The 57,671-nt window shown below is 66.3% G+C and carries 53 protein-coding genes and 1 pseudogene (1 of these 54 running past the window's edge); 10 read left to right on the top strand and 44 right to left on the bottom strand.

Features of this window, described 5'->3' with window-relative positions; all coding sequences use genetic code 11:
* From IG78_RS46710 to IG78_RS0133920, 16 genes are all read right to left on the bottom strand, one after another.
* Positions 1-431, bottom strand: partial view of a DUF5005 domain-containing protein gene (locus IG78_RS46710; RefSeq protein ID WP_488356437.1) — the beginning only. It extends 667 nt beyond the left edge of the window; 431 of the gene's 1,098 nt are visible here — the first part of the coding sequence; its start codon is at positions 429-431; its stop codon lies off the left edge, out of view.
* A gap of 92 nt (positions 432-523) precedes the next feature.
* Positions 524-1,867, bottom strand: a complete 1,344-nt coding sequence (locus tag IG78_RS46705) for a hypothetical protein (protein WP_157855975.1) — start codon at positions 1,865-1,867, stop codon at positions 524-526.
* Positions 1,868-2,195: 328 nt separating this feature from the next.
* Positions 2,196-2,423: a hypothetical protein gene (locus tag IG78_RS49690; RefSeq protein WP_157855974.1), complete on the bottom strand. Its 228-nt coding sequence runs from the start codon at positions 2,421-2,423 to the stop codon at positions 2,196-2,198.
* A gap of 654 nt (positions 2,424-3,077) precedes the next feature.
* Positions 3,078-4,388, bottom strand: a complete 1,311-nt coding sequence (locus IG78_RS0133980; RefSeq protein WP_030570972.1) for a hypothetical protein — start codon at positions 4,386-4,388, stop codon at positions 3,078-3,080.
* Between the two features lie 16 nt (positions 4,389-4,404).
* Entirely contained in the window at positions 4,405-5,364 is a 960-nt protein-coding gene (locus IG78_RS0133975; protein ID WP_157855973.1) for a hypothetical protein, read from the bottom strand.
* Between the two features lie 138 nt (positions 5,365-5,502).
* Complete coding sequence (locus IG78_RS0133970) at positions 5,503-6,435, bottom strand: hypothetical protein (protein ID WP_030570968.1); 933 nt, start codon at positions 6,433-6,435, stop codon at positions 5,503-5,505.
* Complete coding sequence (locus IG78_RS0133965; RefSeq protein ID WP_030570966.1) at positions 6,432-7,343, bottom strand: phage tail family protein; 912 nt, start codon at positions 7,341-7,343, stop codon at positions 6,432-6,434. The genes IG78_RS0133970 and IG78_RS0133965 overlap by 4 nt, the downstream gene beginning before the upstream one ends.
* On the bottom strand, positions 7,340-12,316 hold the full coding sequence (locus IG78_RS0133960) for a phage tail tape measure protein (protein WP_030570962.1): 4,977 nt from the start codon (positions 12,314-12,316) through the stop codon (positions 7,340-7,342). The genes IG78_RS0133965 and IG78_RS0133960 overlap by 4 nt, the downstream gene beginning before the upstream one ends.
* 62 nt (positions 12,317-12,378) lie before the next feature.
* Positions 12,379-12,534: a hypothetical protein gene (locus IG78_RS51840; protein WP_225882238.1), complete on the bottom strand. Its 156-nt coding sequence runs from the start codon at positions 12,532-12,534 to the stop codon at positions 12,379-12,381.
* A gap of 170 nt (positions 12,535-12,704) precedes the next feature.
* Positions 12,705-13,301, bottom strand: coding sequence for a hypothetical protein (locus IG78_RS0133950; RefSeq protein WP_030570959.1), 597 nt, complete (start codon positions 13,299-13,301; stop codon positions 12,705-12,707).
* Positions 13,298-13,867, bottom strand: coding sequence for a phage tail tube protein (locus IG78_RS0133945; protein WP_455430822.1), 570 nt, complete (start codon positions 13,865-13,867; stop codon positions 13,298-13,300). Before IG78_RS0133945 ends, IG78_RS0133950 begins: the two co-directional genes overlap by 4 nt.
* A 175-nt stretch (positions 13,868-14,042) precedes the next feature.
* A complete protein-coding gene (locus IG78_RS44505) occupies positions 14,043-14,594 on the bottom strand; it encodes a restriction endonuclease (RefSeq protein WP_225882244.1) in 552 nt (183 codons plus the stop codon).
* Between the two features lie 662 nt (positions 14,595-15,256).
* Entirely contained in the window at positions 15,257-15,496 is a 240-nt protein-coding gene (locus tag IG78_RS0133935) for a hypothetical protein (protein WP_030570950.1), read from the bottom strand.
* Complete coding sequence (locus IG78_RS52825; RefSeq protein WP_030570947.1) at positions 15,493-15,894, bottom strand: HK97 gp10 family phage protein; 402 nt, start codon at positions 15,892-15,894, stop codon at positions 15,493-15,495. Before IG78_RS52825 ends, IG78_RS0133935 begins: the two co-directional genes overlap by 4 nt.
* Positions 15,891-16,313 carry a DUF6093 family protein gene (locus IG78_RS49685; protein WP_157855972.1) on the bottom strand — a complete coding sequence of 141 codons (423 nt, stop codon included), beginning with the start codon at positions 16,311-16,313 and terminating at the stop codon, positions 15,891-15,893. The genes IG78_RS52825 and IG78_RS49685 overlap by 4 nt, the downstream gene beginning before the upstream one ends.
* Entirely contained in the window at positions 16,306-16,674 is a 369-nt protein-coding gene (locus IG78_RS0133920) for a hypothetical protein (RefSeq protein WP_030570941.1), read from the bottom strand. The genes IG78_RS49685 and IG78_RS0133920 overlap by 8 nt, the downstream gene beginning before the upstream one ends.
* A 591-nt stretch (positions 16,675-17,265) precedes the next feature.
* On the opposite strand from IG78_RS0133920, the gene IG78_RS46695 reads away from it, so the two are divergent.
* The 3 genes from IG78_RS46695 (at position 17,266) to IG78_RS43100 (ending at position 20,129) form a co-directional block, all read left to right on the top strand.
* Positions 17,266-18,348: a S1 family peptidase gene (locus IG78_RS46695; protein WP_159398266.1), complete on the top strand. Its 1,083-nt coding sequence runs from the start codon at positions 17,266-17,268 to the stop codon at positions 18,346-18,348.
* A 431-nt stretch (positions 18,349-18,779) separates the two neighbouring features.
* Positions 18,780-19,706 carry a hypothetical protein gene (locus tag IG78_RS46690; protein ID WP_078965615.1) on the top strand — a complete coding sequence of 309 codons (927 nt, stop codon included), beginning with the start codon at positions 18,780-18,782 and terminating at the stop codon, positions 19,704-19,706.
* Positions 19,707-19,922: 216 nt separating this feature from the next.
* Entirely contained in the window at positions 19,923-20,129 is a 207-nt protein-coding gene (locus tag IG78_RS43100) for a hypothetical protein (RefSeq protein WP_051853174.1), read from the top strand.
* Between the two features lie 207 nt (positions 20,130-20,336).
* Here IG78_RS43100 and IG78_RS0133905 read toward each other — a convergent pair whose 3' ends face one another.
* The 11 genes from IG78_RS0133905 to IG78_RS44500 form a co-directional block, all read right to left on the bottom strand.
* Complete coding sequence (locus IG78_RS0133905; RefSeq protein WP_225882237.1) at positions 20,337-21,350, bottom strand: hypothetical protein; 1,014 nt, start codon at positions 21,348-21,350, stop codon at positions 20,337-20,339.
* Between the two features lie 88 nt (positions 21,351-21,438).
* Positions 21,439-23,535 carry a methyltransferase, FxLD system gene (gene fxlM / locus IG78_RS0133900; RefSeq protein WP_030570932.1) on the bottom strand — a complete coding sequence of 699 codons (2,097 nt, stop codon included), beginning with the start codon at positions 23,533-23,535 and terminating at the stop codon, positions 21,439-21,441.
* An 11-nt stretch (positions 23,536-23,546) separates the two neighbouring features.
* Complete coding sequence (locus tag IG78_RS0133895; RefSeq protein ID WP_078965613.1) at positions 23,547-24,812, bottom strand: lanthionine synthetase C family protein; 1,266 nt, start codon at positions 24,810-24,812, stop codon at positions 23,547-23,549.
* Positions 24,799-27,897, bottom strand: a complete 3,099-nt coding sequence (locus IG78_RS0133890) for a lantibiotic dehydratase (protein WP_030570923.1) — start codon at positions 27,895-27,897, stop codon at positions 24,799-24,801. The genes IG78_RS0133895 and IG78_RS0133890 overlap by 14 nt, the downstream gene beginning before the upstream one ends.
* 83 nt (positions 27,898-27,980) lie before the next feature.
* Positions 27,981-28,160 (bottom strand): FxLD family lanthipeptide, encoded by a 180-nt coding sequence (locus IG78_RS0133885; protein ID WP_030570919.1) that lies wholly within the window; start codon positions 28,158-28,160, stop codon positions 27,981-27,983.
* Between the two features lie 38 nt (positions 28,161-28,198).
* Entirely contained in the window at positions 28,199-28,303 is a 105-nt protein-coding gene (locus IG78_RS52290; protein ID WP_078965644.1) for an FxLD family lanthipeptide, read from the bottom strand.
* A 307-nt stretch (positions 28,304-28,610) separates the two neighbouring features.
* Positions 28,611-29,531, bottom strand: a complete 921-nt coding sequence (locus IG78_RS0133880) for an endonuclease/exonuclease/phosphatase family protein (RefSeq protein WP_030570917.1) — start codon at positions 29,529-29,531, stop codon at positions 28,611-28,613.
* Positions 29,532-29,650: 119 nt separating this feature from the next.
* On the bottom strand, positions 29,651-29,986 hold the full coding sequence (locus tag IG78_RS0133875; RefSeq protein ID WP_030570914.1) for a hypothetical protein: 336 nt from the start codon (positions 29,984-29,986) through the stop codon (positions 29,651-29,653).
* A complete protein-coding gene (locus tag IG78_RS0133870; protein WP_030570911.1) occupies positions 29,983-30,468 on the bottom strand; it encodes a hypothetical protein in 486 nt (161 codons plus the stop codon). The genes IG78_RS0133875 and IG78_RS0133870 overlap by 4 nt, the downstream gene beginning before the upstream one ends.
* A gap of 10 nt (positions 30,469-30,478) precedes the next feature.
* Entirely contained in the window at positions 30,479-31,045 is a 567-nt protein-coding gene (locus IG78_RS0133865; RefSeq protein WP_225882236.1) for a hypothetical protein, read from the bottom strand.
* Positions 31,042-31,599, bottom strand: coding sequence for an ATP-binding protein (locus IG78_RS44500; RefSeq protein WP_051853173.1), 558 nt, complete (start codon positions 31,597-31,599; stop codon positions 31,042-31,044). Before IG78_RS44500 ends, IG78_RS0133865 begins: the two co-directional genes overlap by 4 nt.
* A 234-nt stretch (positions 31,600-31,833) precedes the next feature.
* On the opposite strand from IG78_RS44500, the gene IG78_RS0133855 reads away from it, so the two are divergent.
* Entirely contained in the window at positions 31,834-33,201 is a 1,368-nt protein-coding gene (locus tag IG78_RS0133855; protein WP_225882235.1) for an NsdA family TPR-like regulatory protein, read from the top strand.
* A gap of 74 nt (positions 33,202-33,275) precedes the next feature.
* On the opposite strand, the gene IG78_RS0133850 is transcribed toward IG78_RS0133855, so the two are convergent.
* The 11 genes from IG78_RS0133850 to IG78_RS0133795 all read right to left on the bottom strand — a co-directional run bounded on the left by IG78_RS0133850 (position 33,276) and on the right by IG78_RS0133795 (position 43,600).
* A complete protein-coding gene (locus tag IG78_RS0133850; RefSeq protein WP_037686473.1) occupies positions 33,276-34,724 on the bottom strand; it encodes an NF041680 family putative transposase in 1,449 nt (482 codons plus the stop codon).
* Positions 34,725-34,802: 78 nt separating this feature from the next.
* On the bottom strand, positions 34,803-35,993 hold the full coding sequence (locus IG78_RS0133845) for an IS110 family RNA-guided transposase (protein WP_030570897.1): 1,191 nt from the start codon (positions 35,991-35,993) through the stop codon (positions 34,803-34,805).
* A gap of 281 nt (positions 35,994-36,274) precedes the next feature.
* A complete protein-coding gene (locus tag IG78_RS0133840) occupies positions 36,275-36,943 on the bottom strand; it encodes a hypothetical protein (protein WP_157855971.1) in 669 nt (222 codons plus the stop codon).
* 451 nt (positions 36,944-37,394) lie between these two features.
* Entirely contained in the window at positions 37,395-38,426 is a 1,032-nt protein-coding gene (locus IG78_RS0133835; protein WP_030570892.1) for an NAD-dependent epimerase/dehydratase family protein, read from the bottom strand.
* A gap of 84 nt (positions 38,427-38,510) precedes the next feature.
* On the bottom strand, positions 38,511-39,047 hold the full coding sequence (locus IG78_RS0133830) for a hypothetical protein (RefSeq protein WP_199813312.1): 537 nt from the start codon (positions 39,045-39,047) through the stop codon (positions 38,511-38,513).
* Between the two features lie 825 nt (positions 39,048-39,872).
* Positions 39,873-40,430, bottom strand: a complete 558-nt coding sequence (locus IG78_RS0133825; RefSeq protein WP_030570887.1) for a PIN domain-containing protein — start codon at positions 40,428-40,430, stop codon at positions 39,873-39,875.
* A 324-nt stretch (positions 40,431-40,754) separates the two neighbouring features.
* On the bottom strand, positions 40,755-41,075 hold the full coding sequence (locus IG78_RS0133820; protein ID WP_051853172.1) for a hypothetical protein: 321 nt from the start codon (positions 41,073-41,075) through the stop codon (positions 40,755-40,757).
* A 59-nt stretch (positions 41,076-41,134) separates the two neighbouring features.
* Positions 41,135-41,344 carry a hypothetical protein gene (locus tag IG78_RS0133815; RefSeq protein WP_030570881.1) on the bottom strand — a complete coding sequence of 70 codons (210 nt, stop codon included), beginning with the start codon at positions 41,342-41,344 and terminating at the stop codon, positions 41,135-41,137.
* On the bottom strand, positions 41,341-42,390 hold the full coding sequence (locus IG78_RS0133810) for a major capsid protein (protein ID WP_030570879.1): 1,050 nt from the start codon (positions 42,388-42,390) through the stop codon (positions 41,341-41,343). Before IG78_RS0133810 ends, IG78_RS0133815 begins: the two co-directional genes overlap by 4 nt.
* Complete coding sequence (locus tag IG78_RS0133805) at positions 42,387-42,818, bottom strand: K structural protein (protein WP_030570877.1); 432 nt, start codon at positions 42,816-42,818, stop codon at positions 42,387-42,389. The genes IG78_RS0133810 and IG78_RS0133805 overlap by 4 nt, the downstream gene beginning before the upstream one ends.
* Before the next feature lie 131 nt (positions 42,819-42,949).
* Positions 42,950-43,600, bottom strand: a complete 651-nt coding sequence (locus IG78_RS0133795) for a hypothetical protein (RefSeq protein WP_031129323.1) — start codon at positions 43,598-43,600, stop codon at positions 42,950-42,952.
* A 120-nt stretch (positions 43,601-43,720) separates the two neighbouring features.
* Between IG78_RS0133795 and IG78_RS0133790 the strand changes: the two genes are divergently transcribed.
* Positions 43,721-44,260 carry a hypothetical protein gene (locus IG78_RS0133790; protein WP_030570873.1) on the top strand — a complete coding sequence of 180 codons (540 nt, stop codon included), beginning with the start codon at positions 43,721-43,723 and terminating at the stop codon, positions 44,258-44,260.
* Here the strand turns inward: IG78_RS0133790 and IG78_RS0133785 are convergent.
* The 3 genes from IG78_RS0133785 to IG78_RS0133775 form a co-directional block, all read right to left on the bottom strand.
* A complete protein-coding gene (locus tag IG78_RS0133785) occupies positions 44,211-45,980 on the bottom strand; it encodes a hypothetical protein (RefSeq protein WP_157855970.1) in 1,770 nt (589 codons plus the stop codon). The genes IG78_RS0133790 and IG78_RS0133785 overlap by 50 nt on opposite strands.
* 1,335 nt (positions 45,981-47,315) lie before the next feature.
* Complete coding sequence (locus IG78_RS0133780) at positions 47,316-48,854, bottom strand: terminase large subunit domain-containing protein (protein WP_030570870.1); 1,539 nt, start codon at positions 48,852-48,854, stop codon at positions 47,316-47,318.
* Positions 48,841-49,383, bottom strand: a complete 543-nt coding sequence (locus IG78_RS0133775) for a hypothetical protein (RefSeq protein ID WP_030570867.1) — start codon at positions 49,381-49,383, stop codon at positions 48,841-48,843. The genes IG78_RS0133780 and IG78_RS0133775 overlap by 14 nt, the downstream gene beginning before the upstream one ends.
* 833 nt (positions 49,384-50,216) lie before the next feature.
* On the opposite strand from IG78_RS0133775, the gene IG78_RS0133770 reads away from it, so the two are divergent.
* Positions 50,217-50,444, top strand: coding sequence for a hypothetical protein (locus tag IG78_RS0133770; protein ID WP_030570864.1), 228 nt, complete (start codon positions 50,217-50,219; stop codon positions 50,442-50,444).
* A gap of 15 nt (positions 50,445-50,459) precedes the next feature.
* On the top strand, positions 50,460-51,200 hold the full coding sequence (locus IG78_RS0133765; RefSeq protein WP_030570862.1) for a helix-turn-helix domain-containing protein: 741 nt from the start codon (positions 50,460-50,462) through the stop codon (positions 51,198-51,200).
* A 184-nt stretch (positions 51,201-51,384) separates the two neighbouring features.
* Here IG78_RS0133765 and IG78_RS49680 read toward each other — a convergent pair whose 3' ends face one another.
* Genes IG78_RS49680 through IG78_RS44495 form a run of 3 tightly spaced genes read right to left on the bottom strand, consistent with a single transcriptional unit; the run spans position 51,385 to position 54,018 of the window.
* On the bottom strand, positions 51,385-51,912 hold the full coding sequence (locus tag IG78_RS49680; RefSeq protein ID WP_157855969.1) for a hypothetical protein: 528 nt from the start codon (positions 51,910-51,912) through the stop codon (positions 51,385-51,387).
* A 4-nt stretch (positions 51,913-51,916) separates the two neighbouring features.
* Positions 51,917-53,356, bottom strand: a complete 1,440-nt coding sequence (locus tag IG78_RS49675) for a methyltransferase domain-containing protein (RefSeq protein WP_030570859.1) — start codon at positions 53,354-53,356, stop codon at positions 51,917-51,919.
* The gene (locus IG78_RS44495) at positions 53,353-54,018 is read right to left on the bottom strand and encodes a ParB/RepB/Spo0J family partition protein (protein ID WP_051853170.1); all 666 of its coding nucleotides are present in this window, start codon (positions 54,016-54,018) and stop codon (positions 53,353-53,355) included. Before IG78_RS44495 ends, IG78_RS49675 begins: the two co-directional genes overlap by 4 nt.
* Before the next feature lie 859 nt (positions 54,019-54,877).
* Here IG78_RS44495 and IG78_RS0133745 point away from each other — a divergent pair.
* The 3 genes and pseudogenes from IG78_RS0133745 to IG78_RS43090 all read left to right on the top strand — a co-directional run.
* Positions 54,878-56,065, top strand: a complete 1,188-nt coding sequence (locus tag IG78_RS0133745; RefSeq protein ID WP_157855967.1) for a NucA/NucB deoxyribonuclease domain-containing protein — start codon at positions 54,878-54,880, stop codon at positions 56,063-56,065.
* Between the two features lie 135 nt (positions 56,066-56,200).
* Entirely contained in the window at positions 56,201-56,803 is a 603-nt protein-coding gene (locus IG78_RS0133740) for a hypothetical protein (RefSeq protein ID WP_030570847.1), read from the top strand.
* 18 nt (positions 56,804-56,821) lie between these two features.
* Positions 56,822-57,563: pseudogene (locus tag IG78_RS43090) on the top strand (IS5 family transposase); the annotation flags it as partial.
* Positions 57,564-57,671 lie beyond the last annotated feature (108 nt).

The following is a 57,671-nucleotide window of genomic DNA, read 5'->3' as shown; positions in this document are numbered from 1 at the left end:
GCGACGAAGTTGGCTTTGTGTCTGAAGTCCCAGCCGCCTGGTCCGAACTTGTAGTACTCCTGGAAGATGACCTGTAGATACGATTTACCTCCTTCCTTGTGGAGTAGACCGTCTCCGAGCCAGTACCAGTGGTTTGCCGCGGCCGGCTTCATGAGTCCCGAGGGTTTTGTTTTTGTTCCTCCGCGAAGCGTTGTCATTTGATCGCCATCTTGTATGACGAAGCTGCTGTTGATGAGAGGGGCGCTCGTTGGCCTGCTGCGGCCGTCGTTGCTTGTCGGCCCTAAGAATGTGTCCGAGAATAGCCAGAGGGTTCGACCGTCCGGAAGCTTGACAGAGAAGGTTGAGTCACCTCCGGTCCATCCGTCTGGCGTTTTTTTAGCGTAGTCGAGGAACGTCTTCTCAGGTGCTGCCTGAGTTTTGACGTCTGATATCTCAGGCTGCCTCAGGTCGCACTGCCTGTTTGATACGGGGGAAGAGACCCCTTCAGGTTCTGGAGTGCCAGGATATGTTCCTCCGTCCGCATCTAGGACATTGACGAAAAAATCGTCGTCGTTGATGATGCGCTGGTCGATGTAGAATCAACTAAATCCCGACCTGCCTGTTGATTGTCGTCCTTCGGTATGGCCTTGACTGAAAAGTGGCTTGTTCCGTCTTCGTCTTCGACATCGCCTGTAAACGCACCTTCGCGTGTCGAGGCCATTGGGTATTCGTCGCAGTCGCGGGTTTTGCTTCGCGAGTACGATACGCCATAATTGGTCTTGCAATTGGCTATGGACTTACTTCTATTCTTTTCATGGAGGATTTTGTTTTCGCTTCCTCCTGTCCCGGCTAGGCGTGATAGCGGAATATAACTTTTGATCGAGCCAGGGATCTTTTTGTCTTGCACGCTGGGCGGCCGGGTCTGGTTTGGTTTAAACTGCGCCGTCCAAACGTGCCGCGCCGTTTCAGCTACGTCTGCCTTGGCTTTGAAGTTCCATATAGAATTGACGCCGTCAAATACGCATCCATACGATGGTCGATCCACTGGCCACAGCTGGTACCTGGCGGAGTCGCAGCGGAAGCCGGCTTCGCCGCCCTCAACCACGTCTCCAGAAATGTCATAGTCCTGGTGGACCGTCGACTTCATGGTGAAGTTGAAGAAGGCCTTCTTGTCGGGGTCCGATATGCTTCCCTCTGGAGAGCTGTAGTCCCATCGGGCATGCCCCGCCTGCATCCATCCTGCAATGGTGTCAATGCGTCCGTTACTGGCAGCCGCCTGGCATGGGCCTCCAGGAGTGAACGACTCGCATCGGCCAGTGAAAGAAAGCTGGTCCGTTAGGCGGGGCAGCAGGAAGATCTTGGGATTATCAAGCTGCATCCAGTACCGGACCTTACGTGCTCCCGGGTCATTCTTGTCTTGGTACCCCTGACCCATCACTGCGACGCGAAACTGGACACTGCCAATTTCGACGCAACCATTCCCTGGCGGCGGGCCTTGGCACTTCTCGAAAGAGTGGTAGCTACCCAGGGCTTCTTTGCACCACTGCCAGTGCGTGAGGATCTTTGAACCGTCGTCACCGAGGTCTGCTTTGTAGCAGTCAGACATATCCCCCGGGGGAATCTCTCCCGCCTGACGTGGGCCAACCTTCCTTTTTTCCTTACGTTGCAGCTCTTGCACATAAGAATTGCGCTCGTGTGTCTCGTGCGGTGTCTCTGCCTGGCGCCTACCCATACGCTCTTTTAGGTTCTGCGGCGCCTCCCAGATGTCCGTGGCCGGCTCTCCAGACAAGTTGGTGATGGTGAAGGATCCTGCTTCTGTGCCGCCGCTCCGACTCTGCGCGTTAGCCGCAGGGGCGCATAACCCCACGAGTAACGCGATGATTGCCATGGTCGCTGCGTACGCAGCTTTACCCGAGTTGCGTTTGAGGGATCTTCGCAACATGGAGTACCTCCCTTAGAGGAATAACAGTTTCGGCCGTTGGCATGCCCCGTTGGCCGTCATTCACGCTTTCATGGATGCGTGAGTGGATGACATGGCGGGGGTAGTGTGCCCTGAATTTCCGATGGACGGCTAACTAGAACCTGTCCTTTGCGTAGCGCGTCGAGGTGCAATGCGCATAAAGGTGCTACGCGCATAGAGAAAGGTCGACAGGGTGCAGCGGCTGGGTGTGCAGGTGAATTCTTATGTGGCAGGAATTTGTTGGTGCCCCGGGTGGCTATCGATTACCTGCCTGTTTTTCTTCCAGTCGCAGTAGATATTCTGCTCGTCTCTGGGCCTCGTCCGGCGTCTCTGCCTGCTTGTGACTGTGGCGGTTCTCGGAACCGGTCCTTTGAGGGAAGGGGTTGCCCTGAGTGTCGGTGACTTCGAATACGCCAGCCTGGCCGGATTCGGTTTCCAAAACGCTAGCGGCCGGAACAGCCGCCAGCGTGGTTCCGGCCAGCATGATGACGAGAACACTCCTGCGCACAGTCACCTCATTCAGTCGGGCTACTGGGGTGGAAACATTAGCATCGCGAAGGTGAGATCTGGCGATCTTCGATTGGGAGGGGCATGTGAATGATCGGTTTAAGCCGACTGCCTGGGAAGCCGAAGGCGTGGCTACGTGCAGAGTGCACAGCGCAACGGAGCAGGTCGTAGCAGCTTCATGAAACTCGTGCCGTGGCGGGCTGGGGTAGCTCGCCGTTCCTCTCAACTCTCCACCCAACATCAGAATGGCCGATCTGGGCCCGTGTGTTCGCGCTAACTGGGAACTTCGAATTCCGCATTGCAAGGGGGTGACCGTCTCGCTCGAATGCAGGTCAAACAGTGGTCAGCGGGCGAGTGCGGTGCCGAGCGAAGCCGCAGTTGAGCCCCCGTCACGACCTGCTCCCGTATCTGCGCGGCCCCCGGCGGGACGGCCCGGCGCATGTACTGTCCTGGGGCGAAGGCGTGTCGGGGAGGCGGCCCAGTGAGTTCCTGCGCACAACGCATGCAAACATCGCTGCACTTCTGCAGTACAGCGTTCGGATTGAACAGTGCTGTGAACGGGCGTTGAGCCCCGGGGCCCGGGTGTGAAACGTCGCGGTCATGGTGACAGGGGCAGCCCGTCCTATGGAAGTCAGTCCTCTCCAATGATCATCCAGTGCACCAAAGTCGGCGTCGTGTTCGTGCGATGCACCCAGATCGTCAGCCCACTCGACGAGACACCGGTGACGCCTACCCCCACGACCTTCTCGCCCGGCGCGGAGGTGTTAGGGGTGACGAAGGCCCGAAACTTCGTCCCTTTGACGTTGCCGCCGGTCAGAGTGATGGAGGTCGGCTTGTTCGCTACCGGGGTGATGGTTGCCGTACCGAGGGCGACGTTGTCCGCCCGCAGCACACCAGCTGCCCTGATCGACGTTGCGAACAGGGACGCGGCACCGCGCGCGAGCGACAGGCTGCCACCCTCGGGCCCGGCCCCGAGCTGAGCGGAACTCTTGCCGAGGTACAAGCGGCCTCCGACCGGCCTGTTCCCCTTCGCGGTGATGCGTTCCGCAGCGTAGAAGTCGTTGCCGAAGAACGTCCGCCATCGATACGTGTCGTTGTCGTCCGGGTCAGTGAAGGTGCCCGAGTTGATGCCAATGTTCGCATCCGCGGCGTTGGAGCCGCTGACGTTGATGTACGCCTGATTTGAGCCGTCGACGGACTCCCAGTAGATATACGGGTAGACGGCGTTAGGCTCCATGCCGATCGCGGACCCGTTCGTGCCGATTGCCCGCAGCCGAGCGGAGTTCAGCACGACACGCGGCCCATCCTCTGCGGTCTGCACCGTGGCGCCGGTGATCACCTTCCCGTTGATCGCATCCGCGGCCAGCAGATCTGCGGTGATCGCCCCCAACGCCACGTTCTCACGCTGTACCACAAAATTGCCGAGGTCGTCGGATACAGCACGGCGTGCGGAGACCTCCACGGCCTGCGAGGCGCCGCTAGGTGTGCCGGAGGTGCTCACGGCAGTCAGCCGCACCCACACGGGCCCGTAGTGGTTCACTGCGACCGTCACCGACGCGCCCGACGCGGCTTCGATCGTTGTCGTAGGCCACTGCACGTCCGGCTCGTCATCAGCCGAATCCAGGACGTGTACCTGTACCCGAGACAGATCCAACGGAGCAGGCTCACTGTCGGTGAAGGTGCCATCCCAGGTGACGCGCACACCGCCGAGGACCGGTTCCACCTGGGCAGGGGAGGGAATGGGAGGTCTGGGCCCGTTAACCGCGGTGAGCCCACTCGTCCCGTCTGGCTGCCGTCCCAAGACTGCCCGCAGTGAGCCGTTCTCGTCGTACACGTCCAGAGCTCCGTCCTCGAGACTGGCGTTGACGAGCTTGGGGGAGCGGATGATGCTCTGCACGAGCTTTTCGAGGCGGGCCAGGCGGGCGCCGATGTCGTTACGCACAACAGATTCCTTGGTATCAGGCGGCGGGGGCGTACTGGTGGGCGCCGGCCAGTTCGAGCTGAAGCTGGGCGGTCTCCCCGAAGTCGGTGTCGGGGCGGATCGTGAAGCCGGTGATGCGGCACCAGCCCGACCAATTCGCCCACTCGTCGCGCACCGACACCTGCACGTCGTCACCGACCTGCCATGCCCCGATGGGTGCCGCAGGATGGTTGCGGACGGTGATCTCCTCCACGTGTCCCAGGCTCTGCCGCCAGGCTCGCTCCCGCCTGGCCCGCTGTGCGAGCGCGTCACGGCCGCGCACCTCCGGCAGCTCCAGCACGTGCTCAAGGCGCAACCGCTTGTTGCGCACTGCGTCGACGGCCCGCTGCTGCGAGCGCCCCTCGCCCGCCCCGGTGGCGATCACGACCTGCGCGTACTCGTCCGCGCTGTAGGTGACCGTCGTGTGGCCGACGATGTTGGTGTCCGAGCTGAACGCGATGTCACTGCGGCGTGCACCCAGACGCGGGTAGCCGATGCGGATCCGTCGTACCGGGCGCCGGTCCTTGCCCCACCAGGTGGCGCACGTGTAGTCCGGCGAATCGGGGGCCTTGATCAGATCGTCAAAGAGGTCACCGAGCACCGGCGTCTCCCACCAGCGTGAATGCCACGGCTCCGCCGGGCTGCCCACTTTCGCCGTGGACGTCGTGCCGTCCACGGTGATGCCAAGGCTGCCGTCCGGGATGGACTGCGCGTAGGAGACGATGTCCCGCATCACTCGGCACGGGTCCGTGTTCACGTACGGCCCCCGGCCACCGAGCTCACCGTCCAGGTCATGCCGGTACTGAAGGTAGGAGGACCACCCCGCAGCCTCGACCTGCATCGTGCCGCCGTCGGGTTCGGTCTGCCAGATGATGCCACCCCACCGGATCCGCCCGCCCGCCTCGACGTACAGCAGCGTGTTGCCCGGATCCGTCAGCCCTGGATGTGACCACGCCAAGCGGGGCGACAGAGCACCCCGCAGGTGGCCGGGCCCGTTCAAATCCGGGCCGAACTCCACCCCGCGAAGCGGAAGGTCGTGGGATAGCCACTCGCCGGTCAGAGCGTGCTGCGTCAAATACCTGTACGCCACAGCCCGTTACACCGGGCCCTCGGTGAACTCGACATCGGCGATGATCGACGTGCCGCCGTCGACGCTCAGGTCGCCCTTCCAGTCCTTCGCCATCTTCGCCTGCATGTACAGCACCTGCGTGGTGCCCCGGTACGAGGCGGGCAGCGTGAGGGTGTCCGCGACCACCGTCGTCTGCCGACGTACGACCTGCCCCTGGTTGTCATCCACGACCGTGTCTTGGCCGTGCACCGTGCCGAACACCAGTTGGAGCTTCCCGTACAGCGAGTCGAAGTCCATCCGCAGACCCGCGACCGTGATGGTGACAATTACCTTCGTCGCCCACTCCGGCACGGATATCTGCCAGCGCGCCTCAGGCGGCCAGTCATGCCACTTGTCGTCGTCCTTCCACGCCTTTGTCAACTTCGTGGGATACGCCGTGTACAGGGTGCGTTCCCTGCGCGGGTTCGCCACCCGCCGCAGATCGCGAATCATTCCCGCGGTGACGGTCCCGGTGCTCGCGGGCAGATCCACGCGGGCCAGCGGCACCCCCGTCACTCCCTTCGGCACCGCGGTGGCAGTGGAGGACACGTTGGGGATGACGTCGAAGAAGTTGACCGCGTCCTTCGCCGGATCGAGCCCGCCCTCAAACTCCGGGTCCTGCACCCGCAGCACGATCAGATCCGAACGCGGCGCAGCACCCGTCGGCGCGATATCCACCGTCGCCGTGCCGATGTTGTACGCCGTGTACGAGCCCTGCCACGCCGACGCCTTCCCGCGGATCACCGCAGAGCCGTCCGCGATCTGCACACCGCCGCCCGGGACAGGCAGCGGCGCCACCTTGAGGTCGGCGGCCTCAGTCACCCCTTCCGATCCGTGTGACAGATCCTTGATCATCTGCCGGAACGTCTGTGCACTGTGGGTAGCGCCGTTCACCAGCAGCGGGGCCTGGGCGAGCGTCATTGAACGAGATTCTCCTTCGGGTTCACGAGGGTCTTGAACGCGTCACGCCACGCCACCGTCAGGCGGGCGGACGCAGTGGGATTGGAGGCGGTCCAGCGCACTTCGCTGCGACCCTTCGGCAGCCGGAAGCTGCCCAGCGGCGAGGTGGTCGCGACGGTGCCGCCGTCCTGCCGCGTCACCGTGCGGCGCCCGGGCCGGGTGTCCACCCGCACGTACTCACCCGCCGGCACGGTGATCCCCAGATCGATACGCCGCCCCGTCTCCACATGAGTGATCACCGGGTTCGCGCACGGCCCGTGCACGGTGATCACCGGGTAGGCGTCGACGGTGCCGTTGTTGGTCACCCAGCCCGGCCGGTCCTGCCCCGACTGGTCGCCATCGCTCACCCGGATCGGCGCCTGAACCGGGGCGGTGAATCCGCCACCGGACAGCCAACCCAGCCGCAGCCCCACCGACTGCTCGACATCGGCGTAATACCGCGGATCGGGAGCGGTGAACTCAAGATCGAGAGGAACCCAGCCCAACGCGGCCTGCTCCCACGACGGTTCCACCTTGCGCAGCCGCCCGAACAAGACTCGGACCGGAGCACCGGGCCATTTGATCCGCAGCACGGTCACCGCGCCGCCCACCGTGCGGACCCGCGGATCGTCGGCGGCTTCCTCCAGCTGGGCGACGATACGGGCCGCAGCAGCAGGATCACCCGGCGTCTTCACGCCGCAGTCGATGCGCAGCGTGCGCGCCTCGTACCAGTCCGCGCCGAGCCAGGCCCCATCCGCGTTCGGCTGCTCCACCACCTCGCCCCGCACAGATGGACGGGCCAGACCCTCGATCTGCGCGACCGGCACGCTCGTGCCGTGCCCGAGCCGCACCCCGGCAATCTCCAACTGGAAATCGGTGAGTTCACTCATCGCAGGACACCGCCTCGGCGGGCACGCCGCATCTGATAGGAGACGGTCGCCGCGATGTCGTCGGCCGTGGCGGCAGACCCGGAGACGTGGATCGTCTGCTGCCCGATCGCCGGAGCCTGGTGTACCACCGTGATCCGCCCGCGCCCCGCGTGCGCGTCGACCAGCCGACGCGGAGCGAGGCCGTACCCGAACCGGTCCGCAGTCTCAGCCCGCACCGCTGTTGCCCGGCCCCGCTTCGCGCCGGCGTGCGGGATGTAGGACTCCGCGACCGTCTCGGGCTCCGCGAACTTGATCAGCCCCCGGGATGAGGAGTACACGCCCGGCTCCCAGATCCCGCCGTTCGCGTACGCCTTGCCCGCGTTCGCCTTCACCAGGTCGGACAAGAACCGGTCGGCCTTGCCCGTTTTCCTGATGTGACTCTTTGCGAGATTCCCGACCTCGATAATCCGGTCCTCGGCCAGCCCCGTAGCCTCGGCCACCGAGTGGATGCCCTTGTTCTTCGACAGGGCCCCGACCAGCTTCACCAGGTCCGCGAGCTGGTCACCGTCGAGAGAGGTCGCCGCCTTCTTCGCCGCGGTGTTGGCCTTCTGCGCCTTCTTGCGGTCCTTCACCGCCTGAGCGGCCAGCGCCTCCGCGTTCTCATCACCCTGCTCGGCCAGGCGCTGCGCGAGCGCCGTGTACCCGCGCGAAGCAAGCGTGGTCAGGTTCTTCTGGAACGCGCTGTTGTTCTTGACGGCGTTGTTCAACTGGCCGGTGAAATCGTTCAGCGTTGCCCGCGCCGTACCGGCGAGCTTGGTGAGCTGGCTGGCCATGTAACGCACGTACCGGTTCGAGCCGTGAGCCATCTTCCGGGTCAGCGCGACACCGTCTTCGCCCATGTCCTCCAACGCCTTGGCGACATCCGTGCCCGCCCTGCGAGCCACCGTCGCCAGGTCATTGCGCCAGCTCTGTGCCGTGCGTACGGAGCGGCGCAGGTTCTTCTCGAACAAGCGCAGGTCGAAGTGCTCCTTGCCACCCTTGCCCTTGCGCTGCGACTTGGAAATCACATCCGACACCGTCAGCCCGGAGGAACCCAGCGGCTGATAGGACCAGTCGGACAGGCCACCGGAGGCGTTGTAGACGACCTGGCCGCCAAAGCGCCGAGCCACCTCGTTCAGGATGATCTTCGAGCGCGCCCGCTTACTGGGCGCCAAAGGGAGGTAAGCCTCGCCCTGAGTCTCGTCCTCCGCCCACACTCGCCAGGTGCCGCCGCGCGCGATCTGCGCGACATGGTTCTCCTTGCGGACGCCGCCGTCCGCGTAGGTGACGATGCCACCATCGGCCTTGCCAAGCCGGTACCCGTCCTTGTAGGGCCCGTAGTTGCCGCCCTGCTGGTGAACGGTGTTGATGTACTCGGTCCGGTAGACGCCGATGCCGATGGTCTTGCCGTGCAAGCTGTCGATAGCGCCCTGGATCGTGGCCACGTCGCCCGTCGCGGCGCCGACCGGCACCGACACGTAGACGTTCTTGCTCGCCGGGATGGCGGTGATCGAGAAGCCGAGCGCCTCCAGCTGCCGCCGGGCCTCCGCCGTGGGCGCGCTGATGGGGATCATCCGGCCGGGCGGGAGACCGGCGATCTTCTGCTTGACCTCCTCCAGACTGGTGATCGTCGACTGCGTCGCCGACGTGACACTGACCTTCTTGCTACCGGGAGTCTCCGCGATCTTCGCGATCAACGAGTCCAGGTCCGTGCGCGCGGTCTCGGTGGGCGCGGTGACCTCGACGCGACGGTCCTTGAGGTCGTGGATCTTGAAACCGAGGTCTTCCAGGTCCGCACGAGCATCGTCGGACAGGGTGGCGATCGTGATCGTCTTCTTGTCCGGATCGGCCTTCAGCGTCTGCTGGACGGCGATCAGCTCGGCCATAGCCTCATCCATGCCGGCCGTCTGCAAGACGAGCGACACCTGCTCAGGCACCAGACCCGCACTGTCCGCCAGCCTCGCCGCCTTCTCCGCAGACAGGCCGAACCCTTCAGCGGTAGCCAGCGCCGACTCACGGGCCGTCGCCATCTGCGCCTGCGCGGCCTTCAACGCTTCCGGCACAGACTTCCCGGACGCCTCCGCGTACTGGTACGCGGCCAGCGCAGCATCCGCGGAATTCGTAGAGAGGCCTTGCAGAAGGTCGTACAGCTTCTGGCCGTTGCGGGTGACGGTCGACAGCGAGCCGTCCATGTTCAGCAGGGACTTGCCGTAGCCCTGCGCCTGGTCGACGCCGCCCTTCAGCGCGTCCGACGCATCCGACACGGACCGGTTCAGCCGACTCTCAGCCGCAGACAGGTCCACCGATCCGCCAGCGAGAATGTTGAGCGCATCGTGCAGGGCGCGCGCCCGCGAGTCCGCGTCCGCGGTCGTGTCCGACAGGCGGCGCATCGCGTCGGAGAACTGCCCGAACGGTCCCACCGCGCTGGCCGCTGAACGCCCTCCAGACCCTGTGGCGTCCGCGAGATCCTTGGCGTCCTTCACGGCCTGCGACATCTCGCCCTTGACCGAGCCCAGCGCATCCGCGGCCCGGCCCGCCGCGAGGCCTTGGTCGTTGTAGGCCTTCGCTGCGCCACCCTGCGTCGCGACCCACTCGACGTTGGCCTCCGCCGTGTCGTTCAGCCGCTTCTGCAGGGCGTCGAGGCCGCCGTCCTGGCCCAGGTAGGCGTCCGTGAGCTCACGAGCCTTCACCCCGGCCTTCGACATGACGTCGACCAGCCGTTCCTTGCCGTCGAAGACCTTCGTGTCCATGACGGACTGCGCGGCTACCGCGCGAACGTTGCCGGTGATGGCACCGTTCGACTCCTGCAACGCCTGGGTGAGACTGCTGATCCGCGACTGGTGCTCCGCCGCTGCCTGAGCTGCCTGCTGCTGGTGCGAGGCGAGCATCGACAGCGCCACACCCGCACCTGCGAGCGCCACACCCCACGGGCCGCCCAGCGCGCCCATCAGCCCTCGGGCAGCGCCACCGACACCAGCGCCGATCGCCCGCGCCACCCCGGTGATCGGGCCGGAGGCGCTGCGGAACGCACTGGTCATCTGCCCGACGACCGGGATCCGCGTCTGCATGACGGCCAGGGCCTGCCCAATGCGGCCGATGGACTGCCCCTGCGCGGAGGCGAGCCGCTCCTGCACCCGCATCTGGTCCCCGAGCGACCGGTACGCGCCGACCACCGGCCCGGACACGGTCTGCCCCAGGCGCGCCATCACCGGGGCGACCCGGCGTGCCATCAGCATCGCGACGATCGCCGTCTGAATCGGACCGGGCAGAGCACCGAAGGCGCGCACCAGCCCGGCGACGACATGCCCGATCGGCACCAGCACTGCTGAGGCGGCGCCGGCACCGGAGGAGATCAGGTTCAGGGCCGTGACGATGATGTCGAGCGCCGTCCCACCAGCATCGGCCTCCTCGGCGACATCACTGATGGCCTCCGCCACGGGCGCCGCAGCCGAGGCCGCGTTGTCGAGAACATCGAGGAGCGCGCGCCCCGCGTTCACCAACACGTTCACGCCCGCTGCGGCAGCGTCGAAAGCCAGGTCCTTCACCGGCCCGCCCAGCCCACCGAGGGCGCCCTTCACCTCACTCAGCCCGGCCGAGACGGCCTTCGACGCCGACGGCCCGGCCAGCGTGTAGAGGTCGTGGACGTAATCCAGGGCCCCTGCGATACCGGGCATCGCAGCGGAGATCCCTGCGGTCAACAGCCGGGTGACCTTCTCCAGACCCGGCGCGGCCGCGGTGTACAGAACCTGACCGGCGTTCTTCGCCTGCGTCTTGAGCTGGGTGACCGCACCTGACAGCCCCTTGGTCTGCGAGGCGGCGATCTCACCCGCTGCCCCCGTCCGCGCGATCGCGGTGTGCATCTGGTCGAAGGACTCGACACCCTGGTGTGCCAGCGCCGACGCACCCGCCAGAGCAGGCTTGCCGACCACATCGGCTAGGGAGCCCAGGAACTCCTTCTGCGACATCCGGTGCTGGGCCTTCTCCAGACCCTCAACCACCGTGCGCAGGCCCTTGAAGTTGCCCTGGGCGTCGAACGCCTCGATCCCAAGCTCGGCCAGGCCCTGCCTGGCCCGCGCGGTGGGGCGCGCCAGGTTGGTGAGCATCCCGCGCAGGGACGTTCCTGCTTTGGAGCCGAGGATGCCGGAACGGGCCAGCATCGCCACCGCTGTGGACGTGTCCTCGATCGAGATGCCCAGCTGAGCGGCGACAGGGCCGGTGTAGGACATCGCGTAGTAGATGTCCTGCAAGCCGCCCGAAGCGGCGTTCGCCGATGCGGCCAGCACATCGGCGGCACGTCCGGCATGGTTCGAGCTGAGCCCGAACTGGTCCATGACGTCGCCCAGGTAGCGGGCGGAATCGGCGGCGCTGAGGTTGTCAGCTGCGGCCAGCTGCATCGCCGCGCGGGCGTTGGCGATGCTCGACGTAGATGTCTGGCCCGCCTTGGCGAGCTCCAGCATCGCGTCCGCAGCCTTCGCCGCCGACGTACCGGGCAGTTGCAGGTCCGCCCCCAGCTCGCGGGCCTTGGCGGCGGCCTGCACCATCTCCTGCCCGTTGGCATTGGTGACCGCGCCCCACTTGTTGATCGCGCGCTGGTACTCGTTGCCTTCCTTCGCGATCTCCGCGAGCCCGGCGACGATTCCCCCGCCGACGAGCAGGCCGCGCAGGTGGTGGGCTTCCTGCCGGGCGCTGAGCAGCCCGTGACGCAGTTGCCGCATCGAGGCATGCCCGTCCGCGCCGACACGACGTAGCCCCGCCCGGGCCCGGTCCGCGTCACGGCCCAGGCCCCGAAGCTCCGCAGCGGAACCCCGGGCGCCCGAGCCGATCCGGCGAAGGTTCCGGTTGAGGGCATCGGTGTCCCGGCCCAGCCCGCGCATCGCACGCGAGGCCTGCCGGATCTCCGACAGGAGGTTCGCGAAGTCCGCTCGCGCCTGAACGCTGAGCGTGTAGGACGACACCCGCCGGCGCCCTTACTCCCCACGCGCCCTCTCGAAACCCCGCCCCTCACCCACCCACCCGGCTACGCGCGCGGGACCAAACCGATGCGCACCCCGTAGCCGTCGGCGCCATCGGGCACCTGGTCCTGCTCGTGCGCGATCAGCTCACAGCCCGGGCAGCGCACCGTCGTGGTGACGTACGCGAACCGGTCCCCACCGTGCTCCTCGTCCCACTCCACAGGGCGGGTCCCGCACCCGTCACAGACGCTGCGCCGGAAGGCGGTGAACGCCAACGCCTTCGCGCGGTCCAGCTCACTCCAGCGCCCGTCGCCTGCTCCGAGGAACTGCGAGTGCGGGATGGCATACCGGTCGCACAGCTCCAGCTCCGCGCGGAGCTGTGCGTCCGTGATCAGCCTTTTCCCAGCTCCACGGTGGACGTACGCACAATCTGCTGCGCCTGCCACGCTGCCGCGAACAGCGCGTTCGACTCTGCGACTGGCCACGAGTCGAGCAGATCCTGGGCATCTGCCTCGCTCATGCCCTCCACCGCCGCCCCGTGATCATCCCGTTCGATGTGTGCCGCGGCGATCAGCGCGGCGGGAAACGTCTCCGGGTTCCATGCATCACCGTCCTCGGCCTGGGCCTCGGTCGGGGGGAACCTCTTGATCAGTCCGTCCAGAATGGGCCGGGGCAGAGCCTTGAACGTCAGCTCCGTGGAAACGTTGTCGAAGAACTCTTGCGCCTCTTCGACGGCCTGTTCTGCCGCGAGGGTCGCCTCGCTGTAATCACGCCCGTTCTCCGCGTCCGCCCTGCGGCAGCGGGCGCGCTCACGCAGTGACTCGTCCAGGTGCTGCTTGGCGTGCAGGTCGTCGCAGATCACCAGCGTGTACTCAGGGAGCTGCCGGGCTCGCAGCTTCGCCAGCTTCGCCGCCCAATGCGCATCCTTCGCCACGGCGGCGGCCGGTGCAGCAGGCGTTGCCTGCACGTCGCTCGTCACCGGCGTCACTTCTCCACCTTCGGCGGGACAGTGGCAGCCGGGACTGCGGCATCCTGCGTCGGCTTCTCGGTGATCGAAAAGCTGACGGTGAACTTGGCGGCCTCGTTGTCCGTCGAGTAGTTCGGACTGCGGGAGCCGACACGCACAGGGAAGACGTCCATGGACCGCGAGCCAGGGACATCGCCCTTGCGTAGGAACACTACCCAGCCGGTCTCGTCCTTCTTGAGAAGCTGCTCGATGTCGTCCGACACCTTGTCCTCGTAGAAACCGAGGCTGCTGTCGTCGGCCTGGTCGGTGCCCGGAATCTTCGACTCGAACGTCGAGCCCAGATCGGGAACGTCAATGGCCTGGTTCGACAGCGTCCAGCCGTCAATGGCGGCGATGGCATCCGTGAGATCGGTGCCAGCGGTCAGCTCAGCGCGGGTGGGGACGTGACCCGCATCGTTGACACTGTTGAGCCACAGCACGCGGGTTACCCCGCGCCGGGAGAATTTCTTAACCTGCAAGGCTTGCTGTCCGATTCCGGGACGGCAGCCAGACGTGCGACGTGGAGTGGCCCCGCCCCTCGACGACATGTCGGGGAACCGGCCCATCCCAGGTTTCGGGTGGGCGTCCGCGCGGGGCCTCCGCGGTGAGGTCGCAGAACCAAACTCAGCTAAAGCCAGTGAGCCGCAGCTACTGCACGTAGATCACCCTACTGCTCTCGGCGTCACCGCTCCTGGGATACGAGTCGTGACCACGGCGCAGTGGTCAGGTCCGTGGTCGCTTCAGTGCGTCACGGGCCGCTTGGTTGACAGCCCACACCATGCACCTCCGGTCGAACTGGAAGAGCAGCACGCCCCGGCTATCGGCAAATTCCAATGCTTGGCGCGTGTACCCCTGCAAGCTGTAAAAGAGGAGGTCCTGCTGTTTGCCCCGCTCCGCTGCGCCGACGAGACGCTGCACGTCAGGACGGCCCACGGGCCTGCTCAGCATCTTGACTTGAGCGATGGCGGCATCAGCTTCGGCGTCGATTCCGCCATCACTTCCGCGTCCCGTGTCCTGGGCGTCCGGATAGCCGATCTGCTGCATGTGAGCGACTGCCAAGAACTCTGCGTCGCGCCACGTGCGCAGCACGATAGACGAGGCGGCAGTCGGGGTGGTCTGCTCCACGGGATGAAGACGCCGGGCCTCGCTAACGATCATGAGGTCTTTCAGGAAGCCCCAGCCGACCATTGCGATGGGCCAGGCAAGGATGGAGCCGATCATCCACAACGAATAGTCACCGTCAGCAGTGATCCACTCGGGATACGCCTTGATCACCAGCAAGGCGGCGACAACAAGGAGGACGGATCCGCAAGATCCCTGCTGCCAGGCGGCCCGCTTAAATGCGTCCCGCCCTTCGACTGAATCCCCGGACGGCTCGGGGCCGAAAGCGCGCTGAACAGACATGATCCCCCCAAGGACGCAAAAGTGTGATCACAGTATGAGTCAGAGCGGGACGCGCCAACGCTCCCGGCTGAAGGCCGGTGAGGGGAGACCATGGGTGAGGCGCGTTCATCTGGAAGTCACGGACAACTCATACTTCTGTACCGCTGTCACGACCCCGTCAGCGGCATCGGCCGCTTCTACACCATCGTCGACCAGCAACTCTCGCGCCCACACATCCATGCCGGGGATGTTGATCGGGTGTTGCCACTCTCCTGTGTGTGTTCGCCCCAAGAGCCCCTGCCGGACTCGATCCGCCAACCACTCCGCCTGATCAGTGCGTGCAGCGACAACGGTCACCTGATAGACGAGACGGGCATCCTCCGACTTGTTAGCCAGGGGAGCCCCGTCAACGGTTCCTCCCTGAGGGAAGAGCACCGTGTAGGGCAACGGTGCTGGCTCGCCGCGGAGGAGCGGCAGATGACCCCGGCCAGTCGGTTGACCCGTCGTGGCAACCAACAACGCCTGCACAGACTTCGTCACTAGGGAACGGTCGATCACAGGTCACCTCCGGCAAAGTACGCGGCCGCAGGCCCTTCGATGCTCAGGACGCCGTATCGGCACAGGCCGAGTGCGTCCCACTCCATTACCCCAGGGGTCGTGAGGATCGACAGAGTGCGTTCCCCGTCCTCATCCAGAACTTCCGCCACGACCACTGCTCGGGCCAGGAGACCCCGCTCGTGCTCGGCGAGTACTCCCGACAACGCCTCTTCAAGACTGTCTGCGATGTCGGTCACAGCTCCTCCGCCACCGCTTGGCCGAGTGCATGGACCAGCAGGGGCCCGAACGTCCCAACTGCCCGACCTAGGTGAGGGAACGGGCGCTGGTTGTAATGGCGCCCCAAGCTGTCCACCCCGACGAAGCCGAACTCCAGCCGGCGCCCTTGGGGGGCATTGGTGCCGACCTCGGCCACGATCACCGGACCCATCCGGTGGACATCGGACCGCCACGATGCCCGGTACTGACCAGTGATCACACGGGGCCCGGGCCGCCCAGATGCATTGTGTTGCACCTGCACCCCCAGGTCCTTCGCGCTGTACCGCATCGCCGTCTCGGCTGCATTCACCGCTGCCCTGCCGTTGCGGCTGAGCGCGGCAGCGAGGGCCGACGGGTGTTGGAAATTCCCACCGCTCACACGGTCACCGGCTTCCGGTTGTGCTCCTCCAGCCACACCGTGCGCAACACGGGAAACGATGACACTTCGCCTTGCGCAGTGACCCGGTAGGTCCGGCCCACCGCCTGCTCGTCACGGGCCTCAACTACTAGGACGGAGTCGCCCTCCCGCAACTCGGGCGCGTCCAGGGGCAGCAGAAGCCGGTATCCGGCAAGTACCTCCTCGACCCACGCGCCGTTCAGCCCGGCGCCTTTAGTGCGGATCCGCTCCTGATGGGCGTACAGGCCCGCCTTGCCCGCATATACGGCCACCGAAGCCCCCGGCAGGAGAGCGCCGGTCGCTGGGTTCAGCACATCCTCACCAGCGCCACGGTTGACGTGGACCATGTCCGGCATCAGATGGCGTTCGGCAAAGCGGGCAATTCCTGACTGATCAAGCACCCGCCGCCCACTCCCTCAACTGCGCGATCAGACCACGGGTCAGCTCACCGGGCTTTCCATCCAGATCGCTCCGGTTGAGCACTCCCTCGTCGAGCCTTCGCCAGTCCACCGCATCTAGGAACCCGATCACCACCTGCCGCACATCCGTCGGCTCTACGATCACGTCAGCCATGCCGTCGAACTCCAGGCCTCGCCAGCCCTGCTGTACGTACAGGGTGACTTCCGGGCCCTCGTCGACGGTTTGAGTGATGCGATAGCCCTCGATTGCAGAGGCGACATCCCGGCCGTCGATCTCGATCACTGCGGGCTCTTCATAGCGGGCGGTGATGTGAACGCGGCGAGGCTCCAAGTGCGTGCTCATGCCATCGACCCTAGGTGCGTGAAACGAGTACTCCTCGGCAAGCAACGACGCTTGGGAAGCGGATTTGGGAGTTCGCCTCTCACGTCTTACGGCTGCGATACGCCGCCGGTCTGTAACCCCACCCCCGAAGTTAGGTTGCCCAGGGCGGCTGGTCGCTTCGCAGGGGCAGATTGGGCGGGCCTTCCGGTATGTAACGAAGTCGGCTTTGTCGAACTGGGGATAGTCACGGGCCGAGGTTCTGCGCTGGACGAGTCGGCCAGAGGAAGTTGTGATCCTGCGCAGTCCTGGGGACAAAGGTCATTCACGGCCAGCTCTTTCCAGCCCCACCTCATGAAACAGGCCACGCGGCGACTAGACGCTGCTGGGGGCTCGCGTGGTAGGTCGGGTGGCGAACGGAGGCTAGGTGAGGGGTTCTCCAGGTCAGGGGGCCGTCAGGCTTAGTCAAGCACTCCGCAGAGGAGGATGCTCATACCTGGGGATTTTCTCGTTATCAACCTGACCGCCTTTGTTCATCTGCTTGCCACTACGAGTCGACAGGGTGATCGGGGCGCAGTCGATCGACGCGTCCTTCGCCAGTTGAGGGAGAAACAGATGCGAAGATCTCGATTACCTCGCACGCTGATCGCAGTTGTGGCTGCCGGACTGCTCGCAGCGTCCGTGTCGCCCGCTGATGCAACGACCCCAGAACCACTGACCGACCCCGCCGAGGCCGTCGCCTTGGCCAAGGCCCTCGGGGACGACCGCACCGCTGGCGTCTACTACGAGGACGAGCGTCTCGTTACCGCGGTCACCGACGAGGCCGCCGCAGAATCAGTTCGGAGCGCAGGCGGTTTCGCGAAGGTCGTGCCTCGCAGCACGGCCACGCTGGAGTCGGTACACGCTGACCTGGACCGCTTGGCGGGTATTCCCAACACTTCGTGGGGCGTCGAGCCGAGTAGCAACCAGGTGTCAGTCAAGATCTATGATGGCGTTTCCTCCGCCGACCGGGACCGAATTTCTGGCGTCGCTGCAGCGCATGGAGACGCGGTACGCATCGAAAGCCATTCGGGTGATCTGAAAACTTCCGCCTATGAAATGCGTGGTGGAGTCGGAATAACCTCTCCCGACTGGACCTGCAGTGCCGCATTCAACGTCACCAATGATTCGGGGAAGCGGTTCTTCCTGACAGCCGGGCACTGCATCGTAGGGGGAAATTATGAATGGTCCCGGCTGAACGGCATGGTCTATCTCGGTCGACAGACGGACTGGGATTACGAGCCAGGAGACTGGGCGGTCATTGAGTACCGCAACCCGGATGTCGTGGCGTACGGGATGGTCCAGTACAAAGACGGGTCGGAGCACCAGATCAAAAGCTCCCGCTGGGTTGTTGACGGTGAGAAGGTGAAGCGTACGGGCACCACAAGTCAGGATCTCGACGGGAAGGTGCTGCGACCGCGTGCGACGGTCAACTACACCGACGGAGCCACGCTCTACAACATGATCGAGGCCAGTCTCTGCAGTAAGCACGGCGACAGCGGAGGCCCCATGTTCAGCGGTACGACCGCGCTGGGCATCACTTCGGGCGGCAACTACGGCGATGAACCTTGCGGCAATACTGATGGGCAGCGGGACCGCACGTCCTACTATCACCCGGTGCAGGACGTGCTCAACAAGGAGCACCTCAGCGTCTACTAGTCGCCAGGGCGCGATCCGGCGGTCACTCTCGGATGGGACCTGATGCAGAGCCGAATCTGCCTTCCTGAGGGAAGGGGGCCGGAGATGTCCCTGACGCGAGGGGCACGCACCCTAGTTGCGGACCTGATCGGTCGAAGTGGCGACAGACAAACCCATAGTTGCGTGCCCTGATACTGGCCGAAGGTGGACTTGCGCCGACATCGTTCAGCGTAAGTCCACTTGGCCTCAGCCTGTGACCGCATAGTTCTCCGGAGGAGCGGCTGGCGACCGCAGCCTTCCAGCCACGGCGACTAGTTGACCGAATAGAGGCAACATGCCAACACTGTGCCGCCGCAGTGGAACTCGACTGAGGGTCGCTGCGTCACAGGGGCGGCACAGTATGCGCCCCAGCGGAAAGAGCTCACGCGTCCCCCTCAGTCTCTGGAGGAACCATGCGTAGGAACGCGACACGCACTGTCAACGTGCTCGCGGCGCTTGCCCTGCTCGCCGCCGCGACCGGTGCCGCCACAGGCTGCGGAAGCGACAAAGGCGACAGCAGCAGCACGGAGGTTAACGAACGCGACCCCTCACCAAAGCGGGAGGCCCGCGCCCGCCAAGTCGCCGAAGCCTGGGGTGCATCTAGGGCAGCCGTGGCGTGGAGCAGGGGGTACTACCCGATGGCGGACGCGGTTCAGCTCCCCCAGAAGACCTTCCGGAATGAAGCGGACAAGCGCGCATACCTGACAAACAATTTCGTCCTGCGCGGAAACCTTCCCGCCACTCCACGTAAGAAGGGCCAGGTGACGTGGGAGAGCGGTGGCTCGCTCACCCTGCCGTTGATAGACGCTGGAGCGGCATACACGGCGCTGGACCGTAACAGCAGTGATGGGCCGCACCTGACCGTGACAGGGGCTCAGCTAGGGGAGATGACTCTGGCCACCAGCCGTGGCCCAGCGACTGTCCCGGCCTGGATGTTCGCCTTGGAGGGCTACGAAACCCCGCTTAAGCGGGTTGCGCTCCGTCCATCGAAGCTGCCCAAGCCGCCGATTCAACCGGCAGGAGCAGTGTCGGCATCCGAGCTGGCACCACTCGGCCGACTGGTCAAGGTGACTGGAGAAGGCCGGTCCGTCGTCGTGGCTGCCAACCATGGTTCCTGCGATAAAGGGCAAGCTGTCGATGTCTTGGAAACCCGGAGCAGCGTGGTGCTTTCCGCGTTCATCGTCGGGGCGAAGAAGGGCCCGTGCACTGGCGAATTGAGGACCGGGGAGGTGACGTTGAAGCTGGACAAGCCAGTAGGCCGCCGTGTTCTCCTGGATGGGTTCACAGGCCGCCCAGTACCCTACGGAGAGCGGAACGGACCCTCGCCGAGTTGGAGCTGAAGCACCACCCCGGGCAGAGTGGAAGCCCTGAGATGAGGTGATCTCACTGTTCCTAGTGCCGTCTGTCAAGCCGCGAGAGCGAGGGGCGAGCTCTTGACGTCGTCCGTCAGGCATAGGGCCGGAGGACGCTGACGGGATGCGAGCTGGGGGCCAGCATGGCTGGGATGTGGCTCTACCGGCGCATGTGCGTTCGGTGAGCGTCGAGCCATCGTCGTCGTGGCCGGGGACGCCACCGTGCAGGACCAGAGAGATAAAATCCTGTTCGCCCTGGGCAATATCGCCGGTGTCACCGCAGTAGACGACCGGGTCCAGGTTGGGCAGGAAGGGATCACGCCGCGCTACCTCACCGTCCGGGAGGGCAAAACCCCCAGAGATGTGGCCGTACGGGCCTACGGCGACCCTCACGCCGCCAACAGCTTCTGAGCGCCAATCACCTCTTCCTGAATGACGCGGACGACATCTACCCCCGGCTGATCCTGCGCGGCCACGCACCCCTGAGCAGCCCACCAGATGATCCGTACATTGCCGAAAAGTCTTTCCGTCAAAGGCTTCGAACCCAATTCCGCACAAGCCTGGCGGCCTTCTACCGGGAGCCGTGATCGTCTCACCGGACTTCATGCCCTCAGCTACTCACACCCGTCGTTGTTGGGCGAGGTGGTGTTCCGCCACAGATGAACTGATGGCCACAGCGGTTAGAAGGTCCCGTTTGAAGGGCTCGGGGATGTAGCCCCGGCCAAGACCAGCCGAAGCGACTGAGGCGGTCAGCGTGCGGAGCTTGTCTTGGGGCATCTCCTCGCGGCACGACGGATGGGCAATGACGTCGCGAGCAACATAGCCGTCCTCTTGTGTCGTTGCTTCATGAGTGAGACGGCCAAGTACTCCAGCCTGCTCAGAACGTGCGGAGAGATCGAGAACAGCCAGCCCGAGACGAGAACGGAAGAAGGCCAGTTCGGGCGAGGTGTCCAGGGCCAGGTAGGTCCCTATCATGGTCTTGGCTGGGCCGACAAGGGCATCCCCATCTGTGGTCATACAGAGCACTGCGAGGCATGCGGCTACGGCGTGTTCCCAGTCTTCCGAGAGCGTGCTGTGGTTGAGATATCCCAGTGCTTCCGTGGGCTGCCCGCTGAGGCAGCGGACCAGGACCCCAACTTGACGTCCATCGAACAGGCGCTGGCCGACACCGTGGTGCCGCTCGATGTGTGCTCGTGCACGATCCCACTGGCCGGCCTTAACGAGGGCGCGCGTCCCGTCGCCGAGCAGGACTGTCCACAGCCATTGGTGCACCCTTCGATGGGCGTCCGCCGAGTCTGTGAGGTGCTGGAAAGACACGGTGCGGCCGTCGATTTCCGCTTCTGACTTCGCTCTCACCGCTGTGATTAGTGTGTCGAGCAGGAGGTAACCGCCGTTCCCGTCGCCATCGCGGATACGTAGACGGGCCAGGTTGACCAGGGGCTCCAGCGCGAACCGAGCCTCCTGCGCGCCCAAAGGCTGTGCGCACAGGAAGACTTGGGCGTGACGCCAGCACAGAGCGCGCGCCAAATCCGGCAGGCCGCAGTCACTCGCGATCAGCGCCGCCTTGTTCAGCGCGACGGTCGCAGAGGCCACCTTGCCCTCCCGCTTAGCGGTGTCAGCCAGGTCGCTCATCTCCCGGACCCGGTCCGCGAGGGGCGGGCAGGCTGGGCGCGGGCGGGCGACCAGGGGGAAACGCCGTGCTATCTGGCCGACGTCCATGTCACTGCCATTCGATGACGATGCGGTTCAGCTCATTGTCGAAGGCGAAGCGCCCGGGCTTCGACGTGGAGGGCGCCGCGTCGAGCGGCTGGATCTGGAAACCGACGTCGAGGCTGCGGAAGTCACGGTCCCAGGCCTGGATCTGCTCGGCGACGTGTCCGGCCAGCGCCTGAGCGTCGGGGCCATGTCCGATGACACCGAACTCGTACAGGATGGCGCCGTCGGGGGCCTTCTCGGGGGCCCGTCGCCGGGTGAGGTAGGTGAGTGTGGCGCCCTCGACGACTGCGGTGGAGGACGGATAGGGCGCTGTGACCAGGCCGTTTTTGACAGCTTCGGGCTGTGTGGGCATCCGGCTCAGCCCGTGGGGCATGCTGCAAGTGAGCCAAAGCTCCAGGTACTCCGCTGACTCCGGGCCCCGGAAGGTGACGCCCGTCCACACCTCGGCGCGAGGCTGCCGGAAGATGTCGCTCAAGGCGTCCTGGTCGATCGTCTGGTCACCGTTGGTGACGAGGGTGACAGTGTTGTCAGGGTCCAGGGAGACGAAGACGCGCGGGTCATCTGCGATGCCCTGCCGCAACGGCATGAACGTGTTCATCTGGCTCCCGACGCTGCGCCAGACTCCGTCCTGGTACTCGAAGGCGATCGAGCGGGAGACGCTGCCGCGCAGGCGCAGAGGGGTGAGGAGCCGTCCGCCGGGGGCGAGCTGTTCGAGCCAGGCGTGAGGCACACCGTGCGCGCCGACCGTCGCGATGATGCGGTCATATGGCGCGTTCGGGGCGTGGCCTACTGCCCCGTCCCCGAGGACCACTTCCACGTTGTGGATGTCGGCTGCGGCCAGTCCGGCACGGGCGCCGTCCACGATGTCCTCATCGACGTCGATGGTGGTCACGTGCCCCTTCTCTCCGACGAGATAGTCGAGGAGACCGGCGTTGAAGCCGGTACCGGCCCCGAGTTCCAGGACCTTGTGGCCGGGCTCCACCTCCAGCTGTTCCAGCATCATGCCGACGATGTCGGGCTGGGAGGCACAGCTGATGGACGTGCCGTTCTCGTCGAGCTTGGTGTTCACCGGGGCGTTCCCGTACGCCTTCTCCAGCGAGGCGTTCGGGAGGAAGAGGTGCCGGGGCACCGTCCGCATGGCTTCCTCCACGCGGGGCGTGCGCACCCATCCGTTTTCGACCAGGTGGTCGATCAGCTGATGGCGCAGGCGGTCGGCTGAATTGGCTTCGATGGTGTCACTGTTCACCCCGGTGACCGTAGTGCTCTGCGGCCTCACAGCTTGGCCGGACGCGGCGTTGTCGCTCGTTCCCATGACTACCTCTTTCGCGAGTGTTGACAAGGTGTGCTGGTCCTGCGCTGGCAGGCCCAGACGGTTCCAGTGGAAGATCGCGTGGTGGGCGATCACGGCCCGCAGCCCGCGCTCCAGGCGGCCCTGGCGGTTGAGGTCTGCGAGCTGCTGGCCGAACCACTCGAACGTGGCTATCCAGTCCGCCAGCGGCGCAAGGCCTCCCTCGGTGACGCTGCTGCTCGTGGCGCTGACGTCGACCGTCATGAGGCGATGGACGGCCGCCTTGTGCCGCGGAGGTTGGCGATCTTGGCCACCGGGGCGTTCAGCCGCGACACGCGCCCAGACATCGCCCTGCTCGTACCAGTCAAGTCCCGCTGCGCGCATCGCCACGCTGAGCAGGGCGATCCCCAGCTCACGCCGCCCGAGCCCGAGCCCGGGACCGGTCGCCGCCTGCTCGTGGGCCATCGCTTCCAGCAGGTGATGGCTGTCGTAGTGGAACAGTGTGTGCGCGATCTTCATGGCGGCCGGACCACCGAAGGCCGTCTCTTCCGGCTCGTAGATGCCCCGCGTCCACGAGGCGAGGACACCAGCAACGACCAGCTCGTCCAGAGCCGCGTCCAAGCCCTTGGAGGAGTCCGGGCCCGCGGGCCGGTATCGCACCCGCCACGAGGGGAACTTCCGCAGGAACGACCACTGCCCCAGGTCCGCCTCCAGGTCAATCAGCACCGGAAGCAGGTACTGGACGGCGGTGGTCTCCGCGCGGTCCCAGTCGGCGAACCGGATGAGTCGCTGCGGCCATTCCTCCGCTGCCATGTTCTCTCCTCTCATACCGAGCTGGTCAGAAAGCAGGCGTCCCAGCCGGACGCGGACGGCATTCCGGTCTGGAAGGAGTGGAGGGCGAGAGCGACACCTGCAGCGCCTTCAAGGAGCCCGATGTCGCCGCCGTCGGCAGAGTCGAGCAACGAAGCCGTCAGCGCCCCGGGGGCGGTATCGGTGATCGAGGCAAGGAGCCGGGGCAGGCACTCGGTGAGACCAGGGGTGATGGCATCAGCAGCCACGAGTTGCGTGATGTGTGCCAAGCCGGCGAACCCGTGGCAAAGAGAGACGTCCACGGTCGCCCCGAGCTGAGCGGGGTCGGTCATCACCTGGAGGAGCGCGCGCTCAGCCGCGCGCTGCCGCTCACGGTCGTTGAGTGCGAGGGCAGCGAGCTGCTGGGCGCGGGCGAACCCGGCCGTCCCATAGCACCAGGACGGCCGCGACGGGCCCGGGCCGGGCAGGCCAGATCGCAGCTGTTCACGGGTGATCCAGTACGGCCACCACGCACCGGCGGGGCCCTCCTGCTGCCACTGGTCAAGCCAGGCCAGGACACGGGTGATCGCCTCACTGTGGCCTTCGACAGTGACACCGCGGCGTGCAGCGAGGGAGAGCAGAGCGAGGGGGCCGCTGATGCCGTGGGCGACGCCGTTGTTGGCATGCCCTGCCGGATAGTCCGGGGACGCTTCACTGGAGGGGCCGAGGTGGCTCCACCAGCCGGGCAGGACCTCGCCATCGTGTTTGACCGGCTCGGTGAGCCTGACCAGGTACGCCAGGGTCTGCCGGAGCAGTCCGGTATGGACATCACGGTGCAGCAGGAGAGCGCCCATCCCACTCAGACCCCGGATCGTGTCGAACTCGGCCAGCGCGGCCGTCTCGCCCCGGTCCATGCGGGCGTGGGCACTGGCCAACCGGACCCGGATCGCCGTCGTGACGTACTGGTCAAGGGTGTCCAGTGCGCGGGCATACCGTCCGGGCCGGTCGGCGGCGGCATGCAGAGCAAAGGCGAGAGCAGGCGCTCCGTAGTAGAGGTGGCTGTCGGGGCCCCCGACGGCCGACTCTGCTGCGGCGCAGGCAAGCCAGTCATGCGCCCGCTGCCACGACCCCTGACCTGTGCGGGCCCGCTCGATGTGCAGCAACGCGACGCCGACGGCCCCGTGCGCCAGGGACTGCGGCCACCAGCCCTGCCGGTGAGCCAGCGACCGTACGTCCTGCGGTACGGCAAGACGCTCCGCGATGGCGTCGGCGGCATCCCGTGCGGCGTCACGCAGCTCCATGGTCATCTCCTCGGTGCGTCCAAGCCCTTGCGACGGCATGGGCCAGCCGCATGCACATGCGTTCGTCGTCCTTGTCGATGCCGACAGCGCGGATGTGGTGGGCGTGCAACAGCGAGTCCAAGACCAGATCCGGGTCCATGCCGTCGGTTGCGTTCAGCCGCTCCCGGTAGCGGGCCAGGGCCTCGTCGCGCTCCCGCCAGGCGGCAGCAATCGCCGCGCCCCCAGGGACCGCGCGCAGCGCCGCCCAGCCACGGGTCGGATCGGCAAGGCGTACGGCCTCGTCGAGCACCGCCCGGTCCACGGGACGCGGATCGGTGATCCTGCCGTGGTCGATCAGCCAGCCCATGCCGTCGGCGGTGCTGCCGGTGAAGGCAACTGCGAGAGCGATGAAGTTCGCCGCGGTGAGAGCCTGAGGGTGAGGGCACTGCTTCTGGGCGAACTGGACGGCCAGGGCGCGGGAGTCCGCGGCGAAGACGTCCTCAGCGAGGCTCATCAACGGCCCGGTGCCCCACCTGCCGGTTTCCGGGTAAGAGGTCGCGAACCGCACGTCGCTCAGCAGCCCGGCCCGGCGCAGTCCGGCCGCCCACACATTCACCCGGTGCGCAGCGAGCGCGAAGCCCTGCGCATCGGGGACCGCGATGCGCAGGCGCAGATGCCAACGCGGGTCGCGGTAGCGCATGTACCACCACTTCGGCGGCTCGTCCCATTGGTTCAGGAGCGCGGGAAGGTGGTGGGCCAGAATCGCCGGTTGCCGTTCGACGTGCCCATACAGCGTGACCAGCATCCACGGAGCGGACCCCGGGAGGTGACCGTGGTCGCGGGTGAGGAGCCGGTCAGCGGTCACGGGTGGGACCGTCGGCCACTGTGGCGCACGGGCGGCCGTCATCGGGACGACGATCTCGTGGGCCCGGCCCCCGAACCATCCGCTGTCACACCTCCCTTCGGTCAGGACGGCCGTTTCGCTGTTGTCCAGGTGGGTGCGCAGCAGCGCGAGGTGTGCGCTCACGGAGAGGTCTAGCGGTAGTCCCTGGTCGCCCTCGGTCAGCACGACGGCGTCCGGCACACGGCGGCGCGTGCGCCACTCGTCGACCGCCTTGTGCCATTCCTCCCATGAGGTGCGGCGGCCGGGCAGCTCCGACCGGTCCAGCCGCCACTTGGCTGGAGAGAGGATCGTGCGGCCGTAGCGCACTCGCGGCAGGTACGGGAGGGCCGTGGCAGACGCCCACGGGAATGGGGTCAGGACGGCGGCCTGGGAGCGGCTGATCTCGGTGAGGAATCGCGCGAGCGGTGGCGTGTGGGCCCGCAGGTCGAGAGCGTGCAACGTCGTCGGGTCCAGCAGGCACCTGCGGGAGAGGGAGACGAGGTAGAGCCTGCGGCGGTCGCAGCCCACCGCGAGGTCATCGAGCGTGATGGTGCGCTCGTCGGCCGGACGGTGCTCGGCCAGGCTGATCACGCCCGGCAGGAGTTCGGGCACGCGGGTGACGTTGGGGTCACCGCGATCGAGCGGGGCGAAGGAGACCTGCGTGGGCAGCGCGCCGGGCGCATTGACCGGCACCTGTTCCAGCACGGCGGCCGCGCGAGCCTGGTCGGCGGGTTCGAGCAGTCCCAGGCACCGGCCGCTGGTCGTGCCGATGCCCCGTGAGGGAGCGATGCTGTGGAGGGCGAAGTCGCCGTTGGCGAGAGCGGCCTGCGAAGTCGCGTGGATCTGGAAGCGCAGCTCCAAGTGGGCCGGTACCTGCATCGTGTCTGAGTCGCCGAGCGTCAGGGCGCGGAGCAGCTCCTCGTCCAGGTGGATTTCGTCGCGGCCGTCGAGCACGGCGGCCTGGGCGAGGGAGAACAGCCGCTGTTCACGGGCGGTCACGGCCTCCCGGTGCTCGGGTTCCGCGTCCCGGTAACCGGCAGGGAACCCGAGTCCCACATCCGGGTCGACGACGTCCCGCAGAGGGATGAGGGAGTTGATGCCGTACCGCTCGAAGAACCGGTTGTGGAAGTCCTGCCACGCAGGCGTGCCGAAGGGGTACGCAGTGAGCCGCGCCAGCACGGTGGCGGCCTTCTCCGCCTCACGGGCAACCAGCGGGGGCAGAGTGAGCGAGCAGTCCAGGCGCAGGTCCACCGTGATCGGCTGGGCCTTGACGGTGCTCAACGTCATCATCTTCAGCTGCAAGGCGAAGCGCAGACGCCGCCCATCTCCCGGAGCGAGCACCTGGTTGTGCTGGGCAATGGCATTGCGGACGAGCTGTAAGTCCGCCACGAGGTCCGCGCACTGCACCGCGTCGACGGCGTCGAGCTCCTGGACCAGGTGGCCGAGCGCGTCGAGGACGGCGGACGGTGCGTGCAGACTGCTGATGAGCACACCGACCTGGACCAGGCTGGCGACGAGACCTTCCACCTGGGGCGCGGGCACGTCGGGGAACTCGGCCTTCACCCTGTCCACGACCGTCTTGAAGAAGATGGGCGAGGCGGCGGCCTCCACGGCAATCCGGGCGGCGGCGGTATAGCGCAGGGACACTTCCGCCGCGGGGCCCTTCTCGGTAGGCCGTGAACAGGGAGGGTAGGGCACGACCAGCCGCTCGCCGCGTACATAGGCGGTGTTGTTGGTCATCACGGGCAGACGCCGCAACACGTCAGGACATGCCTCCAGACGGCTGACCAGGTCAGCGACCCAGGCACTGTCCGCGCGTACAACGGCGCGATGCCATTCACCCCACGCCCACCCAGGCCGTTGTCCGAAGGAGACGGGCGCGATTCCAGCGAACAGGCCGTGCGGTGTCGCTCGGCCCGTCATCCGCAGCACGTATCGCATGACGGACACCATGGCGCGGCGAAGCTGACGGGCCTCCGGCCGAGACGCCCTGCACAGCGTATGGACCTGCTGTGCCAGCGAAGGACTGGCCTGATCGATGGCCTCCGCAATCTCGGCTACCGACCAGACTGCGCGCAGCCACGTCTGCCACCGACTCTGGCTGGTTGGGGAGCCGTCGGTCAGGTCCGGCCACGCCGGCAGCGGCAGCGTCGCGTATCGGGCGGCGCGCACGAGCGCCGTGTCTGCGCACCGGTACAGCGATCCGGTGTTCCTGGAATCCATGCACCCTCCCTGTTCAGTGGGGCCGGGGGTGTCAGCCCGCGCGGCGACAGGCCCCGCGGGCTGACAACCGGCCGTGCGTGTGGTCAGGCCACGTTGGTGGCGCAGGACCCCTGGCAGCTCGGTTTGCACCCGTCATCCGTCAGGTTGATCAGCGAAGCGGACCCGTCACCGGACTCCAGGACGCTGATGTCCAGTTCGAACGCGTCGTCGCCCGCCGTCGTACTCGGAGGCTGCGCTTGGTCCTTGATCGTGTTGCTGCTCATGCTGATCTCTCCCTACTCGTCGTGCGCGGGTTGGAAGTTCAGGCCACGTTGGTGGCACACGGGCTGGAGCAGGTACTGCCGCAGCCGTCGTCGGTGAGGTTGATCAGCGTCGCCTGCCCGTCGCCGGACTCGATGACGCTGATGTCGAGATCGACGGGTCCTGCAAGCGTGCGGCCGGCGCGGCCTGCGGTCCGGCTTCCTTCAGGCTCTTAGGCACAGCAAGTCCTCCTCAGATCGGGGTGTTACATAGCGATGACGCTGGATCGGGGTAACCACCTCGCCTTCCTCTCTTGGCCAGACGGACATGTGCACGGGAGAGAGCGGTGCGAGAAGTCCTCCCCCCTGGGGGGGTCCCCCCCCCCCCCCCCGGCCAAGGGGGGGGGTGTGGGGGGGGGCCCTTTCCCCCCCCCCCCCCCCCGCAGGAGGCAGCCGTCGCACCGAGCGCAGCCGTTAGGCGGCGTCGGTCAGGTCCTCCGACAAGACCTGGCACAGTCGAGTGAGGCTGAAGGTGGCGACGACCGGGGCGTGATCACTTGCTTCGATCACCTCGTCGTTGACGATGACCTCTACCTTGGTCAGCGTGCTGGCGATCTGCGGGGTGGCATAGATCCGGTCGATCCGTTGGGGCCCGCCCTGGTCCTTCCGCCACAGTGACGCGGTAGGCATGAGGGCTTCGGACTGTCCAAGGGCCGTCGCAGCGTGGTGCGCCAAGTCGACGAGGAGCGGGGGCTGACCGTGGTGCTCGCCCGCCAGAATTTCGTCCGGGACGGTGTCGGAGACCCGAGCGCCGTCCCGCTCGACGGTGCGGTGTTCGAAGTGGCTCCGGTCAGTGACCGCACCCCAGTCCGGCAGCGGCGTAGTCTCGTCGGCGGTGTGCGGGTAGGAATTCGTGTCGCCCCCGATGATCGCCGCCATGCCGCGTTTGGCGAGGGTCGTCAGCCGCTTCGCTTCGCTCGCGCGCCGGGCCGGGTCGAAGGAACACAAGTGGATGGAAGCAACGCTCAGCTTCTTCCTCGCATTGTTGATCCGGAACACCGGGTTGCAGACGGGATGCCACATGGCCGTCGCGTGCTCGAAGTACTCAGTAGGCTGGCACATCCGGTCGGCATAGACACCGGTCGGGTTGGCCGACTCCGGCGTCGCGCCAGCGAGAAACGGACGGTGACCGCCAAGCCGTGAGGCTTCCTCCCACACCGCACGAGCCCCATGCATGTGCGCCCGAGTCAGCTCCTGACGCAGGAGCAGGTGCGGCTGAATCGCCGCCATGATGTCCATGGCGAGGTGCCATCGATGATTGGTGCCGTCGCGGTCGACACCGTTGTGCTCCACGTTGAAGATCGCCACGCGGAACTCGTCGTCGCGTTCGCTCATGAGGTGATCCTTGAAGGACGGTCCGCGTCGGCAACCGCGGACGGGTAGTGGCCGGGCAAGTACGTACGTATCGACGGGAGCGTTCAGGCCGATGCCGGCGCGACGGCCCGCCAGGAGGGTCACGGCGGTCCCGTATCCCGCGTGACCAGGTCGAGCAGCTCCTGGGCGGCACGGGCGAGTGCCAGGGAGTACTGCCACAGCTCGTAGTGACTCGCCTGCTCACCAGGGCGCGCTCGGGGCAAGACAAGACCCTGGGCCCGCTCATACGCGCGGTGGTCACGCGGGACCGCAGGCAGCAGTGCTTTCACATTGGCGGTCAGGGCGGCGACGTGCACGACCAGCGTGGCTCGCGCAGGCATCGCCACCCCAGGTCGCATCGTTTCGAAGATGGTGCGTTCGACGGAGGCGATATTCACGCGGACGTTCGTCGACGGGGCGTCGTGGCTGATCGTCATGACTTCTCCCCCTGCTCGTCGAGGAACGGGAGGAAGGCGAGGAAGACTCGGCGTTTGTGCAAGTAGGTGAGGACTCGCTCATATGCGGCGTCATCGAAGGTGAGGGCCGCGCGGTTCGTTGCGAGGATGCCACTGGCGAACCCCAGGGAGGCGTACTGGCACGCAGCCCCGAAGGCGCGGCGCTCCTCAAGGGGCACCTCCGGGTCGAAGTCGCAGAAAGAGCTGCCCGTGACGGGCCAGCCCTGCTGCTCCTTGGCGAAACGGCCGAGCTGCGCCAGCCCCGCGCGTCGCTCGTCTCCGGTCGACGCCACAACGTACGGGGCCACGGTGATCGTCCGGCCGCTTCGCTGATGCTCTTCGAGGAGTTCCGCCATGTAGTCGTTGCGCAGACCGGCGAGCCGGGCCGCGCGGTTTCCGGGTGAGCTGGGCGGTTCGTCGTAATGGAGGTACGCGGACACGGAGAGGTCGCAAAGTCTCGTCATGTCGGCCGCCTCACAAGGCCCGCAGCTCGGCTGCGAGCAGCACTTCGTGCGGTACGGGGGCTGGCTGGAAGCTGTCGAGGAAACCCCGCAGGGGCAGCGGGGGAACGAGCCGATCGCTTTTGAACGGCCGTAACCAGTAGGCGCCGGGAGGGTCCGCCTGGGCGAGGGGTGGCAGAACAATCTGATGTGGACGGCCCAGGCAGATGGCGTATTGGTGCGGTTCCCACCGCTCGCTCGTACCAGGTGGCACGAGCCAATACAGCCACGACCGCACCGGGTCCTCGATGACCGGCCCACAACCGTCGAGCTGCACATCATCCAGGAGGTGAACGATGGCCCGCGCGGCGTCCCCGCTCGCCGTAACCACGACATCGAACAGCGCGCCGCCCAGCGGCATACAGGCTGGGCGACCGTGTGTGAGAGCCATAAGGTTCTGCACACGGGTGGCCAGATCGCCCATATCGGGGGCCACCTCCTCGCGGCGGATGGTCTGCTGCTGAGGGGTGAACGCGACCGGGCCAGATGGCCGGATCGTCCGATCCGGAGCGACAACCCTGTGAGGCAGCGGGGCGGTCATGCCATCGCCTCCGGGTTGAGCACGGCCTGCACCGTCTTCCCGGAGCCGTCCTCATTCGCCGCGTACGCGAGCGCCGCACCGAAACCACGCGCCTGCCACAAGCCAGGTCGGCGCCGTTCGGGACCCGTCGGCTCCCACCCCAGCACTTCCGCGAACCCAGGGAACTGCGGCGCCAGATCCGACACCTCGATGAGCAACTCACGCGTACGGATCTCCGCGAGGCGTACAGGGACCCGAACGATGCCGCCGTGCCGGACAGCGTTGTCCACGAGCACCGCCACCACCCTGCTGGCCAGCTCGACGTCACCCGGCCAATGGGCCACGGTGAGCCGCGACCGACCCTGGATACGGGCGCTGCTGGCGGCTATCCCGGCGAGCTGATACGTCGACCACCCGGAGCTGTCCTCCAACCCGAACGTCGTCGACCACTCCCACGATGCAGCACCGACGATAGGACGCAGCAGGACGGCGTGCAGACCAATGTCCTCGCCAGTCGGCTGCGGCTCGTCCTTAGCGCCAACGCTCCTGACGACTTTGCTTGGGGAGGAGTGCATGGGGGGGCTCCATCTGCTCATCATCCGTCCTCCGCCGAGCGGCGAGGGGAGATCAAGGTTCGCGGCACACTGTGCGGCTCGCCATGTCGTGGCGAGTACCACCTCGCGCTCATACGGGTGATGCAGGTATCACCGACATGTCACCGGGGCACCACATCAGCCCAAGATTCCTACTCGCAGGCCTTGTTGGGTGATAGTGGAAAGCGGAGTCGCCAAGGCTGCTATGCGCGACCCGTGTACGAATCCGCTGGAAAGGAATCGTCGGCCATGGATGCGCGGACACTGCTTCAAGTGCTGGTTCGTGATCGGGGCTGGACCTTTGACCGCTTCAGGCAGGCCTACGAGAAGGCCGCCCGAGAGGTCGCAGCAGCAGTCGACGAGCCCTCTTCTACCGTGACGGTAGAAGAGCAAACGTTCCGTCGATGGACCTCAGGCCGAGTCAAGGGACTCCCGAATCATCCAGCTCCGCAGGTTCTGGAGCACATGTTCGGGTACTCCGCACGACAACTCCTTGACCCGCCGACCGAACACACCTCGGCTTCAGCCGGGCACCAAGTACTTGCGCTCAACGAAAGCGAACTAGCGATGACTGCTCGGGACGCAGCCGCACACGCCGGTGACGCCGCCTCCCTCAGCGTGCCGGACATGACACTCGACCAACTCGACGACGACATCGTGGACCTGGCCCGCGCCTACAACCGGACCTCCCCGGTCGAGGTCTACCGCCGCGCCAAGGAGCTTCTGGAGGTCGCCCAGTCCCTGTTGGAGAGAACCCAGGTACCCCGTCAGCGGACCCGCGGATATCTCGCCGCAGGCCAGTCCGCGGCTCTTCTCTCAGCGATCTCCTTCGACCTCGGCTCTCTCCCGTCGGCGGTATCGCTGTCCCGCACCGCGGCGCTCTACGGCCAGGTCATTGAGCACGGCCCCCTTCAGGCATACGCGCATGGCGCCCTCGCCTTCCTGGCGTACTGGGGCGGCCGCCCCTCCGAAGCCGTACGGCTCGTGCACACTGCCCAGGCCTTTGGGGGACTCGGCGATACGGCTCGCATTCGCCTGTCGGTCATCGAAGGCCGCGCATACGGGCACCTCGGGGACAAAGCCGCATCAGAGCGTGCTGTACGCAGGGCCCTCGAACAGAACACAGGGACCCGAGACGAACTGCACGATGACGTCGGCGGCGAGTTCGGCTTTCCTGACGACCGCGTGGCCATGAGCAACGCCACGACGTACCTGCTGTTGCGCAACTCCGAGGGGGCAGAAACAGCCGCGCACAGTGCCCTGCACCTCTTGGGCAGCAAACCCGAAGACCAACGCCCGCTGCTCGTCTCGTCCCAAGCGTCGGTAGACCTCGCCCGCGCCCGGCTTCTGCGTGGCGAACTCGACGGCGCGCAGGAAGCTCTCGAACCCGTCTTCCAAGTCCCCACCGAATGGCGAGGAGCGGGGATGCTGGAACGCCTCGCCGCCGTCCGCTCCAGCCTCTGCCACCCCGCCTTCGCTGACGCCGCGGAAGCAACCACTCTCGGCGAACGCATCGAGGAGTACAGCGCGGCGGCCACCGCTCACAAGCTCGGCGCCACCACGCCGCTGGCCATCGAGAGTTGACGAAAGTCGACGGGCAAGGCCGGCTCCGAACCTTCGAAGCGGGTTACGAGACGGGCTCTGACCTTGTCTTTTATCTACCAAGACCTACCGGGTCTGCCGATGGCTTTGAGAGTCTCGGCGCGTTTGACGGTTTTGCCGACGTCGTAGCGGGGTGCGGGGTGACGGTTCTTGGTCCCGGGTGGTCGTCCGGGGCCGGTGCCGCGAGGTTGGGGAACACGGGTTGGGCAGAGGAGGTGAGCGCGGATGTTTCTGAACCCGCGGCGGACTCGGGCTGGGGTCAGCCGGGCGGGCTGGGTCGGTTTCTCCCAGGGCCGGCGGAGATCGGCGGCCAGCGGGCGCGCGAGGCGGAGTTGGGTGTGCGCGACGACCAGCAGCCAGGTCCAACGGTCCGCGGCCTCGGGCGTCCGCAGTTTCGGGGTGGTCCAGCCGAGCGTCTGTTTCCCGAACCTGAAGGTGTGCTCCAGGTCGAATCTCCTCAAGAACCCTTGCCAGAAGCGGTCCACGTCCGCCGGAGCGGCGCCAGTCTTGGACGACCACAGCCAGACCGGCGGCGCTTGCCGTTCCTTGGAGAGGTGCTCGACCTTCAACCGGACCAGGGTGCCCTCGACGATGGGTAGTTCTCCGTCGTGCTCGAGCCAGGCCGAGCGGTGGGTCAGCCGCGGGTGGACCCGGTCCCACGCCTGGGCCTCAGCCTTGCCGTAGTTGGCGGTGTCCGTGACAGTGGTGATCGGCGCCTCGGGCCAGGTCTCGGGCCTGGCGAAGTGGAACTCCTTACCGTGCTTCGGCGGTCGCCCACCCTGGGGATAGGCCAGGGCGTAGTCCTTGAGCGAGGGCTTTGGCAGCCGCATCACCCGGTCACTGCGGATCCGCCCGACCAGCTCGACAGGAAGATCCCGCAGGACCCAGGCCAGGCGGGTGACGTCATAACCTGCGTCCATGACGATCGTGATGTCCGGGCCGCCGGGCGTCCACTGGCCAGCCGCGGTGAGCCGCTCGGCCACGGCGCGGAGCTGGGCGGCGGTGATGGCGGTCGCGTCGTCTTCGGGCCCGAGCCGGACCACGTCCAAAACCGATGTCCACGAGGTGGCTCCCGGTTCGAGGACGGCGACGAAAGAGTACGGCCAGCCCGGGATGAACTGCGACGCAGACTTCGCCCGTCCGTAGACGTGGCAGAACAGCCGGTCCGCCGAGCACGGCGCGTCCGAGCGCAGCCACGGTGACACGTCGACCGCGAGGACCAGGCGTCCGCTGTCGAAGCGCGGCAGGGGCATGTCTGCCAGCAGGGCCCGCAGCCTGCCCACGTTGATCTGGCTGCGGTTGAGAGCTCCGTACAACGTGCCGTGACCACGGCGGTGCTCAGGCGCCAGCGTCAAATCCACCGGCGAGGTGACCGGTCCGTCGACACACAGCAGCGCGTCGGTCAGCTCGAATAGTGCGTCTCGTCGGGCCGTCAGGCAGTCGTAGAACTCGGCTCGGAAGCGTGACGCTTGTGTGAACGCTTCCTGCCGGACATCGTGATGCAGCCGCCGAACTCCCTCCTGAGCGATCAAGTTCGGGGCGCAGTTCGAGGCCGGTAGATAAAAGACTTCCCAATCAGGAAGTCAAGCGGCAACCGTGACTGGCGGTACAGCTTGGTAGCACGCTTCGTCGCGGATCATGGCCCACAGAACATTGGCTCTGCGGCGGGCGAGCGAAAGCACGGCCTGTTTGTGTCCTTTCCCCTCGGCGCGTTTGCGTTCGTAGTACGCCCGCGATGCGGGACATGATCGCAGGCTGGCCATGGAGGAGAGGTAGAAGGCCCGCAGGAGGCCGCGGTGATAGCGGCGGGGCCGGCGCATGTTGCCGCTGACGCGGCCGGAGTCACGTGGCACCGGCGACAAGCCGGCGAACGCCGCCAGCCGGTCAGGGGTGCCGAAGGCTTTCATATCTCCGCCAGTGGCGGCGATGAAGGTGGCTCCGAGCAGCGCGCCCATGCCGGGCAGGCTGCGGATCACCTCGGAGCGCGGGTGCTCGCGAAACCGGGCATCGATGAGCTCGTCGAGCTCGGCGATCTCCTCTTCGAGGGCCATCACCCCCTTCGCGAGACGGGCCGCCATCGACGCGGCCAGCTTCTCACCGGGAAGTGAGGTGTGCTGGGCCTGAGCCGCTTCGACCGCGGCCTGGGCGAGGGCAGCAGCGCCTTTGACCTTGCGGTTCTTCAGCCACGTCTCGATGCGCCTGGCACCGCTGCGACGGATGGCAGCCGGCGTCTGGTAGCCGGTCAGCAGCAGGGCGGGCCCCTTGTTCGTCAGGCTGAGCGACCGCTCCAAGGCCGGGAAGATCTCCGGAAGTTGATCCCGGAGCCGGTTGGTCCGCCGGGTTCGGTCGTTGACGAGGTCGGTGCGGCGCCTGACTAGGATCTTGAGATCGACGGCTACCTCGTCGCCGGGCCGGAGCACCCCGAGGTCTTTGCGCATACGGGCCTGGTCGGCGATGACGAAGGCGTCCTTGGCGTCCGTCTTGCCCTGGCCGCGGTAGGCAGCCGATGCCTGGTGAACGGCGAGACCGGTGAGGTAGACCATCGGCTGGTCATGACCAAGCAGCAGGCCGATGAGGAGGGCGGCTCCTCCGTGGTTGATGTCCACTGCCCACAGCGTGTCTTCCGAGAGCGCGAGGATGTCACCGATCAACTCCAGCAGCGCGGACTCGTCGTTCAGGACCCGGCGCGAGAGCAAGCGTTCGCCTCGCGCGTCGATCACCACGCAGTGGTGATGTTCCTTGCCGATGTCCACACCAGCCCAGATCTCGGGCACGGTCACCTCCGTCAGCTCGTCGTCCAACAGCAGTCCCGCAGACGACCTCGCCGACGTTGTCCTACACAGCGATCGAGTCGCGTATCCCAATTAGCGGTCGAGTCGTTCGCGGAGCTCCGGGCGGCCAAGTCATTTGAGCCATCGACGGCGACAAGCTGACAGCCATACCCGGAGCCCCCGGGCCCTGCCGAGCCTACGAATGACCGATTGCAGGCCCACGCTTGGAAGGTAGGATAAGCTGACGGACTGTGGAGCGCAGCGCGGACGGCCGGAGTGCAGGGTCACGCCACCGTGTCGATCCGTGTAGCGCACACCGCGAGCAGCGCCTCAAAGTCGGCAAGCACATCTCCGCCCGCATTCTTGTTGTGGGGCAGCTCATCCAACGCCGTCGCCACCTTCACCTCCAGAACGGTGACCGCATCGATCGGCAGGAACGGTCTCCCTAGCAGCCAGTACCCGCTGTCGATTCTCGTCAGCAGATCCCGGTGCACCTCATCCCAGCTTCGCACTACCGCCGCTCGTTTGGTCTCATCTGGACTGTCTGCGAGCTCCTCCAGGTCCCGTACCAGCGTCTGAACGTTCATGTGGACACGGGTGCACAGCTTCCGCATCCGTGTCCATGTCTTGTGGCTTGAGACGACCACGGCTACCCCTAAGGTGACCGCCACAGTCAGTACCGCCGCCGGGTACTCGGGAAGGACGACCATGTACACCATGGCTCCCACCATGCTGATGCCCGCAGCGTTCGACACCGTACGGGTGATCACGGCCCGTGAGATGCGCCCGTGCAGACGAACCAGCGGAGAATCCTTCGGTTCGATCATTTCCGCGAAAATGGGGAGCAGAGCCCAGATCGACATCAGATTCGTGGCGTCGCCGAGGTACCTGGCCGGCCGCGCGGTGTCCAGGTTGAGAAAGAGACGCCACCCGTACAGCACGATGGCTGCCACGGCTGCGCACCACAGCAATATCTGTACGTCCCCTCGGCGCCGGACCCACTCGGGCGACTGCCACCTCGCCGAAGCCCGCTCCGAAATCTCCGCCCTGAGCCCGGGGAGCGTGAACGCCTGCCAGTGCCGGGCCGAACGGCCCGCCAGCACGAGGCCGCCGAAGACGCACACCAAGCTGACTGCCTTGTCCGGGACGGTTGCGTAGTCCCACCGCGCATTGCCCCAGGTACCAGATGTGATCCCGAGGGGGAACAGGACAAGCCGCCAGTGGGCACGGACGAGGCCAGTGCCCCGACTTCGGATCGACATGGCTCCACTCTTGCGCCAGACCGCCGAGTCGCACTGCGACTTGAGGCATATCAGAGGATTCCGGGCCGGACGGCCGAACTGGGCCAGCTTTCCTGGCGCAAACGCCGAATCGGAACCCGCATTGCAGGTCCCGAGGCCGCTCTCAGGCCCCCAGTTCCTCCAGGATCCGAGCTTCCTTCGCCGTTGAGATGCCGTGCTCAGCCCACCGTGGATGCTCCACCGGGCGACCCCCACCTTGCATCCACTCCCATGTGCCAGTAATCGTCTCGGCCAGAGGACGACACCGCAGCCCGGCAGCCTGCGCCCGGGAGGAGTCGACGTTCCACACGCCCGCGCTCGTACGCCAGAGCGGCAGCTCGGTCCACTGCTGCACCCCCCGCTTGATCAGGAGGTCGTCTGGTGCCCAGACAAGATGCCCACCACTGCCCGTAGCCTCAAGACAAGCAGTGAGGAAGCCGCTCATCGTCTCGCGGCCCACAGGCGCCGTCACGTTAAATGCGCCGCCGCCGGACGTGGCGGCCTGGTCAAGCGCGAAGGTGGCTACGTCCCTGACGTCCACGGGCTGAATCGACGCCTCCGGTCGCCCCGGTGCGAGGATCGCCCCGCCCTTCTCTGCCCTCCGCAACCACCAGGGGAGCCGCCCCACGTACTCGCCCGGCCCCAAGATCACCCCAGGGCGCAGGATCGAAACGCGAGCTGCTCCAAAGGTTGCCAACGACGCTCGCTCTGCGCCCGCCTTCTGCCGTCCGTAGTACCAGTCAGGACCGTCCCAGTTCGCAGGCAGGCGACCGTACTCGGCGTCGGCATCAGCAGGCCCGTCGAGAAGTTCGGACGATTCCGTCAACGGCTCGTTCGGCCACCCTCGATACGCATTGACCGTGGAGATGTATACGTACCTGCTCGTCACCGGCTCCAGCGACTTGGCACCAGCCAACACGTCCCTCGGGGCCAGCTCTGAGGCGGAGGTGTCGATCACGGCATCCCACGGCCCGTGCTGGGCGAGTGCCGCAAGATCTTCTTTAACCGTGCGGTCACCGTGGATCTCCCGCGTTCCTTCGGGGGCCTTGCCCGACCTGCCTCTGTTGAACGCCCATACGGACCACCCCCGGTCAAGTGCGGTCTGAGCAACGGCTCGTCCCAAGAACCAGGTCCCACCAAGCACGAGAATCCTCATGATGCTGATCCTGCCCGCTGAGCCCGTTCTTGCGCCACGCTGACGGGAGGTTGCTCAAGACCGACTTCGCGAAGCCAAGGCCATCTAGAGCCAGCTGGCCCGCATGCTTGTCACCGTTCCGGAGCCCATGTCGTCCTTCGGCTGCCCGAGCTCGCCGGCCCATACACGCTCCAGCATCCGGCGGACGGCCCCCATGATCTCGGGCGCCGCATTGCGCAGGCCGTCGGCATCCGCCGCCGAGATCTCGTCCGGGGCAATGCCAGCCTCCTTCAGCAAGCTGGAAATGTTGGTGAACTTGCCTGCCAGCCAGGTCAGCGGATCATCAGACAACTCCTCGACGAATGTTCGCGAGCCGGGCTCCCAGCCGACGACGTTGGGATGGTGGTGTGTGCGGTCGAAGGTGTTCGGAGCCGCGTTCGCGTCCTGGAGGAGATCCACCCGCCAGAGTGGGCGACCGATGGTGATGGGGCGTGCCGCGTAAATGGAACCCGGCAACTCGCCGCTCTCGAAGACTCGTAGCTCCAGCCGTACACCGCGCTCAGGGCTTTCCTGCCCGTGGATCGGTTTCGGGTTGAGGAAGTAGAGGTCGCTCACCACGACGCCGACTCGCTCGAAGGCCATGGCGTACAACACAAATAACCCCTTAGGTATTTTGTGATACGGGCGAACCGTGCGATGCCTAGTGTACGGAAGTTCACCCGCACATCACGATGGAGAACCAGCCAACGAGGCCCGTGTGCCGAGTCTCATGCTCGGATCTATTGCTATCACTGGTCTATAGAACTGGGCATTAGACGTCCTATCCGGCGGAAGTCTCGCCGAGCACGATCCGCGCCGCCTTATGGGCGAGCGCGCCTTCGTAGGTGCGCGGCCCCCCGCAGTGGCTGCTGGTGCGGGGTGAGTAGGGCCTTGCTGGTTGCGTGGGCCAGATCCGCGACCGCTACGCGGGAAGACGGAGTCGGGTCTGAAAGGGGCAAACCCAGGGCCTTGAAATCTTCGTGATTGAGTGGCTGGGGGGTGCCTCATCTCGTAGCAGTTCGAGGCCGGGACCATCGGGATCGGGTGCGAACATGACTGATGTCGTCCAGTTGCATCCAGCCCAGACCCCCTGGGGGTACAGCTCGGCCAACACCACGCCACCGAGGTGCCATTGCACAACCGCCGTGCACCATTCCTGTTCGGCGATGCGATAGGTCTCAATCCGCTCGACCGTGCCGAGAGTGGCCTTCGTAGCTGTCCACGCATATGCCGAAACGGTCAGAGTTCCGTCTGCGGGCCCCGTCGAAGTGGTGCAGTTCAGTTGGCCTTGCATGGTGTTTGGAAGAAAGTCTTGGGCCGTGGCCACCACCTCTTTGAGGACGGTGGGCGAGCGTAGAACTCGAAGCGCAAGCGCGTCGTCTGTCTCCACCGGCTCTGCGAGGCGGGTGAGGACGTCATGTATCGAAGTTAGGTGCACGAAACGGTCCTCGATGCCGGCCAGGTCATCGCACATCGGAAATGGGTAGGGTGCTCCTTGGCCAAATCTTTGGTGTTGGCGCTTACGAAGTGCACCGTGTCCTTCGGGTGTTTGCGAGCGTACTCCATGACGGAGAGCCAGATCGCCGCATCGCGCGAACCCGTCTTCTCGCCCTTCGACGTTTTGCACGGAGGAAGAGCGTTCGCCTCCCTGAATGCCGCCTCGCGAAGGGCTTCTTCGCTCGTGGGAATGGTCTCGATGACTTCTCGCCACGTGCTCCGCCAGTAGGCGCGAACCCCATCCAGTTTGCACGGTCCAAGCGAGACGTCTATAGGCCAGGGAGTGGTACGCCGTAGCATCTCGATGCTCTGTGCAGCCGTCTCGTATTTTTCGCGGTACTTGATGGCCTGCTGGGCGGCAAGTTCCTCCAGTACCATCCATGGGGCCGTGACAGACTCGATGCCTACCTGCTGAATGGCTTGGATGAGATCGGCGGTACTGCTGTCCGGGCTAAAGGTTCGGAGGATGCTCGTATCCAAGATGGTCAATGTTTGGCTCCTGTCACCCTTGAGGTGCTCCCAGGGTTCCAGCCGATGTGCCCGAACGCATGTGACTTGAGCGACTCCAGTCAGGTTCTCAAGTCCTCACGTCGCTGCACAGAGCTGGCTCCCACGGACCTTTGGAGTCGCACCGTAGCGGTAGCTCGGAGCAGGCGGCGTGCCTACCGAAGCCAGCCAGGGTGAGGCCGTGCTCTGCGGTCAAGATGTTTGGGCCGACAAGGCTGTCCTGTACAGGTCATCCACAGACATGCTGTCAAGGCGAACCGCCCGGCTCCTTGAAGGAGCGGCTGGATGAAAGCTCTGGACCACGGGTTACCTGCGGGGCCTGGCGTGCATAGCGATCACGGACACTGTGGCCGGAGCATCGGCAGGAGGGTCGTCGGGTGCCGTGACGGAATCAATCTGGTCCAAGCGCCGTTCGAGGGCGGCAAGGTTGGCGGAGTTGTCGACAGTGGCGATGCCGTTGACGGTGACCTTGAGCGGGTCGGTGAGGAGCTGCGCGATGCGCTCCTGTAGGACTTCGTGGGCGACGGCCCGGGCGGTGCCGAGCCGTTCGTAGCGGCTGGCCAGCTCTTCGGGCGTGGTGTCACTGCCGAGTAGGGCTTGTAGCCAGTGCAGAACCTCACCGGTCACGGTGCGCTCCAGGGAAGTGGTGTGGTGGGGAGCCGGGGCTCCCCACCACGCGAGAGGGGTCAGGCGGACTTCGGCTTCCGGGGCGTCTTGCCGGACTCACCCGCAGGTCCGGGCGGGATGTGCCAGCACTTCGGGTTGGTGATCTGCTCAGCCACGGCCGGATCCTTCACTTCGGTCCCGGCCTGGAGTACGGCCGGGATCCGCTCGCTGGGATCGAGGATGTGAACCGTCGCGGCGAGCACGCCGAGGGACTTCACGGCGGCGCTCACAGGACGGTGGCGGTGATGTGGCAGTCCGGCGAGTACAGCACCGGCATCGCGGCGGCTGCGCCCTTGGTCCAGATCTGCACCGGGTCGTCCTCGACATCGCGGGTGATGATGATGCCCGGTGCGTCTTCCCGCTCGATCGCGGGGTTCGTGCCACGGGAGAGGGCGAGGGACTCGGTGGTGGTGCCGTACTGGGTCTGGCCCCACTTCGCCCGGTCTGGGGGCAGCATGATCCACCGGTCTTCCGGCAGGACCCGCTTGGACACGTCGTCCTGCCACACCTGCGCCTTGTAGAAGGTGATGGGCGGAAGGCCGTAGGTGCCGCGCACCGAGTTGATCTGCTGCGGATTCAGTGTGGCCGTCGGGGTCTGGCCTCCGGCCGGGGCGCCGTAGTACGCCGCCCGGTAGGACTGGTTGCCTGCCAGATGCGACCACGCCTTACGCGAGGTGAGCACCATCTCGGGGGCGGGGGCGCCGATGGAGTCGAGGTAGTCGATCCACCGCAGCTCATCCGCGATCGGGTCCGCAGTCGGATCCGACCACGGCTTCGGCGCGGTTGGCATGTTCGCCGCTGGCACTCCGTAGTCGGCTTCGACCGTGAGGCCGTTCTCCCCGGCCAGGCTGAACTTGCCGTCCAGCAGGACATCACCGGCGGCGAGTTCGAGGCGGGAGCGGATCGCTTCGACGTGCCGCTCCACGTCGTCGTAGAGCAGTTCCACGAGCCGGTCCTCGTCCGCGCCGCGGGCGGCGTCCAGGAGTAGCTGCTCCATCTCACCGACGAGTAGCTTCTGACCCAGCGCGGGCAGGGTGCCCTCGGTCTGCGTTGAGGTGGCCTGCCGCTTGGCGAACGGCACGCTGGTGTCGTAGGCGCGGTAGGAGGCGGCGTTCACGCGCCGCTTGTTCTGCCGCACGCGCCACTTCACGTCCTGCACCCGGGCCTCGGGGAAGACCTTCTGCGTAAGCAGGAAGTCGTCCGGGCTGGGGATGGTGCGCGCGTAGACCGTCAGGTCGGTGACGGAGACGTTGTTCAGGAGGTCGGCGACGCTCACGCGCTCACCGCCCCGAGGAAGCGGATCTGCGCCCCGGCCGGGTTAGGGGTGATCTTGGCCGGGTCGAGGCCGCCGGGGATCTTCGCGGTGTGGGCGGTGCCGTGCCAGAGCAGTGCTGCGGGCACCTTCGTGACGCCGGGGGTGAAGGGTGCGTCGGCGTACAGGAGGCCGGCGAGGACGGCGCGGCCGTCGTCGGCTGCGGGATCGTAGGCCCCGTACAGGCCGGAGGCGGTGATGCGGCCGACGGGGACGCCGGAGCGGATGAAGCCGTGCGGCTGGGCTGCGGTCGGCTCGACGTAGTGGACGTTCTTGGTGAGCTTGGCCAGGTCGAGGGTGATGGTCTCGGTGGAGTCGGTGCCGTGGCGGGAGGCGAGCCAGTCCCGGTCGGCGGTGACCGTCACGGTGGTGGTGTACGGCTGGATGCTCAAGCCGTCTTCTCCAGGTGGTGCGGTGCGGTCACGCCCTCACCAGGTGCGGTGGGTGCGGTCCACGAGGAGAAGAAGGGAAGGGGCGTGGTCCCCAGCAACAGCCAGCCGCTCACCGTGAGCGGCCAGCCGGTCTAGGGGGTGTCGGGCAGCAGGCCTCGGCGTCGGGCCATCTCCAGACCGGCAGCGCCGGGCGGGCGCTCTGTGCCGCCGGGGCGCGGCGGCGGAACCGACGCCGGAGCTCCGCCCGGGGCCGGGGGGATGTCTCGGGTGGGGGAGCCGAACAGCTCGGGGCGGCGCTGGCTCAGCTCCTGAACCGCCTCGTCCAGGGCTGAGGTGTCCGCGTCGTCCGGCAGGCGCAGCAGCGACACGGCGTCGTCCAGGTCGGGGCCGGTCGCGCCGGCGGAGACCAGCACGGCGCGACGCGCTGCCTCCCGCTCCTGGGCGAGAGCCGCAGCCTCGCGCGCGAGAGCCGCCTGTTCGCGCTCGATGACGGCCTGTTCACGCCGCTCGGTCTCGGTCAGTCGGTCCTGCTCGGCCTGCCGGACCCCCGCGAGGTACTCCTCCAGCGCCGCCGTATTGGAGAACCCGAGCTTCTCGATCAGGGAGCGGACCGCTGCACGGCCGCCTTGATCTTTTTCCCGGGCCATCATCGTGTTCAGCTGCTTCTGGCTGACGCTGACTGTGGCCTCGTCGTTCGACGGGTCTTCCGGGGAGGCACCGCAGATCGGGAAGATCGGGCGGCCGTCACGGCGGTAGCCGAGCACGGTTCGCGGAGCGGGCATGCTGCGGGTCATCAAGTGGTGCTACTCCCACGACGGCCCCGCGCCGCGGCCCAGTCTACGGAACCGAGCGATGAACCCTGCGGTAGGTGCCCTCCGACCTGCGTAAACCCGTGGGCTGGCATGATCGAGATCATGAATATGGGCGGGGAAAACGCGGGGGTAGAGCACGACTCCCCGGCGCGGCTGGGGCGTCGTCGGGTGCTGATAGGCGGCGGCATCCTGGCCGCCGCTGCGGTTGGCGCGGCTGTATGGGTGTGGGCGCCGTGGGTCGACCGGAGCCCGTTCACCGGCTACTCAGTCGGGACGGCCGATGGGGAGTACACCATTCCGGGGTCTACGGCCGATACCTGCGTACGCAAGGGGGCCTCCGAAGAGCAAACTGTGATCTACGACGAGGACGGCCACAAGCTCGCCGCAGGGCGCGCGCCGAGGGAAGGCGAACGGCTCGGGCCGGAGTTCGGAGATTTCGCAGGCGACTGCCTGTTCGTCACCCGCATCGACAATATCCCTGGCGGCAAGGGCTCCTACTTCAGCGCATGGGGCGGCGGAAGCAAGAGCGAGGTGGCTGAAGAGTGGCTGAGAGAGTCCCCCGAGGACCAGCGAGAAGGCCTCAAGACGGCGAAGAAACTGGACTCCGAGGAAGCGGAGGAGCTGGACTGACGGGCTTCTCGCCGGACTCTGTCTCGCTGATCATCCGCCTCTCCGTGATCCGCACGACCTCTTCGCGGGCGTCATCAATGGGGTACCCGGCGTCCTGCAACATGCGGATGCCGGTCTCCAGCGCCAGCACCCCGGCAGTCACCCCCTTGACGACCTCTTCGAGGATCGCTGGCCGGTCCGTAGGGGTGTGCGGCCCGAACACCAGACGAGCGGGAAGAACCGCGCCCTGAGGCCAGCCGTCCGCCCGGCCTGCCTGGTGGATCCGCTGCACCATCTTCAGCAGCAGAGCGTACTTGTGCGCGCGGGCCAGGCGCATCGCGTCGACGAGCGAGTCGAGTGGGCCCAGGGAGAGCTGGAGCGCGTACCCGCTGGGTACATCGGAGGGGTCGACGGTGCCCAAGCTGACCGCGGGCAGGCGGGCGTTGACCGCTGCGCGGTCGCGTATCTCCTCGACGCGTGCTCGGAGTTCAGCGAGCTGGTGGGAGGTGTCCAGGACGTCCATGCGGCCGCCGTCGCCGAGCGCGAACACCGTGCCCGGTTCGATCGTGAGCGGCTTGGGCCTGCCAGACACCCGGTCGACCTCGGGACGGGCGCCGGCGAGCCCGATGATCGGTGCGCCGGTCGTCGAAGAGGCCCGGGCAGAATCGGTGTCGGTCTCGGCCAGCTCATCGAGGGCCTGCATGACCTTGGCCAGCGTGGATTGGCCGAAGTGCTCGCCGTCCGCGATGGTGTTGCTGATGTGGACGAGCGGGATGAAGTCCAGCCGCAGATCGAGCCGGTCAAGGACCACGCCGTCCGCGCGGGTGCGGAACCGTGCCTTGTCCAGGGGCAGGTCATCGAGTTCCTGACCGTGACGCAGATCAGAGATCACCCACTCCGCGTCGGTCAGGTAGCAGGTCGTCGCGGACGGCCGGTCAGGCGCCCAGGGATAGGTGCGCTGGAGGCGGCCGAGGGCGTCGTCGTAGCTGTCTCCGGCCTGAGGGACGGGGGCGGTCGGGGCCTCCGACGAGCTGATGCCGCTTGACTCGTCCGCGGGTCGGATCGGTCCGAGTTCGTAGGTGATCCGCCTGAGCCGCTGTTTGAGACCACGCTTGGGGTCCTCCGGGATCTCCCACGCCAGGTGCACCCGGCGCGGGTAGTCTCCCGGGTCCGCGTCGTCCTCGAGGACGGGAAAGTAGAAGCCGGGATCGTAGGTCTTCAGCCTCACCCGCTGCTTGTCGGGGTCCCAGGCCAGGAGGTACAGGCCGTCACCGAGCAGGACGGCCTTCCGCTCGGCCGCCTGCATCCGCAGCGGCAGCAGCTCGGCCTCCGCCCACTCCCTCAGCCGCTGTTGCACGGCGGCAGCGGCGATCGCCTCCGAGGTAGCGTCCTCGTCCTTGGCGTGCTCGGCACCGGGCACGATGATCTGCTGCGACTTGCCCAACAGGTGAGCCAGCGTGGTGTCCACGAACGCGGACGCGTCCCCGAACTCCCGCCGCTCGCCCGCCGCCTCGTTGCCGGCGAGGCTGGCGAGTTCCCCTGCCTGGTTGTTGTCGTAGGCGACGAGGAGCTTGTACGCGGCCAGGCGGCGCACCGCTTCATCAGGAAGCCAGGTCGCTTGCCCGGCGGGGGCGAGAGCCCGGTGCGGGCGCCCATCACTGCCGGACATCACCGGCTTGTAGTTCAGCCACGACCACGCGTCGGTCAGGAAAGTCCGCAGGCCCACGGCGGTAGGTCCCATCGCCAGCCCCACGCCACATTCAGCGTAGGTGACACGGGAACGGCTGCCCTGCGGACCCCGTAACCCCAGACCTAAGAGTGGACCTGAGCTTCCTCAGGTGCGGACGGTCCTTGTGGAGAGTGGGGTGTCGCTGCCTGCCCCCGGCCGCAACGGCCTCGTGCCTTTCCGATCCCCGTCACGATCCCCATGACGATGAACGGCCCCAAGACCTCAGACAGCAAATCTCCGCTGATCCAGTGCCAAAGCCCAATGAAAACGTCCACACCCCTCGCCCTTCGGTAGACCTTGTGGAGTCCAGCCTGGGACAGGACAAGGGAGCGGGGACGAGGTTGGACGATAGCTGCTGGCGTCGGACACTATTGGACAGAGTTGGACAGTGAGGGGGAAGCGATGCCACAGCTGAAGCGTCCGCAAGTCGGCGGTCCGCTGAAGGATCTGAACGACGCACTGCACGAACTGCATGCGCAAGCGGGCCTGCCCTCGATCCGACACGTGCAGCGGGACCTCGGCGGCGCCGAGGTTGCCAGCAGGGGCCGAGTCCACGACGCCTTCACCAGTGCTCGTCTGCCGACTTGGGGACTCGTCCAGCTTCTTGTTGAGGCCCTGTCGAAGGCCGCTCCGAACTCTGACCCGGCGCGAGAGGAACGACGCTTCCACTCACTGTGGCTCGCAGCGTCTGGGGCACCCGTGCTGCCACCTGCCGAGGCCGAGAGCCGCAGGGAAATTGACACGTTTACCTCTGCAGGCGATCCACATACCGTCGTGGCTGTGCGTGTTGAGTGGGAAGAGCCTGGACTGGTGGAAATGTCCACCAGGCGCTGGATAAGGACGGTCGTTGACAGGGCGCTGGGGGACATTGGGTACCCCGTGGCCGGGCCTCATCGGCAAGACGGCAGCGCAGGTTCTCTCATCACGCTTAAGTCCCTTCGGGACAGCCCCAGCCTTGCCGCATCGACGCTCCTAGCAAGTGTCGATGACGTCATGGCTGCTGGACCGGGGCCCTCTGCGAGGTCAGGCGTCCGGTTCTTCGCCCGTCTGGGGACCACGAGGCGCAGGTACCCCAGCGGTCAGGAGATAGTCGGCGACTCAACGATTGCCGATCTGGACAGGCTGTGGAGCCATCCAAAGTTGGCAATTTCAAGTGGAGGGCGTGTTACCGCCTTCATTAGTGGGTGGTCTAAACGTGAGCGAGATTTCCCTGGCGCATGGGAAAAGGTCTACCTGAATGAGAGTGGGTCTGCTCCTGGCCGCTTTGTTCTGATGCGACGCGAAAACGACCCATGGTCTTCCACCATGGGGCATGGTGACCCTCCCTTCTGAATTCGCGCAGTCGCGCTACCGCCGCCGCACCAACCGGTCATCTCGGTAGGGGGCCAGCGCGGCATCCTGCTGCGCCGTACCCGCCAGTTGCGTCAGCCCATGTACTGCGGCGTCCATGCGGTCGGGGCTGTCCATGCCCGCGACCCACGTCACCATCTGCTGTTCGAGGGTGGGCCACTCCCCGACGTGGTGCACCCGGCCCTGTTCGTAGAGCTGGGTGATCGGTTCCGCGCGCAGTCGCTTGCCGCTCTTGGCTGTCACGGGCAGCACCGCAGGCATGAGCATGTTCTCGGTGCGCTCTTCCCGGGCGAGCTCCTGCCACGCCTGGTGGAGGATCTGGCTGCTCATGTCGCCGCCGAAGTTGGACTCGACGACGATGGCGTCGGCACGCAACTCGATGGCGAGCAGGCACGCTTCGCGACCCCAGGCGTCCGCGCCTCGGTTGGCGGAGCGGTCGTCCAGGACGTAGAGGTGTCCGTCCCGGTCACGGGCTGCGGCGACGATGCCGGTCTCATCCCCCACGGCGGACTCACCGCCCGCGGGGTCGACGGCGACGACGATCCGCGTGAGGTCGATGCCACGGAACTGAGCTGCCGAGATCCGGTTGTTGGTGATCCAGGGCCACTGCCATACGCCGGCGGCCTGGGGGCGCGGCTGCTGCATGTACAGCGACCACCACACGCGCTCGCCCACTGAGCGGCGTATTTCAGCGAGGGCGTCGGCGTCGTACCGCTCGGGCCACAGCGGTGTCCCGATGGGACGCTGTAGGGCGTCGTTGGCGGAGAGGGCGACGGCGGGCAGATCGATGACGGTCCACCGGTCGCCCTCATCAGCCAGGACTCGGCCGGCGAGGTCGTCTTCGTCCCAACGGGTCTGGATCAGGATGACGGAGCCGCCCGGTTCGATACGGGTCAGCAGGACGGCCTGCCACCACTCCCACAGCCGTTTCCGCATCGTGGGCGAGGAGGCCTCGGCTGCGTCCTTGATCGGGTCATCGACCACCGCCAGGTGGGCGCCCTTGCCGGTGAGGCCTCCGCCGACGCCGGCCATGACCGCGCCGCCCTCGGTGCCGGTGAGGTCGAAGCGGTTGGCGGCGGACGAGCCGGGCCGCAGGCTGATGCTGAGCTGGGACTGGTAGTTGAGGATCGCGTCCCTGATCCACCTGCCGTGATCGTCGGCCAGGTCGGATGAGTAGCTGGCGATCATCACGCGGTGCTCGGGGCGGCGCCGTAGGTACCAGAGCGGCGCCCACCTGGCAGCCCTGCGGCTCTTGCCGTGCCGCGGGGGCATCGTCAGGAGGAGCCGTGTCGGCTTGCCCGCGGCGACCTGCTCGAAGGCGGCGTCGATCAATCCCAGGTGCGGGGCCTGCATCTCGCGGCCGTCGGTGAGTACGGCAGCCATCGCCCCTGGTGAACGGTCCATCGCCAGCTCACGCTCGATACGCACGAGCCGGGCGCGGAGTTCGGGGGTGGAGGCGGCGGCTATCTCACGGCGGCGCTGAGCGGGAAGCGTCCGGTAGAGGTCGAGAACCGCCGCTTCGTCAGCCCTTCCCACCCTCGCCACCGGCGAGGTTGATCAGGCGCTCCAGCTCGTCCAGGCCCGCGGTCTCCACCTGCACGGCGCCACCGTCCGGGCCGGAAACTTCCGTGCGCACGGGCCGGTCCAGGCCCAGGAGGCGGCTGCTGCGCTCGATGATGCGGACCGCCCGGTCGACGGCCTGGTAGTCGCCGTTGCGGATCGCGGCCCGGTAGACGCCGAAGAACAACCGCTCCAGACGCTCCACCATGAGTTGCCGCAGCTCGTCGGTCCGGTCGTCCAGGGCGGTGGTGCGTTCGGCTAGGGCCTTGGAGACGTCCTTGCAGGCGAGTTCGATGAGCCGCTTGTCGGTGGGTGGCTGCTGCTGCCGCTTGTACTTGTCGATGCCGTACCCCTGCGGGTACGCGACCCCATCTGTGTTGATCGCGGGGTCAGCGGCGAGCTTGCGGCCGATCGTCAGCCAGTCGACTCCGGCGAGTTTGAGGTCGATGGCGTCGGCGCGGCGCTGGGTGATGGCAGCCCGGGTGGCCCGGTTGGGGCGGCCCATGACACAACTCCCTGACCCGCACCCACGTCCATGATCCCTGACTCAAGCGGCGACCGGTGGTTGTCACCTACTGGCCTGGGCTGGCGCGATTTCATGTTGGTCCGGGGAACGCTGCTGATGTCCCTCCCTTACGCCAACGCCATCCGGAAGAGTCTCGGCGCCCCGTGCGGCGGCCGCCTCCCACGGCAGCGCGGGCATAGTGCCCCGCGACGAGATCGAGGCGGGGGGCAACAGCTGCTTGCAGAGCTCGCCCACTCGTGTGGAGGCGGTGTGGTTCGTGCGCGCGGTGCGGCATCGCGCGGCTGTCACGGCGACCAATCGCGGCAAAAACGGCTTCGGGACGCCTCCAGTTGTTCGCGGCCGCCGGGGCAGGGACATGCCGAGGGACCGACCACAGAGGTCGGCCCCTCAGCATGTCCCGGGTGCTGCCACGCACACCGGCACTGGAAGGTTCAGGCCCGTTCGGTAAGGAAGGAGTCCGCAGCCGTCGGGGAGGTCGAACCTGTCATGGAGCGTTGCATCCCCCCGGTGGGGCAGGCAAGCCAACGCCGTTGAGGTGGGTCGCAGATGCATTAACCGCCCTGCATGTCAGTTACGTTGTGTGATCGATGCAGGTCGGTGGTTCGGATCCGCGCGGATGAGCTGCGTAGCTGCCCACCAGGGTTCAGGGGCGGTCCTCAAGCGCATCAATTGCCGCGAGGTTGAGGGGACATGGGGCACTATGCATTCACGCATTCGGGCGTGCCACCGCCTGAGCGTGATCGAAGGAGTCCGCAGTCGCCGGCGGCGGTACCTACGGGTGCCGCTGCCCTGATCCCCGAGGGGGACCTCGCATGAGCCGCAGGCGCCATGCCGCGGGTGTTCGCACACCCGCCCCGCACCGTCTCACCGGTACCGAGACGGCCGTCATCATCGTCATCGTCCTGACCAGCACTGCACTCGCGTGGGGCGGCCTGGACCCGAGCACCGTCCTGCAGCTGCTCGCTGGCGCGATCCTGATCTCAGTGGGATCGGTGGTGACCCTGCGCTTCTGCCGCCGGGTACCGCTGCCCCTGCCATAGGCCTGAGGGAACGTCATGGGACGTCCCGAGAAGCCGATCCGCACGCTCAACCCGAACCTGATGATGCTGGCCACGTACCTGCGCGAGACACGGGCAGAGGCCGGGATCACGTACGCCGACCTCGCGGCCCGTACCCGTCACCTCTATTCCGCGACCACGCTGCAGCGGGCGGCCAGCGGCGAGCGCATACCGCGCCTGGAGGTGGTCGAGGCGTACGTGCTCGCCTGCGGACCGCGCTCGACGGAGCGGGCCCGCCGCCTCTGGCGCCAGGCCCGCTCCTACGAGCACGGCGCGAACTACACAAATGCACCCCGGCCTCGCCTGGTAGAGAGCGCGGCGGACCTGCGCGCTGCGCTGCGCGCGACGTACCACAAGGCCGGCGCCATGCCGCTGCGGGAGATGGAACGCAGGGCAGGGCTCGGCCGACTTCCGCGTACCACCGTGCGACGCATGCTCGGCGGCACCACCATGCTCGACCAGGAGCAGCTGCGCTCCTTCCTCACGGTCTGCGATGTCCCTGAACGGGATCACCAGGATTGGCTCGACGCCTGGACTCGCGTGTGGAAGCGCAGCACTGTCGACGAACTCCACGAACGGAAGCTCATGGACGAGATGACCGTGCGGCTGACAACGCCGGCAGCGAAGGCGATCAGCCGACAGCTCATGGGCCGTCCGCCGTCGGTGAAGCAGTTCAACATCCGGCGGACGCTCTCGCGCATCGATGAGTTGAACGAGGACACCACGCGGGTCGGGTGAAAACGCTCGGCTCGGCAGCGGGTAGACCCGTCCTGCTGGCTGAGTCGTTTCTTTCCTGAGTTCACGCTGTTCTGAAAGCTCGAACACGAGACGATGATCTCCGCCCCATTGAACGTTGAAAGCTTAACTGCCGGAAACTAGCTCGGCCGCCCGTGAGGACCGAATCCATACGGGCGGCCGGTGGTTAGTCGAGCGTCAGCTGCTCCGATGTTGGGTGTCGACGGGCATCAAGGTCCAGTGGTTGGGTGTCGCGCACGTTGTAGTGGGCTCGTAGCCACCATGCGAATTGCCAGTTGCGGCAGGTTCGATACAGTCGCGAATTCCTGTTCGGTGCGTCTTGTGGAATGGAGTGTTCTCCCCACCCGGTGATGGGGGTGGCGTTGTGGAGTCGCACGCCGAGTCCGTCAACGAGTGCGTTTCCCTTCCAGTTCTCGCCCGGCGTGTACTCGAAGGCAAGATGTGCGTTGCGAGTCCAGTTCCACGGGATGGGTAGGGCGCACAGGTACCAGGCGGCGGGCGGATTCGCGGCTGGAAGGTGCACTGTCTGGTACCACAGTTTGCTGCTGACATGTGGTCGGTCGCAGTCGGCGAAGGTCTTGAGGCAGTGTTGCGTCAGGTCGAGTTGGCGTATGCCGGCCAGCCACATGATGCTGTACCTGTCGCGGGCCTCTATGTCGATGCGAACCCGGTCCGAGTTCGCCCCCAGTGTCATTTTGTTACCCCTCCATATTAGAGTTCCTTTCCTTGGTCAATTCTATCAGAATTGACGATACTCCTTCATGTTTGCCGTGGCGGAATTCGTTGGGGTAAGGCATGTTGAATTCCTCCGAAAATGCCTTCTCGTAATCCTCGACGGGGAGGGGGCGTGGCTTGCGACAGACCGCCTTAACGGTGGCGCGACTGATGTCGCTCATCTCTACATCTTCGAAGTAGCGAGAGAGGAGCCCGCGCAGTGACTCAGGGGTGTGGTAGCGGATGCGCTGCCACTTTCCCTTGACGAAGCGCATATCCACATTGTGAGCGTCCAGGAACGAGAGCCGGGTCGAATCGCGGCTGATCGAGTGCTCGGACTTCTCGTATGCCATCTCGCGCTCAAGGTTGCGGGTGCCGACGCAGACCTGGCCGTCCGGGGCGCACAGGGCGTTCACCGTGGTCAGGACCCAGTGCTGGTAGTCCAGGCTCGTCGTCGCGTTGATCACCGAGTCGAGCACCACGACCTCGTACAGGCCGTTCTCCCGGAGCTCTCGTTCGATGCCACGGAGCTGGCCGACGATGGTGCGGATGTCGAGGGAGTACTTGCCCTTGAGGGTGCGGTAGGGCTCGTAGTCCTGCACCCGGTACCCCTTGGCCCGCAGGTGCCGGGCGTAGTCGCCGTGACCGGCCCCGAAGTCGACGACGCGGTGCGAGGTGGTCAGCCACGGCAGCACGAGCCGTTCCCATACCTCGGACTTGTAGCGGACCTGGTCGGCCTTGGCCTTGGAGGAGTGCTCACGGAGCCGGTTGGGCTGGACGATGTGCTGATTCCACACCGGCGCCTGCTCTTCGAGGCCGGACCAGTCGTAGACGCCGTACTCCCCGGTCAGGTCCTCAACGAGCTGGCCGGCGTCGAAGGATGCGACCGTCCACGCCAGGACGTCGAACCGCTGAGACTTCGCGACGGCGGCGTACTCGGCGTTCAGCACGATACGGCCCTGATCGTCGATGACGACCGAACCCCACGGGCCGTGGGCGGCAGTCATGAAGCCGATCGCCTGCTGGCACGGAAGGTTCTTCGACTCCTCAACTTCGATGGTCTGCCACGGAATCCAGCACCACTGACCGATCGGCCCTGGCTCGGCGTACACAACCGACGACTCGGTCTCTACGCGGTTGTGGAGGAGGTTGAACTTGATCTCGTCCTGAAGCCTGACCTTCTGCGGGAGGATCATCGCCGGAGTTGTCTCCAGCCCGACCGCCTTCAACCCCTTGGTTCTCTGGTGGCCCGCGACCAGGGTGCCGTCGGCGTTGAGGATCACCGGCTTGACGATGCCGTGGCGCCGCAGAGAGGCCTGAAGTCGCACGAAGGCGTCCTCGGACAGGTGACGCGGGTTGTAGTCCGCGGGCCGCAGCTTCACCAGGGGATAGGCAGGGTCGAAGCGGACATCGAGGGACTTCACGTGTTTGCCCCCTCCTGCGCGCGGTGCTCCTCGTTGAGGACGTGCCACCCGAAGCCCATGTCGGAGTCGTTGTCGCCCACGAACGTCTTGTACAAGGCGTCGAGCAGCTCGACCTCGGCTTGGGTGATGCGCACGCGTGTGGAAGACCACTGGAGGTAGCCCCACTGCAAGTAGTCGACGGTGGCCGCTGCTCCGGTGCCGGCGCCGTCCGTGGGGAGCTCGATCGGCTCTGGGAGCGCGGTCTCGTCGAGGAGTTGGTCGAGCTGGTCTTGGTCGTAGCCCGTGCCTTTCAGGTCCGGCAGGTCCTGAAGGATGTCCGCGAGGAGGAGGGTGTCGTACCCGGCCAGGTCGCTGGTGCGATTGTCGACGACGACGATCTTCGCGGCCGCCTCGTCGTCTACATCGAGCCAGGTGACGGCGATCTCGCCCCACCCGAGTTGCTTGGCCGCCTTGTAGGTGTGGTTACCGGCAAGGATTTCGTTTGGGCGGCCCGTCGAGGTGCCGCGGTTGACGACGATCGCCCGGTACTGGCCGTGCGTGGACAGAGACTCGCTGATGGAGTCGACGTCACCGGTTCGCGGGTTGCGGTGGTAGGGGGATAGCTCATCAACGGGTACGGCAAGATCAGCGAGCGAGGCCGGTATGCGAGAAGCGGCGGGCATGAGGCTCCAGCCCCGCGCCCGTCACCGAGACTAGGTGATCAAGCGACGGCGGCCGATGCGTTCTGTCGAGCGCCGTACGCCGTTGGACGTGACGAGCAGCCAGGTCACTGCGTGTGCCCAGCTAGCGTGGGTGGTACGAGCTGGCCTCCAGGCCCTGCACGGCCAGCACCTCGGAGTCCAGTAGGTCGCGCTCAGTACGCCCGCCGTCCTCGCGGTACTCATTTCCGTAGGCAAGGCTGGTGCGAGCGACATCAGCGAGAGCCCACGGCGTGTGTTTCCGGGCCGGGCTGTTTCACCATGTGTCGCTGTGCCAGTGAGCTGATGCTGTGGCGATGACGGGCAGCACGGCACAGAGGCGCTGCTGCCTGACTCGCTGTACGTACTCGGTGCGCCTTCCGCGCGCCGCCGCCCGGGCTCGTAACTGATCTGCTTTCCGCCGCACGCTTCCAGGCGGCCGTCACAGCATAGGGGGAGCGGAATCGGCCATGTTTGCGGACAGGAGTGTTTCTTGCGTGAATCGCGAGGATTGTCCATCCAGTTGCTTATCATACGGCTCCACGTGCGTGGCGGTGAACTGGCTATTCACGGGCCCAGCCAGAGTCCTGGGTCAGGCCTGCCCCGGGCTCTTCGATGAGTTCTCTGTACCTATCAGGTCAGTGTTTGCACGCTCAATTGATCCTGTACGTGCGTGCTGATCGCCTGCTGCTGCCAGGTTGCCGGCGGGTGCCGGCGAGCCGGTCGATGTCGCGTGCGCACCCCGCGCCGCGCTACAACTTCTCGCAGGGAGAAAACATTGCGACTCAGACGGCTTTGTACGACCGTCGTTGCACTCACCGTCTTAGCAGGCAGTGGCGTTGCCGTGGCCACAGCGGACGACGCGGCGGACCTGCCAGCAAGCGCACCTCGCACCGGTGGGCAGGAGCAGACCCGCACTGGTGTGCTTGCCGAGGACATACCGGGGGCGGACGAAGCGGAGACTGCTCCTGAGGAAGAGGAGGAGCAGCCGCCGGCGGGCGAGGTATGCAACGAGGCTACCGAGGAGGACCAGGGGGCATGCCTGGAGCCGATGCCGGTAAACCTCGAGACCCTGCCGCAACGCCTCTCCCGTTCTCCCCAGGCCGGAGTTGACCCGCCGACCTGGTGCCCGACTCAGTCCCAGTTGGTGAAGAGGACACGCACCAAGGCTTGCATGGTGCGAGGCTGGCGCTACTGGACGAAACAAAGGATCAACGGACGCTGGGTGAAGACCGGCGAAACCGAAATGATCTTCCTCAGCTACAGCTACGGCAACAGCGGGATAGGCCGCGTCGCGCACCAACTGGAGATCTACGCCACCAAGGGCTGGGGCGACACCCTGAAGGCGACCATCGATGGCGTGGGAGCCGCCCGAAACTCGTGCGTCACCGAAAGCGCGAAATTCCCGGGCCAGAAGCTGACGCTGCACAAGTGGATGACGGGCGAGGCGTTCTTCGACACGACCGCGACTGCCGCAGGGGCGAAGGGCAAGTGCGGAACGGGCTGGGATATGAAGGTCCAGAACGCGCCCTACAAGCCCGTGGACTTCCCGAGCAGGCTGAACCAGTTCCGCTGCGACAATGACACCGGTGGGCGGCCGGGCGTCGGGTGTGTGGTCCCCACCTACGCCTCCGACTTGCAGTTCAGCAAGGCCAGGATTCCCGACGTGGCCAGGCACATCACTTTGGCCCAGGCCTCCGGCCTGCCCAAACGGCTGACCCGCACGACGAACAAGTCGATCAGGCAGACGAACAACCGGCTGGCATGCGGCGATCGGACCCCGACCGGGGGCAAGAACTGCGACGAATACCCGCTCGCTACCTCAAGGAACGGGTTGAGCGCGGGCGGCACACGTCGCACCTTCGACGGCTGCTCCTACAACGACATCCCCTCGGGAACTGGCTTGAAGGGCGCCAGCGCCTGCGCGGTACCCGAGAGGCAGAACAGCTCACAGGGCGGTACCACCGGTGCGTTCTACAAGAGCCATCGGGTCCTGGACGGAGACCCCTTCGACGTGAAGGTCATCCCCTGAAGCGGCCGGAGCGGGACGGCTGAAAGCCCTCCTTTAGCCAGCGCGCCGCACTAGTGTCCGGGGCCGGACTCAAACAGTCCGGCCCCGGACACCCGCCAGCCGGTGGACAGACTGCACAAGGCAGGAGCGACGACAATGCGCACCGTGGAAGCCATAGACGGCCTGTTCGGGATTCTGGATGAAGGTGATCTCCCCGCCGACACCGCGGACTGGTCCAACGGTCTGGTGGCTGTGATGAGCGCCGGAGCACTCATCGCCACCGGAGTCGCCTTCGGCCCTGTCCGCGTGCAGACAGCCACCAGCCTGGAGGCCCCGCCCGCAGCCAACGAGGGGGACGGGTGGGACGAGATCATCGAAGTCACTGTCCAAGCACCCACCGGCCGTCTGCGCGCGCACTCCCTCGAGGACAGCAGCTTCCCTGAGCTGCCGGTGCTCAGCACACACGGCCGCGGGCCGTACCGCCTGCGCGTCCACGCCCGCGGCCGCGCAAACCAGGCCGCCGAAGATCCTGTCGAGGACTACCTGCTGCAAATCTGGCCCGCTGGCGCCGACGAGGACGTGGTCATCCTGCGCAGCAGTGAGCGCATCGAGAGGGCGCTGAGCGAACCCTGGACGACGGAAGGCGCCCCTGAGCCTGAGCCTTGCAACACGAGGAAGGACGATGAAGAGCTGCGCGCCCGACTCCTTCGCGGTGGCGGATCCCATCCCTTGCCGGATACAGAGCGCGGGAGCGCATGACTTGCCGAAAGCGGAAAGGCGCCATCGCGGCCCCAGGGCGGTGGCCGCCGCCGTCGGCACGGCGACCGCGAAGTACTGGCCGCATTCGTCTTCGTGACGACTTCTGGCTGCACGTAGCAGCAGTTGCCGACTGCCTCGTTCGGACCGTCCGGCGCGAAGGATCACCGCCGCTTCACCGAGTGGACGAAGGCCCGGGTGTGGGCCAACTCCACCGCTTGGTCCTAGACGAACTGGGATCCCGCGGCGAGCTGGACTGATCCCAGTACGCAATCGACTCGGTCAACATACGGGCCCTGAAAAGGGGGAACTGACAGGTCCGGATCCTGTAGACCGAGGCAAGTACGGGTTAAAAATCCACTTGTTCACGGAGCGGAGCGGCCTGCCCCTGTCCATCGGTATCTCGGGCGCCAACACGCACGACAACCAGGCGCTGATCCCGCTGGTGAAGGGCATACCCCCGACCCGCTCGCGGCGAGGACCCAGGCGACGCAGGCCCCACAAACTTCACGCCGACCATGGCTACGACTACAGCCACCTGCGGCGATGGTTAGCCTGCCGAGGCATCCGGCACCGCATCGCCCGCAAGGGCATTGGGACCTCGCAACGGCTCAGCCGCCACCGCGGGACCATCGAACGCACCATGGCCTGGCTCGCCGGATGCCGACGCCTGCACCGCCGCTACGAACGCAAGGCCAGTCACTTCCTCGCATTCACCAGCATCGCCTGCACCTTGATCTGCTACCGCAGGCTCACCAAATGAGATGACTTCTTAGAGATTATCTCATTTGGCTCGGTAGGCTTTGGGGCGTGACAGGGATCGTTGAGCGGTTGGTGCCGGATGAGCTGTGGGAACTGTTTCAGCGGGTGG

The organism is Streptomyces aureocirculatus (assembly GCF_000720475.1).
Taxonomy (GTDB): domain Bacteria; phylum Actinomycetota; class Actinomycetes; order Streptomycetales; family Streptomycetaceae; genus Streptomyces; species Streptomyces aureocirculatus.
The sequence above is the reverse complement of the archived record's forward strand: the minus strand, read 5'-3'. Positions and strand labels throughout refer to the sequence as shown.

Bases quoted from the DNA above. Each gene is read 5' to 3' on its own strand.
- IG78_RS46705 (WP_157855975.1), bottom strand. From the start codon at position 1,867: ATGGCAATCATCGCGTTACTCGTGGGGTTATGCGCCCCTGCGGCTAAC.
- IG78_RS49690 (WP_157855974.1), bottom strand. From the start codon at position 2,423: ATGCTGGCCGGAACCACGCTGGCGGCTGTTCCGGCCGCTAGCGTTTTG.
- IG78_RS0133970 (WP_030570968.1), bottom strand. From the start codon at position 6,435: ATGACGCTCGCCCAGGCCCCGCTGCTGGTGAACGGCGCTACCCACAGT.
- IG78_RS0133965 (WP_030570966.1), bottom strand. From the start codon at position 7,343: ATGAGTGAACTCACCGATTTCCAGTTGGAGATTGCCGGGGTGCGGCTC.
- IG78_RS0133945 (WP_455430822.1), bottom strand. From the start codon at position 13,867: ATGTCGTCGAGGGGCGGGGCCACTCCACGTCGCACGTCTGGCTGCCGT.
- IG78_RS0133920 (WP_030570941.1), bottom strand. From the start codon at position 16,674: ATGAGCACGCACTTGGAGCCTCGCCGCGTTCACATCACCGCCCGCTAT.
- IG78_RS46695 (WP_159398266.1), top strand. From the start codon at position 17,266: ATGCGAAGATCTCGATTACCTCGCACGCTGATCGCAGTTGTGGCTGCC.
- IG78_RS46690 (WP_078965615.1), top strand. From the start codon at position 18,780: ATGCGTAGGAACGCGACACGCACTGTCAACGTGCTCGCGGCGCTTGCC.
- IG78_RS0133905 (WP_225882237.1), bottom strand. From the start codon at position 21,350: ATGAGCGACCTGGCTGACACCGCTAAGCGGGAGGGCAAGGTGGCCTCT.
- fxlM (WP_030570932.1), bottom strand. From the start codon at position 23,535: ATGGCAGCGGAGGAATGGCCGCAGCGACTCATCCGGTTCGCCGACTGG.
- IG78_RS0133895 (WP_078965613.1), bottom strand. From the start codon at position 24,812: ATGGAGCTGCGTGACGCCGCACGGGATGCCGCCGACGCCATCGCGGAG.
- IG78_RS0133890 (WP_030570923.1), bottom strand. From the start codon at position 27,897: ATGGATTCCAGGAACACCGGATCGCTGTACCGGTGCGCAGACACGGCG.
- IG78_RS0133885 (WP_030570919.1), bottom strand. From the start codon at position 28,160: ATGAGCAGCAACACGATCAAGGACCAAGCGCAGCCTCCGAGTACGACG.
- IG78_RS0133880 (WP_030570917.1), bottom strand. From the start codon at position 29,531: ATGAGCGAACGCGACGACGAGTTCCGCGTGGCGATCTTCAACGTGGAG.
- IG78_RS0133875 (WP_030570914.1), bottom strand. From the start codon at position 29,986: ATGACGATCAGCCACGACGCCCCGTCGACGAACGTCCGCGTGAATATC.
- IG78_RS0133870 (WP_030570911.1), bottom strand. From the start codon at position 30,468: ATGACGAGACTTTGCGACCTCTCCGTGTCCGCGTACCTCCATTACGAC.
- IG78_RS0133865 (WP_225882236.1), bottom strand. From the start codon at position 31,045: ATGACCGCCCCGCTGCCTCACAGGGTTGTCGCTCCGGATCGGACGATC.
- IG78_RS44500 (WP_051853173.1), bottom strand. From the start codon at position 31,599: ATGCACTCCTCCCCAAGCAAAGTCGTCAGGAGCGTTGGCGCTAAGGAC.
- IG78_RS0133835 (WP_030570892.1), bottom strand. From the start codon at position 38,426: ATGAGGATTCTCGTGCTTGGTGGGACCTGGTTCTTGGGACGAGCCGTT.
- IG78_RS0133830 (WP_199813312.1), bottom strand. From the start codon at position 39,047: ATGGCCTTCGAGCGAGTCGGCGTCGTGGTGAGCGACCTCTACTTCCTC.
- IG78_RS0133795 (WP_031129323.1), bottom strand. From the start codon at position 43,600: ATGCCCGCTCCGCGAACCGTGCTCGGCTACCGCCGTGACGGCCGCCCG.
- IG78_RS0133790 (WP_030570873.1), top strand. From the start codon at position 43,721: ATGATCGAGATCATGAATATGGGCGGGGAAAACGCGGGGGTAGAGCAC.
- IG78_RS0133785 (WP_157855970.1), bottom strand. From the start codon at position 45,980: ATGGGACCTACCGCCGTGGGCCTGCGGACTTTCCTGACCGACGCGTGG.
- IG78_RS0133775 (WP_030570867.1), bottom strand. From the start codon at position 49,383: ATGGGCCGCCCCAACCGGGCCACCCGGGCTGCCATCACCCAGCGCCGC.
- IG78_RS0133770 (WP_030570864.1), top strand. From the start codon at position 50,217: ATGAGCCGCAGGCGCCATGCCGCGGGTGTTCGCACACCCGCCCCGCAC.
- IG78_RS0133765 (WP_030570862.1), top strand. From the start codon at position 50,460: ATGGGACGTCCCGAGAAGCCGATCCGCACGCTCAACCCGAACCTGATG.
- IG78_RS49680 (WP_157855969.1), bottom strand. From the start codon at position 51,912: ATGACACTGGGGGCGAACTCGGACCGGGTTCGCATCGACATAGAGGCC.
- IG78_RS44495 (WP_051853170.1), bottom strand. From the start codon at position 54,018: ATGCCCGCCGCTTCTCGCATACCGGCCTCGCTCGCTGATCTTGCCGTA.
- IG78_RS0133740 (WP_030570847.1), top strand. From the start codon at position 56,201: ATGCGCACCGTGGAAGCCATAGACGGCCTGTTCGGGATTCTGGATGAA.